The organism is Paenibacillus terreus (assembly GCF_042138595.1).
Taxonomy (GTDB): Bacteria; Bacillota; Bacilli; order Paenibacillales; family Paenibacillaceae; genus Paenibacillus; species Paenibacillus terreus.
The window spans coordinates 56,321-113,991 of sequence record NZ_JBHIRX010000010.1; the positions used below are offsets into that span (position 1 = coordinate 56,321).

A 57,671-nucleotide genomic window follows, 5' to 3' on the forward strand; every position below is an offset into this window, starting at 1 on the left:
ACTAATGGGCTGCAGCTTGCGGCGCAGCTCCCCAAAACGCCGGGTCCCGTTAAACAATTCGAACAAAAGCAGAAGCGTCCATTTGCCATCCAGGATCTCCAGGATCGGTTCAACGGTGCCAGGACAGGATCGGTCCATCATAGTAATCACTCCGTAGTTCATTTTTTGAAACTATTGCACTTTATTGTAACTACTTTTCAAATGTACCACGGCTCAATTACGATGTAAACGAGAGATGAGGGGCTGGCCCGGACCGGGTGGCCGCATCCATCCGAAAAATATTGAACAGACACAAGGAGGAATATGACTATGAAAACTGTTTTATGGGCAACTTTAACCGCTAACGGCAATTATGCGCAGTCCACCCCTGAGAACCCGCCTAAACAAGAAGCGCTGGACGACTTCGCGGCACATGCCAAAGCTGCGGGAAATTTCATTGTCGGACGCAGAACGTTTGAGCAGATGCAAGCCCCCGGCAGAGTCTCCCAGGAGGAACTGGCCAACGCGGACGGACCTTTCGCCGGGATGGATATCGTCGTCATCTCCAACAGCATCCATGACATTCCAGGCGTAACGGTCGTAAGGTCTCCTCAGGAAGCTTTAAATTACTTGCTGCATAAAGGGCATCAGACCGCTCTCATCAGTGGCGGAGCGGATATCCATAATTCCTTTCTAAACCAGGGACTTGTAGACGAAGTGATTTTTAATGTGGCACCTGTGCTCGAGGGCAAAGGGTTGAATCTTTTAATCGACCAAAACAACTACGGCTACAAGCAAGTTCAATTGTTGGACTGCAAACCTCTGGGCGGTGAAGTCGTTCAGCTGCGTTATGCGATTGACAGATAGAGCACTATAATATCCATTACTTACCGGCTATCGTGTTCGCAACCAGGGTCGCATATACCTTTGCTCCGGATGGATTCAAATGCACACCGTCACCGGCGAAGAAAGCATCCTGTCCTTTGCTTGCGCTGTACCAGTCAACTACCGTTACGCGAGGGTCTTCAGCGGAAGCGGCGTTCAGCGCATCATTGACAATGCTTTCCCATGGGCGGGGCACGCGGGTGTTCACAAGTATAATTTTCTTGGCACTGCTCAGTTGGGACAGCAGGTCATCCAGCTGCTCCTTTGTGAAGGAGCCGTTTGTACCCAGCTCAATAATCACCTTGGAACCGAGCTGTCCATTGCTGCTCAACTGCTGAATAACTGCGGAGGCTTCGTTCATCTGCCTGCCTACCTTGCCATCAATGAGAATGCCTGGCATCGTCTGGCGAAGGTATGGCTCGATGTCCAGCATTACCGAGTCTCCAATGGCGGTAAAGCCTTTGCCGGAAATGATCTTGCTGAGCTTCTTCCGGTTGTCCGCTGAGCCGGAATCTGCAGCTGTGCTGCCTGGATGTGCTGCGCTTGCCGAGTCCTGCTTGCCTGCTCCGCCGGATGAAGAAGCTGCTTGGGAATCGGTCGAGTCTGAGTCTAGTGCCTCTGTCTTCTCTTGCGTTGAATGACCGGAAGCCGTCTTGCCCGCATGCCCCTGCTCCTTCACATTGTCGCCGCCTGTGTCCTTCTTGTCCGTATGATCCTGCTCGCCGTCAGAGGTGTCCTGCTTGCCTGCCGTTTCAGTGTCATGATCTTTATTCTGTGCAGTCGTTACGTGCGACACATTGGTCGGAGGTGTAGAAATGACGGATAATGCGGAAGAATCCGTCTGTACTCCCCTATCCTGTCCCCTTACGGTCAGTGCATGACCGAGAGTCGCCGAGAACAGGATGAAGACCAGCGCCGCTACGCCACCGTACAACCAGATACGGGTGGCGCGTTTCTTCAATGTATGCTGCAGCACATGGCGGAAGCCCTTCTGCCGGATCGGCTGCTCCACAAACCGCCAGGACAGCTCAGCCAGCGCCAGACTGACGGCAACCTGGATGACAGCCTTCAGGATGGACGGATCGTCCGTATTTACCTGCGGTGTACTAAGTGTAATGACCGGATAATGCCATAAATATAGTCCATACGATCTCTTGCCCAGCCAGCGCAGCGGCTTGCAGCCGATGACAGCGGCCAGACGGCTCGCCGGATGGGCGAGCACCGCGATCAGCAGCGCGGTAATGATGGCGATGATCAGCATGCCGCCGCGATACAGGAAGGTCTGGTATTCATTCGTATGCCATACCAGCCAGATGAGCAGCAGCAGGGACAGCGCTCCTGCCGTATCCAGGAAAGTCAGTGCCGGTCGGGATACTTGAGTCTTAAGCTTCGTACTTGGCCAGACAACCGCCAGCGCCGCTCCGACCAGCAGTGCAAAAATACGTGTATCGGTACCGTAATAGACACGGCTTGGATCCTCGCCCGGTATGTACAGTAAGGCCATAAGCAGCGCCGAGATCAGTGAAAGGCTGAGAATCCAGACCGACAGCTGCCCCCGCTTCGACAGGAACTTCAGGCCGAGCAGCAGCAGGAACGGCCAGATCAGGTAGAACTGTTCCTCGACGGCCAGCGACCATAGATGTCCGAGCGGTGATGCCGGTCCAAAGCTCTCAAAGTACGATACTTTATGAAAAATAAACCACCAGTTGCTAACATATAACAGCGCTGCCGGTATGTCTCCGCCAAGCGCCGACAATCTGGAATGGTCCCCGATCAGGCACCACAGCGATACAACCGCCACCATGACGAACATGGCCGGAAGCAGCCGGCGGGCACGCCGCACCCAGAAGTCAGCCATTTCAAACCGCCGATTGCGTTCCCACTGACCAGCCAGAATATCCGTGATCAGATAACCGGACAATACAAAAAATATCCCTACACCGAGCAGCCCGCCAGGCGCCCAGTCCGTGTTCAGATGATAGATTACAACAGCCAGCACCGCAAATGCCCGTAATCCATCCAACCCCGGCATATAACGATGAGGCTTGAGCGGCTTACTCATAAATTAACCGCCCTTTATGTATAACTGCTCCCGATAATCCGGTGAAAATACTCGTCTGCGTTGACTTCTCTCTGTTCTCCATCCATGGAGTTCTGTCTATGATGCCACTCATTATACTTATCCTCTCTTCGGGTAATCCTGTTCAAGCCCCTCGCGCCCGAACCAACCATTTCTCATTATATCTAAATACACTATACCATTGATCTCAAACCAGTTAAAAATGGTTTACAGCAAAGCAACAAATTAGCAAAAAATAACTGCTATATTTCATATAAAAAAGGAACCGTTTTCCGGTTCCTGCTCCTTTTGCCTATGATCATCCGTACACGTTAATAGAATGACTGGCTTATGATGCTTCTTATTCACTATTATGGCTGGAATTCAAAAAGGAGCTTGCCGCGGCAAGCCCCTTTTTCGTGTCACAACTAAGGTTAACAATAAATTCAAAGTGGCGGCGTTTGCACTCCCAGGTGTATCCAGCCTTCCTTCGCAGGGCCATATACTGCAGGCACAGGCAGCCCCGCTTGGCGCATCAGAACGGTAACCTGTCCACGATGGTGAACAATGTGTTTGATCAATCCCATCAAGATCGTGGCATTTGACTCTATTCTTCCGAATGCATTTTGTGTTTGCGCTAAAGACTCATCCGTCCATTGCTCTTTAAGAGCATTCACAACATTAGAGCTTACCGTTTGAAAGGTGTCCGCAATTTCCTTCGCAGAGGGCACCTCACTCGGGTTTGGAACTTTATCTACCGAAAGTCCGAACTCTGTCAAATAATCCGGGATATTCGTTACAAAATGCCATGCAATTCTTCCCAACGTCCGGCCTTCGGGATATACTTGCTGCTGCAGCGCCTCATTTGTTAAACTGTCTAAAACTTTCCGGGTTAATTCGGCCTCGTGTTTCCATTCCGATATAAAATTCTCAACGGTCGTATACATTCAATCATCCCCTTGTTTTTTTAATGTTCAGTGCAAATCATAGTGTTGCCTTGCTAAGACCCATCTTAACCCCTAATAGTGACAGGTACTGTCATAGTTATAATTTTTTATTGTGACACGTCTTTTACCGGATAAGCAGCCGGCAGCAAGGCTGTTTCATTGCAGTGGAGGGGCATTTTTTTCTATAATGGCTTCGTAACTACTGTTGATAATGAATCTCATTTGGAAAAGATGGATTAGGAGGCTCTCCGGATGTCGCGGACCTATGAGGAACTTGCGCAATATTTTGCCACTACACCCATTCAACTGTTTGGCGCGTACCGCACGCAGCTGGAGGGTAACCGCATCTATAGCGGGCATGTTCATAAGCCCACTGCTAAATGCGGTGTGATCGTCCCGCTAGAGGGGGAAGCCACCTTCGTCTTTGACGAAGTGGGGCAATACGTGATGAAGCCCGGCCATATCCTGATCGGAGGAGCCGGACGGCGGCTGGAGGTTATTTCAAGTGCAAATGGCTTCCAGTATTTCCTGGCTCATTACCTGCCGGGCGGGACAGATGAAGAGAAGGGGCGGCGGCCAGGAGACATTTCCTATATGGAGATAACACCGGATCCGGAGCTGCTGAGGCTGGTGGAGCTGCTGCTGAACGCCGCTTCCTCACCTGATGTGATGGACACGCTGAATCAACGCTCGTTATTTTACCAGCTTATCTCCAAAGTGCTGCAATCGGAGCGCTACCACCAGAACAAGGACAGCTATCTCATGATTGAGGACGCCATCCGGTACATTCAGTCTCATTTCACCGAGACATTGACGCTGACTAAGCTGGCCAAACGCTACCAATTAAAGCCCAAATATTTCTCTTATCTATTCGCCAAATATACCGGAACAGGCCCCATTGAATATCTGATCCATTACCGGATGAACAAGGCACACGAGTGGCTGTTAACAAAGCAATTTTCCGTAGCCGCCGTTGCCAAAAACATCGGGTATTCGGACCCATATTATTTCAGCAGATTGTTCAAGAAATATAAAGGGATTGCGCCCAGCCAAGTAGACCTCGACAGCACAGAAACATGATTCTGCGGCAGTAGTCATCTTGCCCATATTAGACAGCCTGATTGTATGAAATTGTCCATCATCGTTCGGGAATCTCTTCATTCTCATTGGACGCGTGTGATGATACTATGAATAATATAATTGATAATGATTATCATCTTTCAAAAATAGAGAGAGGGCAAACCATCTATGAGAGTTCACCTAACCACATCAAGGTCTGTCTTTTTTACAAGCATGGTCTGTTTACTGCTGCTTCTAAGCGCCTGCTCAAGCAATACGGAATCTGCGAATGGAAAAACGTCCAGCCCGCCGCCAAACGCGTCGGGGCAAGAAGCTGCGGGTTCCACGGCATTCCCGCGCACGATCGAAGCAGCCAACGGCAGCATCGTCATTAAGGAAAAGCCGGAACGTGTCGCTGTCGTTCACTGGGGGTACGTCGATTCCATCCTGCTGTTCGATTTGAAGTCAGTCGGCCTCGCGCTGCCGTTCACAAAGAACAATTCGTCCCTGAACACCGACACCTATAAACCATACGTCGATAAGCTTGAGGAGCTTGCTATCGTGGGTGAGAACACGACCGTCAACATGGAGGCACTGCTGGAATATGAGCCGGACCTCATTATCGCGGGCAATGTGACCAATACCCAGCTGACGGACCAGCTGGAGAAAATCGCTCCAACCGTCGTCATTGATGAAGCAGACACAGACGTGTGGAGCAATTGGCCGACGCTCGTCACGAAGTTCGGAGAAATATTGGGCCAGGAGGATGTTGCGGAGCAGTTCATCACCGGCTATCAAGACAAGCTGCAGGACGCCAGGGAGAAGCTGGCCGATGTCAAGGGAACCGTCGCATTCCTCCAGGTGCGGAACAACGCTGTATGGCTGGGTGGAACTAACTTCTTAACCCCCTATTATGACAAAGGCCTCGGATTGAAGGCACCGGACAGTCCGGTGATGACGAAAGGCGGCGAGCTGACACTGGAAGGATTAAGTGCGCTGAACCCGGACCATCTGATTCTTGGCTACTTCAACTATGACAATCCGTCGGCAGCCTCTTTGACAGATGAGTGGGAGAAGACCGATGTCTGGAAAAGCCTGAAGGCGGTTAAAAGCGGCCAGACGCACGCCGTCAATGGTGCTCTTGCCATGGGTTACGGCCCGCTCGGCAACACCTATGGCATCGAGGCCGTGCTGGAGGCACTGGATTAGTATCCCTTGCCAACATAATCCTGAACTACTCCTTCTGTCTCGTCAGAAACAGCATAATAAAGGAAATGACTATCATGGAGCCCGTCCAGGCCCATGCCATCGTCATATTGCCGGCATCCACCGCAACAAATATGGCCGTAGGAATGGTCTGTGTTTTCCCCGGTATATTGCCTGCTATCATTAATGTCGCCCCAAACTCGCCAAGCCCGCGGGCAAATCCGAGAATATAAGCGGAAGCAATCGAACGGTAAGTCAAAGGAAGCGTGATGTACCTGAACACCTGCCATTCATTGGCTCCGGTGGAGCGTGCAGCCTCTTCCAAAGCCTGATCTACAGAAGAAAACCCTACCTTCATCGTTTGATACACCAGCGGGAAAGCCACCACGACCGCAGCGATCACGGCAGCCCACCAGGTAAATATAATTGGCGCGTTAAAAAGCCATTCAATCCAGTGTCCAAACCAGCTTCTTCGACCGAGTATGACTAGCAGAATAAAACCAACCACTGTTGGCGGAAGAACCAACGGCAGCATAAAGACGGTCTCAACCACTGTTTTGCCTTTAAACGTTTGTCGTGACATCCACCAGGCGGCAGCCACACCAAGTACAATAACAATTAGGCTGGACAGCACCGACACCTGCAGAGACAGCTTGATCGGTACCCAGAATTCCTCCCAATTCATCATGGTCACAATCAATTCGGGATGGAAAATCCGTACTTCACAAAGACGTCAAGCGCTTCTTGTGTCTGCAAATAGCTGTAAAAATCTTCAGCCTCTTTGTTATGCTTCGTCGCCTTTACAATGCCAATCGGATATTCAACAGGGGTGTAGGTCTTGGGATCCACAGTGAAAGCAACTTTTACTTTATCCGAGGTTAATGCGTCTGTTTTATAAACAAACCCAACATCTGCATTTCCTGTCTCTACATATTGAAGAACCTGTCTTACGTCTTTCCCCTGCACCATTTTGGACTGCAGAGCATCCCAGAGCTTCGCGCTGGTGAGCGCTTCTTTGGCGTAGCCTCCCGCAGGTACACTTTCAGGAATGCCAATAGCAATGTTCTTCACATCGGACTTGGACAAATCCTCGACGCTTGCAACCGATGCACTTCCATCTGCAGCAGCAACAGCTACCAATTCGTTGCTTAATAGGTTTTTCTGTTGATTGGCATCAATGAGTTGTTTATCCACGAGCGCTTTCATGTTCTTGGTTGCGGCAGACAGGAACAAGTCGGCAGGCGCTCCCTGCTCAATCTGCTGCTGCAGCGCGCCGGATGCGCCGAAGTTAAAATTCAATTTGATATTCGGATTTTTCGTTTCATAAGCCTGCTGAATGTCCTTCAGCGCATCTGTCATGCTTGCTGCCGCGGATATAGTCAATTCAACGCTTTCAGCCGCTTCCGTGGTTTGAGCATTCGTCGTTTGGGCATTCGTTCCTGAAGCTTGTGAACCGGCACTATCTTTCGCTGCCGTACCGCAACCCGCCACAACGAACATGAAAGCTAAAACAATCGATAAAACCACACTAATCCTTACGTTTTTAAACATAAGACCCCTCCGAAATCATATCCAATTATAACTAAACAAAGTTATTATACTTTTTCGAAAGATCATTTGTAAATCAAATATATCTACTTATATCTAATTTTAATATAATATAAAATTTTAAACATTCGAGCGAGCAGGGGTTCAGGCACAGCGCTTGGCTTCATTGCAATTGTGTTATAATTAGACTCAAAAAACCAACCAGCTTTTACAGCTAACCGGGAGGATCCTGATATGTCCAGCGACATGTCTTATACAACAGAGGAAATCGCCAAGCTTTTGAAAATATCAAAGCTCACCGTGTATGATCTCATCAAAAAAGGGGAGCTGCCCTCTTATCGGGTCGGCAAGCAAATGCGGGTGGATGCCGCTGACCTGGAGGCGTACAAGCAACGGACAAGAATGGTTCCGATACCGGGCCAATCTGCAGAGGTTCATTCACCCGTACATTCCCAGCCGCCGGCTTCCTTCAGCACGAACCGTCCCGTCGTGATCACCGGGCATGACATCAGCCTGGATATTTTGGCCAACCACATGGAACAGGCAATACCCGGCATTCGGCCCTTGCGCTCGTTTGTCGGCAGTCTCGACAGCCTGATTTCCATGTACAAAGGTGAGGCTGATATCGTGAGCACCCACCTTCTGGACGGAGATACCGGGGAATACAACCTTCCCTATATCCGAAAGCTGCTTGTTGGATCTTCCTATGTGGTTGTCAACCTGCTTTCCAGAAATGCAGGACTGTATGTCCGGCAAGGAAATCCATTCGGTCTTACGCAGTGGTCCGACTTAAGCCGTCCAGGATTGCGATTCGTGAATCGGGAAAAAGGATCGGGGGCCCGAGTATTGCTTGACGAGCAACTCCGCCTTCATGGCACCAAGCCTGAGCAGCTTGCCGGTTATGACAATATACAGACCAATCACCTTGGAGTGGCGACGAAAGTCGCGTCCGGTGAAGCCGACGTTGGCGTAGGCATAGAAAAAACAGCCTCTATTGTCGGACAAATTGATTTCATTCCTTTGATCCGGGAGCGCTATGATCTTGTGATGCTAAAAACATCGTGGAGCCAGACATGGATTCCCGCTCTCTTGCAAATTTTGCAATCTGACACCTTCAAAAAAGAGCTGCAGGCGATTCCAGGATTTGATTTATCCCGTACAGGGGAAATCCTGTTTGAAGCCTGAGGACCAGCGCGTCAGTCGGCTCAAAAAAGCAAATGAGGACACAGCCATATTCACGGCCGTGTCCTTTTTTGCTTTATATGAATAAAGACAGAATAGTGACATTTTCCTAGGACCCTCTTCCCAATCTATCATATTAGGGATATAATCATCTCGAAGTAATATATTTCCAGAATAGAGAGGAGTTTTGTACCAATGAAGAAAACGCTTTCTATGTTTGTCGTTATGACTCTGGTTTTCACCTTTGCTTTTGGCTTCAATGCGTTTGCCGCCGAACCCGCGCCGAAGGACGGGAATATCCCTGATGCTTCTGCCGCGGAGAAGGTGCTGCAGCCGAGCGAGGAGGTTATTTCCACCCTCACCAAAGCTGCTCCCGAGATGGACTTATCTAAATTGAAGCAGCATCAAGTAAAGACATCCGCAAATTTGGAATCTCCTGCAACAGATTTGGCAGCACAAGACGAACTGATTGCGGCAGCACGCTCAATCAGCGCTGCAGAAGCGACTTATACATACGCAGACAACATCAGCGCTACAGCGGCGACTTATACGTACACAGGCTACATTGAACGGGAAGGCTCATCCGCTTACTTATACCCTTATTACGTAGAGCCGGGAAACATCCTTCAAGTTCAACTGGATAGCCCGGCATCGGCGCAGCTTGACTACGATCTTTACCTCTATGAATTCGATATGGCCACAGGCGAGTTGAATCCGAACCCCATTGATTATTCAATTTACGGCACCTACATGAATAAATATGGCAATGTAACGAAAACCCTGGCCGAAAATGTTGGTACGAAAAATGCCACTTCCGGTCAAAAAGCCTACTTGATCGAAGTCCATGGTGCAGTTGGAGGCAGCATTAACGAGCCGTTCTATTTAACCGTCTCCACCAGTTCAACCTATGATGCTTACGAGACGGACGAGAATGCCTTTCATGCCTATCCTCTCACGGTAGCGACAGGAGGTTCCACTCTTGCAAGCCGTTCCATCAATTCGGAAGTGGATCAGGATTGGTATACCATTACCGTTCCGGAAAGCAGAAATTATGACACCATGCATATTGATTTGGATCAGGCGTCCGTGGGCAGAGGCTACAAAGCGGAATTGTACGGCGCTTTAAGCAATAATCGCATGGTATTGATCCCCTCCGACAATGGCAATGTGTCACTGGGAACAGGTACTTATTATCTGCGGGTTTATACGACAAACACTTACTCCGATACCAACTACTCGCTCCATCTGCAGCCGGTATTAAGGGCTGACAAAGTAATCATAACGGGCTATAACTCCCAAGGCGGCCCGAACGATTATCCGGGCTATGCATACGGACGGCATTATCGGATTACGGGAAACAGCTTTACGGTGAACGGCGTTGTCTCTACCTCGGATGGCTATGCCGTAGCCAATGCGGAAGTCGAAGTGACCTGGGTAAATGATTATTGGTCGGAAGGCAGCGGCAACAGAGTTCGGAGCGGAAAAGTAATGACAGACAGCAACGGTCAATTTTCCCTTACCTTATCCCTTCCTCCTTCTACCGGAAGCATCAGCCAGTTCTTGCCTGGCGCTATAAGCTTCACTCACTACTATGACCTTTGCGGTGTGGCTGCACAGGTAACGAGTCGCCCAAGCGCGATCACTACGGATGTCGTATATCATTTTGCTTATAGCATCTACGAGGGTTAATAAATTAAAATGAACCTAAGACCATAATGCAAAAGGAGCTGCCGCGGCAGCTCCTTTTCGCAGTTTTGTATTACTTAATAATTACATAATCCAGGTTGACAAGCTTGGCATAGGTCACAATTTGGTCAGTTGTTAAATTCAGCGAAACTACGGTATGGTGACCGCCGCCATTTTCAATCCAGGCTTTTACCCCATCCTGGAAGTTTGGCTTCACCTTCCAAAGCACACGGGCCACCGGAAGCTTTGGTGCCGGAACCGTCGGCTCAAACGCAGTAACCTCGTTGATCAGGAGCTTATAATGCGTGCCGAAATCAGCCATGGAAACTACCACGCCGTCTCCCGCTTTACCGTCAAATACCAGGCGCGCCGGATCTTCACGATCGCCAATCCCCAATGGAGACACGATAATTTTGGGTTTGTTGCTTGCCAAAGTCGGATCTACTTCAAGCATATGGGATTGCAGGATGGCTTCCTGACCTGCAGCCATTTCATAGGTGTAATCCTCCATAAAGCCCGTGTTCTGGTTATGGCTCATCACTTTAAGCAAGCGGTCGAGCGCTGCCGTCTTCCAATCTCCTTCACCGGCAAAGCCATACCCCTGTGCCATCAAACGCTGGACGGCAAGGCCGGGAAGCTGCTTCATGCCATGCAAATCTTCGAAGTTCGATGTGAAAGCATTGTAACCGCCAGCATCGAGGAAACGTTTAATAGCGATTTCATAGCTTGCCTGCACTTTTACACTGGCTTCCCAGTCTTCCTTGCTGTAAGTACCGTAGTCAAATTCATACAGCTCTGCGTATTCCGCAAACAATGCATCGATTTCCTCGTCCGTAACCGCATTCACATATTGAACAAGGTCTCCGATTCCAAAGTAGTCAACGGTCCATCCGAATTGAATTTGGGCTTCCACCTTATCCCCTTCGGTAACACCCACGTTGCGCATGTTGTCACCAAAACGGGCGACCTTGATGTTGAAGCTTTCGTTATACGCAACGGCTACGTCCATCCACTCAGCAATCTGCTTTTGCACTTCAGGGCGTTCCCAGTAGCCTACTACAATTTTATTTTGTTTCTGCAAACGGGCATTGATAAAGCCATATTCGCGGTCGCCATGAGCGGCCTGGTTCAGGTTCATGAAGTCCATATCAATCGTTGCCCAAGGAATGCTTTCATTGTATTGTGTGGCCAGATGAAGCAAAGGCTTTTGCAGCAGCTTTGTTCCACGAATCCACATTTTCGCAGGCGAGAACGTATGCATCCAGGTGATAACGCCGGCAACCTCGTCACGGTAGTTGACTTCTTTCATAATGCTGGTGATTTTGTCTGCACTCACAGCCAAATCCTGCAGAACAAGCGGGTAAGGCAAAACACCGCTTTTATTTAATGCATCCGTCATGGTTTGGGCATGTGCTTTGACCTCTGCCAACGCTTCTTCTCCATAAAGATGCTGTGAACCTACGACAAACCAAAACTCTTTTGTTCCTGCTGACATCGTGATCATCCTCTTTTCTTTATTGGATAGTTTGGATTATTTCTGCCCGTAATAGGCGTCTTTCCCATGCTTCCGAAGATAGTGCTTATCCAGAATAGGCTGCGGCAGTTCTTGAGCAAAATGGTTTAATTCCCGTGCAAACAAATTCATTTTACAAACCTCTTCCAGCACAACACTGTTCACTACCGCTGATTTTGCGTCTTTTCCCCAGGTAAACGGTGCATGACCATGAAGCAGGACACCGGGAATGGCCATCACATCCAGCCCGCGCTGCTCAAAGGTTTCGATGATGACACGGCCTGTTTCCGCTTCGTAACCACGGTCGACCTCCTCCTGAGTCAGGAAACGGGCGCAGGGTACGGGACCGTAGAAGGTGTCTGCATGCGTGGTCCCCATCACGGGGACATCCAGGCCGGCTTGCGCCCAAATGGTCGCCCAGGTCGAATGGGTGTGCACGATGCCGCCGATTTCCGGGAAATGCTTATACAGTACGGCATGAGTCGCCGTATCGGATGAAGGCCTCATTTCTCCTTCCACAACATTTCCGTCCAAATCAACCACGACCATATCGCCGGGTTTCATCGTTTCATAGCTGACCCCGCTGGGCTTGATCACGAATAACCCGCTTTCCCGATCCATGGCGCTTACATTTCCCCAGGTATATTTCACGAGTCCGTGTTTAGGCAGTTCCAGATTCGCTTCATATACCTCTTCTTTCAATTGTTCCAGCACGTTAATCCCTCCAATTCTCCACCAGATGATCCACAGCGGCCTGCTCAATCGCCAGTCCTTTTTTGTATCGTTCGATAAATACTTCAAATCCTTTAACGTCAAATCCGTCCGGGTACATTTCTTGCGCCTCAACGTCTTTAAAGACCTTGGTGTCGAGGAAGTCTTCCAGACTTTCCTGCTGATCCTTGTTCGACATGTATGAAGCCAGAATCGCCATTCCCCATGCCCCGCCTTCGCCGGCGGTTGCCATCACGGAAACCGGAACATTCAGCGCAGCAGCCACAATCTTCTGGCCAACCACAGGGGTTTTAAATAAACCGCCGTGAGCTAAAATGTTATCTATCGCGACATTTTCTTCTTTTGTCAAAATATCCATACCGATGTTCAACGCGCCAAAAGCAGTAAACAGATGAGTCCGCATGAAATTGGCTAAATTAAAATTACTTTCCGGTGAGCGGACAAACAGCGGCCGCCCTTTATCCAAGCCCGTGATATTTTCACCTGAAAAATAACCATAGCTGAGCAAACCGCCGCCATCCGGGTCCGCTTCCAAGGCTTTATTCAGCATCACACTGAATATTTGATTCGTGTCCGCCTTTTGTCCCATAGCCTCGTAGAATTCACGGAATAACCCGATCCATGCATTGATATCACTTGAGCAGTTATTCGCATGAACCATGCCAACCGGACTGCCGTTTGGCGTAGTGACCAGATCAATTTCCGGATATACTTTGGAAAGCTCTTTCTCCAATACAATCATGGCAAAAACCGAGGTGCCTACAGAGACATTTCCGGTCCGTTTTCGCACACTGTTCGTAGCAACCATCCCTGTGCCGGCATCACCTTCCGGAGGACAAAGCGGAATGCCTGGCTGTAAATTTTGCGATACATCCAGAAGTTTGGCTCCAGCTTCACTTAATTCACCAGCTTGCTCGCCTGCGCTATAGACTTTGGGGAGGATATCCTTAAGCTTCCATGGATAACCCTTGGCCGCAATGAGTTCATCAAACTGTTTAAGCATCCGTTCATTGTAATCCTGTGCAGCTTCATCGATTGGGAACATGCCCGATGCATCGCCGATGCCGATGGCTTTATTGCCAGTCAACAGCCAGTGGATGAATCCAGCCAAGGTCGTTATAAAATCAATGCGAGGCACATGCTTCTCTTCGTTTAAAATGGCCTGATAAAGGTGGGCAATGCTCCATCGTTCAGGGATATTGAATTGGAATGTATCCGTTAATTCTCGGGCCGCGGCACCGGTGGTTGCATTACGCCAGGTCCGAAACGGAACAAGCAGCTCACCCGTACTGTCAAAAGCCATATATCCGTGCATCATTGCAGAAAATCCGATAGAACCAATGGTTCGAATCGTGATTCCATAGTTTCGTTCAACTTCCTGCTTCATTTCACTGTAAGCTTCCTGCAGACCCGTGATAATGTCCACCAGGCTGTACGTCCAAAATCCATCTTCCAAGCGGTTTTCCCACTCATAACTTCCGGATGCGATCGTTTCAAAACGATCATCGATTAACACGGCTTTGATACGTGTGGATCCGAATTCGATGCCAAGTGATGTTTCTCCCTTGGTAATCGCTTGTTTAATGCTCGATTGATTCATGATCACGTTGTCCCCTCTCTGACAGCGTTTTTCAAAAGAAGGCGCTTTCCTTTGTAGACAGCCTTAGTATAGTTTTTTGTTCGTACATTTGTCAACGTATATTATAAGTTATCCATACAACTATTAAGACGATAATTCTGCTGTTTTCTTCTTAAATCATTATATAAAGCTACTTATGTAATTATGAAAGCGGATAACCAATGTAAACCCCTGCAACATTTTTACAATTTGTACGTACTTGATGCAAATTCTTTTCATCCACATAAAATAATGCTAAGATGTACATACAAATTTTCTGGATGAATCCGTTAGAATGCGAACAACTTTGAAAGAAGTGAAAGAAGTGAAGCCAAAGTATCAGGTCATCATTGATGAGATAAAAAGCAACATCCTGTCTGGAGCATACAGCCTGGGAGAGCAAATTCCTACAGAAGCCGCCTTGCAGGAGATGTACAAAGTTAGCCGGCAGACGGTCCGCAAGGCCATTCTAGAACTATCCAACGAGGGTTTTTTAAGAAGTGAAAAAGGCTCCGGCACTTATGTCAGCAATCAGTATCGTTCCAAATCCGCCGGGAGCGCCAATAATAAAACGATCGGTGTAATCACGACCTATATTTCGGATTACATATTCCCCTCCATTATCCGCGGGATCGAAAGCAGATTGAATGAAGATAACTATTCGTTGCTGTTAGCCAGTACAAATAATGATGTTGCACAAGAAAAAAAAGCTTTGGAAATGATGCTGTCCTATGGTGTGGACGGTTTGATTATCGAGCCTACGAAGAGCAATCTGTACAATCCCAATATCGCTTATTACCTGTCGTTCAAGGAACAGGATGTTCCCTTCATTATGATCAATGCTTATTATGAAGAACTGGAGGTTCCTTTCTTTTGTCTTGATGACGTGCAGTCCAGTTATCTGGCAACCAAAGAATTGATTTCTATGGGACATACCCAAATCGGGCTCATTGCAAAAATGGATGATTTACAAGGAAAGTATCGAATGAAAGGCTATATCAAAGCGCTTGGAGAAGCCAAATTACGATTCCACCCGGAGCAAGTGCTTTCATTCGATACAGAGACGAAGCAGGATCTGTCCGCCAACTTGAAGGAATTCTTAAATGAAAATCGGGAAACGTTGACCGCCATTGTGTGCTACAACGACGAGGTAGGGTTGGAAGTTGTGCATGTATGCAGACAGCTTGGTATATCGATTCCGGACGAACTATCCATTATTGGCCAGGACAATTCTTACATCGCCAAAAATGCGAATATCAAACTAACAACATTGACCCACCCGCAGGAACAAATGGGACGAGATGCAGCGGATTGGGTCATTAAGAAATTACAAGGAAAAAAGGACCTGCCAAACAGCACCTATTATCAGCCTGAGTTAATCGAGGGCGAAACGGTGAAAAAGATTACAAACTGATTCGCGATTCATCGCAATACAATCTGATATAGCAACCCAAATTCGTTATATTTACGATCGACAATACAACAAGCCATATCATCAGTGATGACATGGAGGTCCACAGCCCAAACCATGGCACAACCCGCCCGCCCCCAACAAATGTGGCTAATGGTGACAGAAACAGGAGAATCAGGACAGGAAGCATTCTTACGGCCGCCGAAAAAATCAACTTCCCGGTCGTAATGCTCTTTTTGCTTCGATGGATACGCAAATGTGAGTATCCCCCCCAAAGAATCGTCGCAATCACCAGCAGAATCATAAGGATCTCCATGTTTCTGTTATTAAAGACAGAAGCTTCAGGCTCTTCGCCATGAATAATGCTTGCGATCCCTTCGATAAAAGCTGAATAGTCGACAAACGCGTTTAAACCGGAATCAAACATCATCGTGATGCCCAGCCGCTGATCCAAATAGATCGTCTCTTCCGCCTTATACGTCCAGAAAATTCCGCTGTGAGAAATCGTCCGTCCCCCTTGTTCATCCTCGCCTGCCAGCCAGCCCATTCCATACGGACCGCTCTGTCCGGCTGTATGGTACTGTTCCATCAGCTCCGGGGGCAGAAGACGGCCATCATATTGAGCCAGCATCCATTTAGCCATATCTTCAGCAGTCGAAATGATACCGGCCGGACCGTCAACAAACCATAAAGGTTCAGCCCGGGTTACGGGATGGCCAAGTATAAGATAATGTCCCGGCGGAATGGCGGAATTTTCATTGATTTGTTGTGTGGTGCTGACGTTAAGGGTATGATTCATCCCCAAAGGTTTAAATATATGATTTTCCAGGTAGTCAGAGAAGCTCTGTCCGCTCACTTTCTCCACAAGAAGAGCCAAATATTGATAATTTGGATTGTGGTAGCTGTAGGCCGTTCCCGGATCATTAGCAAGCTTAACTCTGTTCAAAGCCTGGTTGATCCCCTGCAGCGATTGATATTGAGGGGATCTTGTCATGTCAGGATTCACTTTGTCATTAAGACCGCTTGTCTGGTTAAGCAGATTCCGAATCGTAATGTCCCGGACACGCTCGTCCTCAGGCACGACATCGGGAAAATAGGATGTGTATGGCGCGTCAAGGTCAATCAATCCCTTGTCAACCAATTGAAGGACGGCCAGTGCCGTAACGGATTTGCTTAAGGAAGCAATGGGAAAGGGAGTACTGCCGTTTATAACACGGCCATCCGAAAACGCACCATAACCTTGCGTATAGAAAACCTCTTCGTTATTGGTTACGGCAAGAGCCGCACCCTTAATATGATTGGCTTCCATGGTTGTTTTGACGTACTGATCCATTTCATGCTGTATTTCAGTTTTGTTCCGGATTTCAACAGCGAAAGCCGGTTGCATCAGGATGGCCATGATTAGCAGCAAGCAGCCGAAGCTTAAAACTATTTTCTTTTTATGCACGATTCTCATACTAGCACTCCTCAATCATTTGATAAGGAAATGCTAATATATCATTTTCAACTTTTTATCAACTCCGCAAAAAATCTGGCTGTAACACTTCCTCCACCCTGCGGGCCATTCTCTACATGTAAACTCCCCTCATGCTTTTCACACAGCACTTTGCAAATATATAGCCCCAGTCCATGATGCTCATTTGCATCCGATACCTCTCCGCGATAAAAGGGAAGCACGGCTTTTTGCAGCTCTGGATCCGAAAAACCGGGGCCGTCATCCGTGACCGTAACCGCAAAAAAACCTTCACTGGCGCTATAGCGGACACTTACATGGCTGGAAGCATAACGTGCTGCATTGTTCAGCAAATTCTCACATACCTGCATCACCAAATGGAGATCGACTGTAATATTACCCGCATCCGCAGCAATGGACGTGCTGAGCGTCTTACCGCATTGTCCGGTTATTTGCCGTGCGCTGTCATTCAGCAAAGAGATGAGATGGTCCGTTTCCATCGTACGGCTATGCACCGGCATGTCTTCCAGCTTCTGAATGGAATTCATCGCCTCCGTATAGCTCTCAAGACGCACAATATGTACGTTCATGGTTTCAATCATGTCCAGAAGCTTCTCCCTGGATATATGATTTTGGGGCAAATAGGTGGCTAGCAGCTCGGAATATCCTTTCAGAACGGATAGGGGTGTTCTCAGATCATGGGCAAAAATAGCATTAAGCTGTTTGCGTTCCTCAACCGATCGCCACAGTGTTTTAAAGTTTTTTTCCAACTGACCGCGCATTTTCTCAAATACACGGCATAACTCGCCCATCTCATCCGCACTATCGTAAGAAATATGAAACCCCAAATCATTCGCTGAAATTTTCTCCGAAGCCTTCATCAGAATATCAAGCGGCTTTTTCAGCTTCCACCGATAAAACAGGAATGACATCAGAACTATACCGACGGCAACCGTTATCAGCACCATCGCGACCTGAACAGGCAATATCCAATTCTGCACGGAAGAATGGCCGGCAAACCGCATGCGCATGCTCTCCGCCCATCCAAACTCCAGTGTGATGACGATTAGAACAGCGATGAGCATCATGCAGCATAGGAAAATGAATGATTGCAGCAAGGTCAGCCGCTTCAAGGTCAACCAGTCTACGATTTTCGCCATTTGTAACCTACTCCCCAGACCGTTTCGATCCTGTTGTCACAGCCATGCTCCTTCAATTTGTACCGAATTCTCCTGATATGCTCTGCGATCACATTGCTGTCGCTTTCATTATCGAATCCCCATACTTTTTCAAAAATACGCTCCTTGTCAAACACCATGCCAGGATGCATAGACAACAGTTCTATAATATCGAACTCCTTTTTGGCCAGGAGAATTCGTACATCATGGAAGTAAAGCGCGCGAGCTGCATAATCAATGACCAAGTCTTCACTGAATTTTATCGATGTTTTATTTTGACTTCGTATTTCCCTGCGTAAATGTGCCTCTACCCTTGCACCCAGCTCATGAATACTGAACGGTTTGGGAATATAGTCGTCCCCTCCAGCCTTAAAGCCCATGATTTTATCCGCATCCTCGACACGGGCTGTAAGAAATAAAATGGGGCAGGACACAAAGTCCCTGATTTTCCTGCATAACTCAATGCCATCCAGCCCAGGCATATTAATGTCCAGCAGAACAAGGTCCGGCAGATTTTCAATTTGCCGCAGGGCCTCATGACCGTTGGATGCAGCCATAACGAAATACCCGTTCAATTCAAAGTAATCTGTCAGCAGTTTTCGAAGATCGGCTTCATCATCTATGATCAGTATCTTTTTCATAATGTCCTCTCTCTGCTTTCCAATTTCAAGTCATGTTAAATACAATTCACACATTGCATGGCAAAAGCCCATACCGTTGGCCCTTTATTGAGTACGATAAATAAGTTATTTTTCTACGAATCGAGGGACAATTATGAGCGGATTGCATAAAAAATCGCAAGTCAACAGAATAGCACGGCGCTTCGGTATCGTTTCTTTAAAATTCAAATGGTTTCCTTCCCTTTATCGAAGAAAAGCAGTGATCCAGATCAAAACAAGGCGTGGCCACTATGCATTAAAACCATTTTATCGGAACCGCTTATTTAAAACGAGTGCAGCTCAACAAATGAAAAAGGCTGCCGGGCATATCCAGCTTTTATTGAATGCAGGGTATATTTATATACCAAAAATGCTCTATGCAAAAACCGGCAAGCTATGGACTTTAAGAAAAGGACAGCCATACTATGTTACTGAATGGGTGCAGGGACGAACTCTTGAGCATTCCGGTGACTATGCCAATCTCGGCCGGGCCATGGCTGCTCTTCATCAATCATCGAATGGGGGCCCCCCTGGTTCTAAAGCGGATTCATACACCCTGAAGCAAATCCGGTTATGGAAGAAACAGCACCGCTATTTCCTTCGTGACAAGTCGGGAGCTGTGCAGAAAAACGCAGGGTATCGCAGATGGCACAGACAATATCGCAATGACTGCCGACGCTTGGCTGAACGATCCTGGACTGAAATGAGGGAAAAGGGGGTCGCGTCTCTCTTGCGTAATGAGCGAGGCCACCCAAGACGGATACATGGAGACATCACCTCAGCCAACGTGATTATTGCTGACGACGAGCGGCTGTATCTTATAGATTGGGATCGTGTGAGGTTCGGCTCTATCTATGTAGAATTGGCAAAAACTCTGGCAAATACAACTCATTTCAACCCGGAGTTCATTCAATCGCTGCTGGCAGGTTATGAGGAAATCAGGCCATTAAAGCGAACAGAACGAAAACTGATTTCCGCTTTGTTTCGATTGCCCCGTGAAGCCTGGTTGGCCGCACGTTTTCCCAATGGCAAGAAAAGCGATGAATTAATCGAAAATATGACCAATACCTGGTCGGAACGGATGAAGGCCAACAAATTATTAGACGATTGGGCCAATCGACAGTAATATGAGCCCCCCATTCTCGGGGGCATGTATCCTCATTAAGAACAGGGGTAATTCCATTCCCGTTGATTCATATATCGCTCGCCCCACTCGTCCAATTGGTCCAATATGGATTTCAGCGACAATCCCAACTCACTTAATTCATAGACCACCTTCGGCGGCACCTGATTATATACCGTTCTCGTGATAATGCCGTCTTCCTCCAGCTCCCGAAGCTGCTGAATTAACATTTTTTGCGTAATCTCAGGAATGGCCTTTTTTAATTCACTCGTTCTCATTTGGCAGGGTTCGCAGTTCAAATGGCATAAAATCAGTAATTTCCACTTCCCACCTATGACCTCCAGCGTCGCTTCCGCAGGGATGTTATAAGTCCTTGCCGTCTGCTTTTCCATGAGATAACCCTCCTCTGGCTGATCAGGATGAAAAGTTACTTTTAAGTGACTATATCACTTTCGGGTGATTATATCACATTAAAGTAAGTACTTCCTATTTCTTACTGATTATTAGATAATTTTATCGTAGCTTATTCAAGGTAAACATTTTAGATCTGGAAGGTGACACTTATGAAAATTTTGACCGTTGTATCCCACCCCAGGGTGAATTCCTTAACTTTTGCTGTCGCAGATAGATTTATACAGGGACTCACGGATGCGGGACATGAAACAGAGCTGCTGGATCTGCACCGCAGCGGCTTCAATCCTGTTATGTGGGAAGCAGACGAACCGGACTGGTCCTCTGATCGCAAGATCTACACACCAGAGGTGGTGGCTGAGATGGAACGAATGAAAAACCATGATGCGCTCGCCTTTATTTTCCCCATCTGGTGGTACAATTTGCCCGCTATGCTGAAAGGATATATCGACAGGGTTTGGAACAATGGTTTTGCGTACGGCTCCAATAAATTGCATCATAAACGAGTGTTATGGCTCGGCCTGGGAGGCGCTCCGCAAGCAGACTTTGAGAAGAGACAGTACGATACAATGCTCTCCCATCTTCTGAACATCGCCATTGCCGAATACTGCGGAATCTCTGACAGCAAGGTTGAGATCCTGTATGACACCCTGGATTCAAGGCCGGAAATTTTCGAAAGTCTCCTGATGCGAGCTTATCATCTGGGACTGTATTATGACAATGATTCACAGGCCGTAACTTCATAATTCATTTGGCAAAACTGGAGCTTTAGCCGTCTGTTGATGCATACATGAAATGTAAAAAGGACACAACCTTTTTTCAAGGTCGTGCCCTTTTTTGCTGGACATACTAATCGGCAAGACTAATCAGATTGCCATCAGGGTCCTCTACGATGGCATAACGCTCTCCCCAGAACCCGTCAAACGGCTCGCTCAGCCCAACGTATCCATGCTCCATCAACTTACGGTACAGCTCGTCTACCGCTTCGCGGCTGCTGCACTGGAAGGTAAGCTCTAAACGATTTCCGGATGGTTTTTCCCAGCCGCCAAAAACGGCTTTCGCTGCTTCCACTGTGGCCACAGCCAGGCGAAGCCCGTGGTGGTCCACCTCAACGTGCTGTTCTTCGTCGGCGCTTTGCGGTATGTCCAAACCCAACATGCGGTAGAATTCCAAAGACTTTTTCATATCCTTCACGTAAATCCCGATTCTTTTCAATTGAACCGCCATGCTTCACCACTCCAATCGTTGTGATTTGATTTTCGCTTCCCCCCAATCATATATCTTGTACTGACAATCAAAATAGTAAAAAACGGACTTCTTTACCCCTTTTTCGCGACTTGTCTAAGCGGCAGTCCGTAATAACGCGTAAAGTCCTTGGCAAAATGCGACTGGTCATAGTAGCCGTATTTCAATGCCAGATCCGTCAAGCTTGAATAGCTGCGTCTATAAAGGTCTTGCAGCATACTTTGAAACCGGACGATTCCCAGCATCTCTTTCGGGCTCAAGCCGAGCTCCCGATCAAAGGCTCTTCGGAGATGCCGTTCACTGAAATTAAGCTTTTCCGCAAGGTTCTTAACGGAAAGATTCCCTTTGAAACCGTACATGTATTGCATGCTTTTGTATACCAAAGAAGAGGCAGGCATATCATTCAAATCCAGGATTTGGCTTAGTTTGCGTTCAACGATCTTAATGATGGCTGAAACGTTATTGGCGGCCAGAATTTCTTCGACCATAAGCGGCCCTTCAATTCCCCAGATATCTTCCAGGAAAACATGGTGTCCCGTTAACGCCGAGAGGGGAGATTTTAAAATAGCCCCGGCCGCCTCCGAATAAAACTGGATGCCGAACATCGAACGGGCGGCCGAGAAGTGTAAAACTTCAGATTGGGTCGCCAGCCCATCGACAAAAGCAGCCTTCCGGCAGGAGGACGAAAGAAGATCTACGATTATACCGACACAGCCATCCGGAATAATCCGGTGCAATTGCTTCTCAGCCCCTGGCTGAAATTCCATTGTCCAATAACAAACAATATACGGTGCCAAGTGATGGCTCGGCGCATATTCCCGGTAACTGTACCCGGGGTGATGCAGCTCCGGCTGCAGTTTAGGTGATGGTACAGGACGATAGGAATGTCTCATTTCACATTCTCCCTTGCTGCTATTTTTGCTCCGTCGTTCTTCAAATCATATCAGATTTTGACCGGATGGTCGCCGCTCATATCATAGCAGTTTTTGCCGCAGCTCAAGAAGCCGGTCCCCAGCATGAAAAAAACTCCCCCAATCCTGTTACCAGGACAAGGGGAGCAAAGTGTTAAACAATTATGGTTTCATTGTTCTCCGTCTGAAGCCTAACCATACACCGAGAGCGATCAGCCCGAGACCCGCCAGATAGAACGGATAGTGGCCTGCTTCACCCGTTTGCGGCAGCATCGTTACCGTAGTCTCCGATGGCGGAGTTTGTGGTTTCGGCGTTGGTACTGCCGGCTTCTCCGGTTTCGGCTTATCCAGTTCCGGCTCGCCTTCACCGCGCGGAGTATCCTCCTCATCGATGTCAACGGTTGGCGTTTCCGTCGAAGGGGTTTGAGGAGTTGTTGTCGGTTCGCCTCTTGGGGTATCTTCATCCGGCACATCTACTTCGCCGGAAGGTGTCCCTGGGTTAGACGGGGTTCCCGTTCCTGGACTGGACGGAGTTTCCGAAGGCAGCCCAGGATCATCATCATCATCGTCGTCCTTCGAACCACCAGGCGTTCCTGGATTCGATGGGCCGCCTGGGTTACCAGGATTTCCTGGATCAGTCGGATTCGTCGGATTATCAGGATTTCCTGGGTCTGTCGGATCCGTTGGATTGCCAGGGTTTCCTGGGTCTGTCGGATTGCCAGGATCGGTTGGGTTGCCTGGATCTGTCGGATCTGTCGGGTCCGTTGGATCCGTCGGGTCCGTTGGCTCGCCTGGATTGGTTGGCTCTTCCTTAGCGTTCGTGATAGTCAGTTTCTTTACGTTGCCTTGACTCTGGATTTTGGAGTCGATCGTTACGTCCCATGTTGCCTGATCGATCTTATATCCTTCCGGAGCTGCCAGCTCCTCCAGAACATAGTCGTCAAACAGCAGCTTCGTAAACAGAATTTTTCCATCTGCTCCTGTTGTTTTTACGATCGGCGTCTTCTTACCGGCTTTATCGTAAAGGGCAAACTTTGCTCCTGCCAGCGGCTTCGTCTGATCATCCTGGTCAACCTTCGTTACTTCCAGGCTGCCCGTGACGCCGCCTCCCGAGCCTGAACCGGAGGAAGTGCGGACGATAATCTCCTTCGTCGTTTCCCTAACCTCGGTCTTCAGCTGATCTCCTTCGAGCGCCACTTTATTCTGTACAGCTTCTTTATCTCCAGCGGTGATGAACGACTGATATTCCAAAATATAAGCCGTGGAGATCGCGTCCGTGAACTTTAATTCAAACGTCTCTTGATCGCCGTCAAGCCTTGAGATGGTTAATGTGTAATCCTTCCCTTTTGTCAGCTCATCAGCTTTGACCGCTTCACCGTTCGCATTGATCTTGGTTGCGTACAGGTGGAACGATTCCTCGATCAGGACTTGGTTCGCACTAGGATAATCGAGAATCTTGGCGTTGGAAATTTGCGACTGCCCTTCATTGATACGAACGGACCAATCGATTTTGTTTCCGTTTTGGGCGCCGTTTTTCTTCACATATTCGCCGCCATGAGGAACTGACACACTGGCGTTCCATGTGGCCGCTTTAGTAGTGCCGTTCAGCAGCTCAGCCGTATTATCAATATTCTTGACAATCACTGTGCCTTGCAGCGATGTTTTGAACTCGATCCAGTATGCGGTTGAGATCTGGCTGGTAAAACGAATGGACAATTGGTTTCCGTTCGCATCAGACGGTTCCGTCACCTCAAATTGAGACGCCGGTACTTGGGCGCCCTTAGCAACCCCATCCCGTCCCCCTGTCAGCTTCATCTCGTATACCTTCACCGAATTTGGTACAAGCTTCTGATCCTGCTTCAGAACATCCGTTACGATCGCTTCGTCTAGCGATTTGAGATTGTAGTTCATCTTGATGTTCCACGTAATCTCTTTGTTGACTGGATTGTAGCTGCCGTCTTTACCGCCGTTATTTTTCGTATAGCCATCGGAGGAGAAGCTCGCATCCCGCTGGATCGGGCCTTTTTCCTCGCCGTTCTCGATCCACGTCATGATGGCTCTGTTCATGTAATCCAGCTTGCTGTTATTCAGCCAGTCGATGTTAAATTTCGTTTGATATTCGATTGTATACGTGGTGTCAATGGTCTTGGAGAACTTGATATCAAAGCCACTGCGCAGATTATTGTACTCGACCTTATAGTCGCTCGCAGGAACGACTTTCCCGTCCGCTTTTACGACTACTGTACCCGGAATGAATTCAAGGCCGCCTTGCGGGAACGTATCCCTGATGACTACATTCTCCATGCTGTACTTGCTGCCGTCCGGCTTTTTATCGCCATTGACCGTAATAACCCACTTCGCCGTTTTGTTGGCAAAGTCGACATTCGAGACGCCCTTCACCAGAGCGCGAATTCCTTGGGCCGGAGCTGTTACTTCTTTGGACGAGTCACCCGATACGACTTTATTCTTTACTGGCTGTCCCTCAGCGCTCGTCCGGTCGACCGGTTTGGTCTGGTAAACGATCGTATAAGGAGAATCGATACCATTATTGAATTGAAGTGTAAATCCGTTTGTACCCGTCGGTGTAAAGGTGTATTCATCCGGTGAAAGCTGATCTTCTGCCTTCGTCGAATTCCCTTTATACACCTTCAGCGAATCAGCAACCAGCGTATGAATCGCACTGAATTCATCCATGATGATCGCTTGCTCTTTCGTAAGCTTTTTCTCGTTGAAATTGTATTTCACAGTCCAGGTGATGATTCCGTTATCTTTATTCTGGCTATAAGACTTATCCAAAAATTTACCGCGGTCCACTGTTACCGTAGCAGTTGATTTGGCATTTTCCATGTCGTCGCCAGACAGTACAGCAGTGTTCTCAAAACGCGCCTGCTCGCCGGTAAGCTTCGTTGAATAACGAATCTCGTAGGCTTTGCTGATCGTCTCATCCTGGAACGCAAGCTCCAGTTTGGCGCCGCCGTTCGTTTCAACCGTATACTTGTCGGCCCCTACCTTTTCGCCAAGGACCGTCGAGCCGTCACCGTTAACCTGCAGACGGTATACCTCCACAGAGTCGGCGATGAGCTCAGAGCCTTCAGGCATCACATCCGTGATGACCGCATGCTTGATCTTATCCAGCGACTTGTTGACTTGAACCGTCCAATCGATCCGGTCTTTGCCAACCGCTTTCCCCTGTTTATCGATCAACTTTCCGCCCTGCGGCTTCAGATTCACGATAACGGTCTGCACACCGCTTTTTACCGGAATGGCAATGATGACTTCCGTGCTTCCCTTAATCGTTTCCTTCGTAAACTCGGTGCGTATTTGCAGCTTGCCGCTTACGTTGGAATGGCTTTCCACATAATCGTTGAAGGTCATGACAACCTTCCCGCTCCGATCGACGGTAAATGTGCCAACTTTGTCTTGATCGGCCACGAGCGGTGCGTCAATGTCCGTAAAAATTTCAAACTGCTTTGGCAGTTCGAAGGTAAAGGTATCCCCGTTCTTGTAGCCGTGATTATTCGGAAGCTCCCATTCGTAGCTGAGATTCACAGCCTCACCGATGTCCAGGGTACTGTCCGGATTATATACCGCATCGACCACGTTACCATTCGAGTCGGTTAATACCACTTTTGTTAAAATATTGTCCGTATTCTTGACTGGCGCCGGCGGGATATACACATCATCCGTCACTGCAACTTCATCCGTTTCCCCATACACGGATTCCTGCACGTTTGACAGTGCATCGGCCGCGTTGGCATTGGCTACATTGCCCGTCCAGACGGTTACACCAAAAACCGATTGAAGCAGAAGCAGCAGCGCCACAACGATTCCACTAACTTTTTTCTTCATAATCTCTCCCTCAGTCTCTACATCACCCTCGTAATGTCGGTTCCGATCCAGCTTTCCGTGCGCAAATCGGGCTATCTATACTGCATTGAATTGTATGCCGTTAAGAGACCTTCAGTCCATCACCTCCACTTATTTCTAAATGGCGCACGATTCATTGTTCCTGTTTTTCCCACCAGAACCAAATGGGCTTCTTGCATTATAACTGCCGGACCTCTACAATTTCTCTACAAACTCGAATAAGCCTTGGACATGTGTCCAAAGCTTAAGTTAATCGTATTCTTTTTAGTAATATTTGGATACCGAATAACGAGAGGCGTCTTTTATCATTTTAAAATCGGCCCCTTTGGCTTTCCAGCTCGCATCAACCGTTGTATCAATGGTTACCCATTTTCCGTTCAAATAAACTTCATTCCAGGCGTGGTAAACATCGACGTATTCCGAAGTCCCCATATCGAGCTTGGCTGGAATGCCGATACTCCGCAGCATGGAAGCGAACAGGGAGGCATAGTCGTAACACATCCCCTTCTGCCCTGCAATCGTGCGATTGATATCGGGAAGGTAATCTGTCAGATCACTGGTTGCAAGAGCCTTGTCGTATCTGATCGTACCAACAATATATTCATAAATAGCCTGTACTTTTTCTTCGTCAGATTGAGCAGACGCGGTTAGCTTCTTCGCAAGTTGAGCAGCCTTGTCCTGTTCGCTCCAATTGATATTTTGTACAGAACTCAAAAACACTTTGCTCTTGTTTGCCAGTTGAAGTGTAACGGGCGCTTCCTGTGCGATCTTATATTTGGTACCGCTGACTTGCTCCAGTACGGTAACCGTGTAATCACCGTTGCCCATCTGCAGCGGGAATGCTTCCTGCCGTTTATTCGGCGAAAGTACATACGTATATTTGTCCTGACCTTTTGAGATCATGAGCTTCGTCTTGATGCCGGCTTTCACATCATAGCGAACAACGATCACACCACGGTCCAGCTGTTCCAAGCCCAGCCAATCCTGAGATTGCGCAGCTTGTACAAACGGAGCCCACAATAATAACGCAAAAAGTCCTACAATCGCGAATATTGCGTTGCGCATAACTGCAAACTCCCTTCGATAGCCAGGCTGCCATTGACATATCGTCAAGAAGGCCCTGTAGCTTTGCGTCCCAGTCTTTCGACAAGTTTGCCATTGTCGTGCTAGAGTTTCCAGATTTTAATATAAAATTATCCTATGAAAAACAAAAAAAGCGTCTTCGTTCGGTAGCTGGCTGCCGTTTGACATATCGCCAAGTAGGCCCTGTAGCTTTGCGTCCTTGCCTTTCGACAAGTTTGCCGTTATCGTGAGTAGCTTTTGTGAGACTATCTTACCAAATATCTCTATTTCTATCAAGAGAAAATTTACAAGATTCATTGATTTCCGCGCCCATTCGATGATCTTTTTTTTCGTTCATATCTCAGACCATAAGAGCAAGAATGAGGACGAAATGATTAAAGCCTCCTTGATAGAATGAGTTACACCAAAGCCAAGGAGGAAGCAAAATGTCGATGATTCGGGAGTTCAATAATCTCCATACTTCAGAGGAGCTATTATTTTTGGGAAATGCCTGGGATCTATTATCAGCTTTGACATTAGAGAAGACAGGTTTTAAAGCCATTGGTACTACCAGCTGGGGGATTGCCAACTCGTTAGGCTATGCGGACGGAGAATTAATAGATTTTAATCAAAATCTAGCAATCGTCAAAACCATTGCAGAAAATGTAAAAATACCGGTATCCGCTGATATCGAGGCAGGATATAGCGAGGATTTTAACACAATTATCGATAATGTATTAAGAACAGCAGATGTCGGGGTCGCCGGCATTAATATCGAGGATTCCTTGAAAAAAGAAACGGGGTTAAGAGATATAGCGGATCATTGCAGCCTTCTGATCAAAATGAGGACGGCGCTGGAAAATCGCGGATTCAAAGATTTTTATATCAACGCCAGAACGGATACTTACTTTCAATTGGAAAACCCCTTCAATGAAACGATCGATCGGGCCAGTGCCTATGTTGAAAGCGGGGCCAGTGGCATCTTTGTGCCAGGGGTAACGGAAGAGGACGAAATTCAGCAAATAGCTGCTCAAGTCAAGGCGCCGCTCAATATATTGTCTTTGCCTAACCTGACGAGTTGTAATAAGCTGAAAGAGTTAGGCGTCAAGCGTTTCAGCTTCGGAAATGCCCTGTCAGATAAAGTCATCGCTTGCTTACAAAACAATGCGGCTAAATTATTGGAATTACAGGATACCTCACATTTATATGAAAACTAGATCAGAAGGCAGGGATGAAGTGATGACCAGTATAAATCTTTCATTTGACGAGATGTGGGAAAAAATCATTGCCTGCGACCGGAAATATGATGGTCTATTTTTTACAGCCGTGAAAACAACAAAAATCTACTGCCGTCCTTCCTGCAGATCCAGAAAGCCCAAAAAGATAAATGTTGAGTTCTATCACAATATCAGTGAGGTTGAAAAAGCTGGTTATCGTGCATGTAAAAGATGCCAGCCCGAGGTTGAACATTCTCCAAACAGTGAATTTGTCAAAAGTGTTACGACAATTTTAGTGAATCAATATAAACAAGATTTGAAGCTGAATGATATTGCGGAACAGGTCGGTTTAAGCCCCTTTTATCTTGAAAGGCTGTTTAAAAAAGAAACATCAGAGACTCCGCGTACTTTTTTGGAAAAAGTGCGCATCGATAGAGCCACACAGCTTCTTCAAACGACCGATATGACCAATCTTGAAATTGGTTATGAGGTAGGCTTCCAAAGTCTTTCTAATTTTTACAAAGTGTTTCGAAATTTAAAAGGCTGTTCGCCAAGCGAGTTTCGTAAGATGAGGAAAGAGCCTTAATCGATAAACTGGAGATTCAATACTACCTTTTTTCTTGGAGGTCCTTATATGAGCAGACTGTATATAATAGATTACCAATCCCCCATTGGAATGGTTGAAATACAAGGAACCGATCAAGCGGTTTACTCTATCCTGTTCTCGGAACGGGACCAGATCGTAAATGCTATCCATGACGAAACTCCCCAGGCTTTGAAGCTTTGCCGTGATCAGCTTGATGAGTATTTTAAAGGCACACGTACCGAGTTTACATTTCCTTATATATATGAAGGTACTGAATTTCAAAAAACGGTTTGGAATTCTTTAAAAACAGTCCCCTACGCGCAAACGTGGTCCTACAAAGATATTGCTGTTTCCATCGGGAATGAAAAGGCCATACGAGCTGTCGGCAGCGCAAACGGCAAAAACAAATTAAGCATTGTCATCCCCTGCCACCGAATTATTGGTACCAACGGGAAGTTAACCGGCTATGCGGGCGGCCTATGGCGAAAGGAATGGCTTCTTAAGCATGAGCAACGTTTGAGAAAAGAAGGGACAGGCGTTTAATCGCAAATCACTACGTATTCCCCAACATCCCGGCAAGTTCATATAAGGAGTCGTACCGCTGAATGCGGTAGTGACGGCCTTCTTTTTGCAAATATCCTTTATCACAAAATTGAGCAAATACGTATAATAAATGCCGATAGGAGACACCCAGAAAATCACAAACGGTCACATGCTTTTCCTTATAGACCCCTTCGTCAGCAGTCTGCAAAATAAAATCCGCTAACCGGTTTTCAAGCGGGAAAGCGAGGCTTTGCGAGGACTTGGCCGCCATTTTGGTGGCTTTTTCACTCAGAAACTTCGTCAGTCCACGCAGAAATAACGGGTCTTCCAGCATTTGTGCACGGCAGTGATGAAAAGGAAACGCAAAGCAAACCGTCCTGGTAGAAGTCTGAATCCCTTTTGTATAATATACCTCGTTCAACAATTCCATTTCTCCAAAATAGTCTTTAGCATTGATAAAATTAATCAGGGACACCTTCCCGTTGTGATGGGTCACATAAATTTTGGCCTTTCCTTCAACAACATAAAATAAATAATCAGGCCTCATGCCTTCCTTAATAATCCATTCACCACGCTTATATTCATGCACCTCAATAAACTCTTCAATCGGAAAAGAAAATAAATGTGCAATGGAGTGTTCCTCCAGATAACGTTCTCTTTTCTCATTTTTATATATTTCCATAGTCCACCCCAAAAGATGAGATTTCTCATGTTGCCGTATCCCCCTCCATGATATCATGCAACCTGTGGAGGGAACAAAATGAACACACAACGCTGGATGAGCAGACAGTTTTTCAGTTTTTTTGTTACATGGGGTGTTTTTCTGCCCTATTGGACCGGATGGTTGATTCATACAAAAGGGATCTCGGTGTCACAGGCAAGTCTGATTATGAGCGTGGGTTTGGTGGCAAGAGGCCTGTCCACATTAGTTATTTTCCCTGCATTATCGGGGAAATTCAGCAGTAAAACCTTATTAAATGCAGCGGCCATCGGCACGCTCATTGCGCTCCTCTGTTACATTCCGTCCCATGCCTTCGGCAGCTTGCTTGCCGTAACTGTATTTTTACATTTGGTGTATCCTGCGTTAATGCCTGCTTTGGACAGTGCAGCCGGAGTGCTTGTGCAGCGGCAGCAATTGCAGCATTACGGAAAAAGCCGCTTATGGGGATCCATTGGATTTGTGGTGACTGGCTTGATCTTGGCCGTCTTTACCGGCGCAATGGGGGAAAAAGTTATTTTATGGGCGATGCTGCTTGGCATTGTGGTGTTCGTATGCCTTGGATTCATGCGTGCACCCGTAGTTTTATCTGAAAAGCCGCAAGCGAGCAAAATCCAAAATAACGGAATGCTTAAATTATTTCAAATCAAACACTTTCCTTTGGTGCTTGTCATTGTGATTTTATTGCAGGCGGCACACGCTTCCTACTACAATTACGGCTATATATATCTGCAAGAAATCCATGCACCAAAATATTTGATCGGCGTGATTATTAATATTGCCGTAATTGCAGAAATTATTTTCTTCGCGGTCGCTGACCGGAAATTTCACAATTTTTCGGCAGGCTCCTTACTGGCGCTGGCGGCACTTGGCTCATCCCTGCGATGGATATTGGTATTTGCCTTTCCGAACGTGATTGTGTTCAGTATCGCGCAAATCTTACACGCATGCTCATTTGCGATGGGGCATTATGCCTTTATGAAATATTTGATCAAAAATATCCCGCATGAACAGGTTCCCAAGGCACAGGGAATGTATTCGGCGCTGGCACTTAGCTGGAGCACGGCGGTGTTCACCATTTTCGGCGGCTATTTATACGAAATCGAGCCAAGATACGCCTTTTTGGGAATGATTGTTTGTACCGTGCCGGCGATGCTGCTTGCTTTTGTGTATCAGAGATTGGAATCCCAAACCCAAAAGGCTCATTGACCTGGGACCCTGCTTCGTCCTCTCCGCTGCTCCGTGCATATCCACCTAAAAAAGCCGAGAACAGGCAAAATTTCTCTCTGTTCTCGGCTTTTTGTTGTTGGGACAGCCCCTTGTCGGCATATCCTCATAAATTCAACATTATGCCATTAATTCTGCAAGCAGAGCGTTCAGCCGGTCCAGGTTTTGTTCATTGCCCTCGATACAGTACTCCTTGGCTTCTTCAAACTCTGCCTTATTCATAAACAGCTGGCGAAAAATCACTCTTGTTCGGCCACCATTGTTACCCTTCTTGTTCGAGTGTTTTGCCAAGTGCATTCAGCATCTCATTAGTGCCATGCTCGCGCACTTCCGGCGTATCGTGACCGTCGAAAAATGCTCCCTGCTCCGTGAAGATCAGCTTCGTGCCACCCTCCATCGGAATAAGCTCGATCGTTGTGATCGAGACGGAGATACGCACATCATCTGAATCAAGGGTGTAGCTATAGACGATGCGCTGCTCCGGCACAATCTCCTGATAACAAGCGTCAAAGGTAAAGACAGGCCCCTCTGGCGGACCTCCGCTGCTGTATTCGCGTCCTCCGACACGGAATTCGAAAATATCAGCTTTCGAGAACCACTTTGCTTTGGCAGACGGATCAGACCAGGCTTTATAAACTCTCGCAGGCGATGCAGCATACGTCCGCTCCACGACAAAGGTGGCATGTTTGACAAATCGTTCAGTCACGGTGAATCCTCCTTAGTTTTCGAATCTCCTTCTTCTTCGGCAAGAAAATCGCCCAGTACATCCAGACGGTGTTCCCAGCTTGTCCGCCGCTCGACGACCAGCTTCTCATGGCTCTTTTTCATCACTTGCAAAAGCTCGGTGAAATCCTCAACCGCTAACGGTTCCTTCCCCTGCATGGACTTGGACACATGTTGAAGCTGTTCAAGCAGCGTCTGCTGCAGCTTGATTTGTTCCTTGATACGGGCCATTTGCAGGTTGACGATCTCCAGCGGACTGATCTGCTTGTCGTTCAGGACAGACTTGATCTCTTCAAGAGACAAGCCCAATTCCTTCAGCGATACAATCTGCTGCAGGCGCGACAGGTCGGATTCACTGTACAGCCTGTGCCCGGACTCCGTCTGGCCGGATGGCGAGAACAAGCCGATTTGATCGTAAAATCGCAAAGTTCGCACGGTGAGTCCCGTTAGTTTTGCCAGGTTCCCCACCTTCCAATGTCGTACCATAAGAAACCCCTTTGTTAGCGCTAACTGTTTACCGGTAGTTTAAGTATAAAAGATGACGTCACGTAAGGTGCAAACAAAATATTTATTACCTTGTTGACTTAAACCATGGTTTAAGTCGTATCATAATCCTGTCGACAATGTAAAGATATGATTTGGAGGCCTCCAGGATGAAGTATTACTCAATTAGCGAAGCTTCAGCCATGTTCAATGTACCGGAATCCACATTGCGTTATTATGAAAAAAAGGGGCTGCTGCCGCTCATTGAGCGCGACGAAGCCGGCAGACGGTTATTTTCAGAAACTCAAATAACGATCCTTAAAGTCGTTACTTATTTAAAAAACACTCACATGCCTATACGTGAGATCAAGCAGTATATTGATTGGGTCGTAGAAGGAGATGACACTACCGAACTCCGGCTCGAAATGCTGAAGAATCACAAGCAAGCTGTACTGGCTGAAATTTCGCAGATGAATGAAGCATTGGAAGGAATCGACGTAAAGATAGCAACTTATACAAAACGGGTTCAGGAAAGAAAGAAAAATGAAGTGAAAAATAATGGAGAAGAGGCGCTATTATGAAACTTTCAGGAAATACAATACTTATTACAGGCGGAAGTGCGGGAATCGGGTTGGCTTTTGCGGAGCGCTTTCTGAAAGCCGGCAATAAAGTCATTGTTTGCGGACGGCGTGAACATGTGCTCCAAAATGCAAAAGAAAAATTCCCTGACCTCATTACACGTGTGTGCAATTTGGATATGGAATCCGAGCGCGCAGCTTTGTTTGATTGGGTCACGGAAAACTATCCGGAAGTGAATGTGTTGGTTAACAATGCAGGAATCCAGCAACGATTTAATGTGTTAAAAGCGGATGCGAAGAACGATTGGAGCTATTTCAATAAAGAAATCACCACCAACATTGAGGCACCCTTTCACCTCTCTATGCTGTTTGCTCCATATTTTGCAGCAAAAGAAGAGGCGGCCATCATTAACGTGACATCCGGGCTGGCTTTTACACCGTTTGTCATTGCTCCGATCTATTCAGCGACCAAAGCAGCTCTTCATTCTTTTACCATGAGCCTAAGACACCAGCTGTCTGAAACGTCTGTGGAAGTCATTGAGATTGCTCCTCCGGCAGTGAATACAGATTTAGGCGGATCAGGGCTGCATGTGCATGGAGAACCATTGGATGCTTTCGCGGATGGCATTTTCAAAGGATTGGAAGAGGGTAAAGAGGAAATTGGATATGGCACTTCTGTTAGCCGCTTGCGCATGTCGCGAGATGAAATCGACGAGTACACGGAAAAGATGTACCAGGCCACAAAAAACGCAGTTGAATAAATACACTTGTCATAAATGCCTGCCTCCGCTACGCCCTGGGTGCGTAAGCGGAGGCTGGCCTGTTTTAAATGGTCATACAGCAAAAATGACTGGGACAAACCGTTCCAGAGTATTGCTAAACAAGGAGCTTCCGCATTTTTTCTGATGTTTGAGCATCCAAAGGGATATTGATTGTAACTTGCAGGTCAATGGAGTCCATCACCTGAAATGAAAGATGGCCAAAACGAAGGGCGCCCACAACCGGATGAAAAAGCAGTTTTTCACCTTCTGGCGCATTTACAACATGATGCAACGGCCACCACTCCCGGAACTCCTTGCTTTGGCGATGCAGATCCGCAATGATCTCTTCCCACCAAGGATCTCCTACTGTATTTGCATAGTTGGCCCGAAACTGGGCCAATCGATGTTTGGCGTTCGCTTCCCAATGTTCACCCAGCAGCTGCTTGGCATAGTCAGTCGTAAATAAGCGCCATACCGAATTTCTATCCCTTGCCGACATTGCTTCGTAATCTCCATAAACAAGTGTCGCGGCCCGGTTCCATGCCACGATATCCCACCGTGAATTGACCACAAAAGCAGGGCTTTCCCCCTGTCTGTCCAGAAAATCCTGCAGCAGCAGGCTTACGTTGTTCTGGGGGTCAAAATGATCCGCAGGCAGGTGCCCTGCAGCCAGCAAAAACAGGTGCTTCCGCTCACTGTCGTTCAGTCGCAGCGCGCGGGATAGACTATCGAGCACCTGGGTTGATACCTGAATATCTCTCCCCTGCTCCAGCCATGTATACCAATCCACACTGATCCCCGCGAGTACGGCAACCTCTGCTCTTCTAAGCCCCGGAGTCCTTCGTCGTTCGCCAGAAGGCAGCCCTACCTGTTCCGGAGTCAGACAAGCCCGCCGGGTTCGGAGAAATTCCGCTAATTGCCTGGACTTCTCCCGTTCCTCCTGCATTCCATCACGTCCTCCACCAAATCTATGTATCCTGGGAGAAACACTCCTAGGTTAATTGCCTCTCTCGTTATTCTACACCACCGGATATATACTGATGCAGTCATCATTATTTTACAGGATCAGGGGAGGAAATTGATATGAAGCAGCTAAACGACAACAATTCTATGAGCGGGGAAAGAGAACAGTTATTGGATTGGAACAAAACAGCTTTGGTAGTCATCGATCTTCAAAAATGGATTGGTAATCAGTATGCCCCCTATTCTGCCGAAATGGTCATTGCCAATTCAGCCAAGCTGGCTAATCTTTTCCGTAACAAAGGGGCTTTTGTGACACTCGTGCATGTATCCAGCAAAGACTTCAAGGATATGCCCAGTCCCAAGCTTGATACCACACCTCCGAAACTGAATCTGGTTGAGGGGTGGGATGAATTTGTTCCCGAGCTCGGCGTGACCGACACGGACCATATCGTCGCCAAAAAGCAGTGGGGAGCTTTCCACGGAACAGACCTTGATCTGCAGCTGCGGCGCCGAAATATTAATACGATCGTATTATGCGGCATCCCCTCAGGGATCGGTGTAGATACAACGGCCAGAGAGGCTTTTCAGCACGGATACCATATCATTTTCGCGATTGACGCCATGACCGGATTCACGAAGTCCGAGCATGAGCATGTACGGGATGTCATTTTCCCGAGGATTGGACGGATTCGCACAACGGAAGAGATTGTGAATGGGAACTAGGGCTGCCTAAGTGGCAGCTTTTTTTTATGAAGTCAGCTGCAGCTTCAAAATCATCCATGCCTACAGGAGGCATTAAACTAATTTTTTTATTTATGTTGACGACCACATATTTATGTGATATCTTTTGTTTAGTCGATATGTTGACGACCACATAAAACAAAGGATGTGATTTAACTTATTGTAAAAGGAAACAAAAATGAACCCATTGAACATAAAATCAGGGCAGTAAAGGAATTTCCCGTAAGCTTCTCTATATTTGGCATTGCTCGTTCACATCATAGGATTGGAGCCCAGCTGCTTCGGGAAGCAGGCTTATACCCAGGTCAGGAAATCGTGCTGATGCAGCTGTGGCACCGAGACAGCCAATCACAGAATAGTCTCTCACGGTCGCTGCGACTTGATCACTCGACCATTGCCAAATCCGTTCGCCGTTTGGAAGAGGCGGGGCTGGTTACCTGCAGCCGCTCAGAGGAAGATAAACGCGTAACCATCGTATCGCTTACCCAGGCGGGCCGCGAGTTTGAGCCTAAAGTGATTGAGGCTTGGAGCAAGCTGGAAGAGATAACAACGCAAGTTCTCAATGATGAAGAAAAAATGCTGTTTACAGCCTTGGCACACAAAATTGCTGCTTCATTAGAAGCTTAACTGTAAATCAAAAAAATGATGAGTGAAAAAGGAGAGATTAGCATGTCTAACAAGTCAATGCAAGCGATTATGGTCAATGAATATGGCGGTCCAAATGTTTTAAAGGTAGAGAAAGTTGAACGCCCTCAACCGCAAACGGATGAAGTGCTCGTTCGCATTGTGTATACTACGGTTATTCCGCTTGACTTTAAAATTCGTAACGGCTGGCTTCAAGAGGTTTTCCCTGTAACATTCCCCTACATCCCTGGATTTTACGCTTCCGGAGTTGTCGAAGAGGTGGGGCAAGGGGTAACCGAGTTCAAGCCGGGGGATCGTGTTTTTGGCAGAGTTAGAGGAGGCTACGCTGAATATAGCATTACGCAAGCCCAGGAATTAGTTAAAATGCCCGATCATCTCATCTTTGAAGATGCGGCCACGATCAAGGCAGGAGCCGAAGCGGCCTGGAAAGCGTTGTTTACCGAAGGCGAGCTCCAGCCTGGTCAAACCGTTCTCATTCATGCGGCAGCTGGCGGTGTTGGACAATTTGCCGTTCAGCTGGCCAAGTGGAAAGGAGCAACCGTAATCGCCACGGCTTCCGCCTCCAATCTGGACTTCGTCAAGTCATTGGGTGCGGACCAGGTCATCGATTATACCACGACAGCTTTTGAGGACGTCGTCAAAGAAGTGGATCTGGTCGTCGATTCCATTGGAGGAGATACCGAGAATCGCTCCTGGGCCGTTCTGAAGAAGGGCGGAATTCTCGTCTCTTTGGCTCAGGACCCATCCCAGGAGAACGCTCAAAAACACGGCGTTACCGCTAAATTCAACACCAAGTTCCCGACTTACGAGAACCTGCAGACCATAACAGAATTGCTTGCCGAGGGTACGATTAAAGCAGAGATCGATTCCATCTTCCCGCTAAACCAAGCCGACAAAGCACTGGAGAAAAGCGAAGCAAGACACGGACGAGGAAGAATTTTGCTGCAAGTAAACCCAATCTAACAGCAATATGTGTGAAATAGAAGTTTGATATTAAACCATGGAGAGCAACACGTGTGTTTACCACTACGTGTTGCTTTTTTCGTTCCTATGTCTTATTCCTTTTCTAGCTTTCGAAAATAAATGCACATAATAGGTGAAATATGGGCCCGATCTCGAACCCGGCTGTGTTATATTCAAAACAATAGTCCTAAGATTATTTGACTAAATGCATGTTAAAGGAGAAGTTATGAAAAAAATAGTAGACTTGATGCTTATGGGGGGCCTGGCTATCTTCGTTGCTCTTTTCTCTTTCACTCCCCTGACTTCCGCCGCTTCCGTTCATTACACACTCTATATTGACGGCAAGGTGGCAGCGGCACAATTCCCCACTGTTGTGGAGAATAACACCACTCTAATTCCGATGAAATCAGTTTTGACAGAACTAAATTACACTATGACCGTAGATAGCAAGACGAAGGCGATTACGGCCAGGAATTCGGCAGGCTCCTTCATCACCGTGAAGACAGGCAGCAAGAAAGCCACAATCAACGGATCCGAAGTCCTGCTTCCCGCACTCGTAAAAACGATGAACGGAACCACATACATACCTCTATCGGCCATACGGAATTTAACCGGACAATCGATCGGCGCAGATACTTCTTGGGGCATAGCTTGGATCGGGGAAAAGCCAATAGAAACCGACATTACGATCCCATGGGGAATATCCCCGGTCGAAGTCAAAGCACTTTTCAGTGATAAGCTGCTTATCGATGAAGTCGGCAAGGACGATATTCATATCCTTCTGTACCAGGGATCGCCCGAAGGTGATGAAGCAGTATGTTTATTTTACAAAAACAAACTTGCCAAGGTGGGATATGCCTCTGACATTTCCGACCTTGATGGAGCCACTTTAGTTGGTGTTTACGCCGGCATGTTCGATAGTTTCGCCAAACGTTATGGAGACCCGGTTGCAGGCTCCGATGCTCCCGATCTGAATAACATTGATCAAAATATTGCACGCTTCGCCAACAAAGGTTACTTATCAAGCGACTGGAAGGTGGGAGACACTAAAATCTCCATATTACTGAAAGCGGAGGGCACTGGATACGTCGCTAGCATGCAATATGCCGATATATCGGTAGAAAAACAAGTTGATGCTGCCCTGGATGCAATTAAGTAAACCAAAATGAACATTAAAGAAGGAGCCGCCCGGCTCCTTCTTCATATTTTACCACGATGTACTGCATCCTAGGTTAGATCTTCAGTGGTGGCGCTATAGCATAGGAGGCCTTTGGCAGTATCTTAGGCCTTTTTTACAAACTCCGACTTTAACTTCATCGCGCCGAATCCATCGATTTTGCAATCAATGTCGTGATCCCCATCAATCAGACGGATGTTTTTGACTTTGGTGCCGATCTTCAGGACCGATGATGTCCCTTTTACTTTCAGGTCTTTGATGACGGTAACCGAGTCTCCATCACGCAGGACATTGCCGTTGGCATCTTTTACGATTTTTTCGTCTTCACTGGCTCCGGGGCCGGACTCCAGGCTCCACTCATGGGCACATTCCGGGCACACCAGCAAGCTTCCATCCTCATACGTGTATTCGGAACTACATTTCGGACAATTAGGCAAGGTAGACATTAATTTTTTGGATTCTCCATTCATTATATTGATCTAATCTCTATCATACTGTCACAGGCTGTATCAGATCGTCAAGCACTACAGCTATCCCCGTATTTACTCCACTATCTTCAAAAACGCTCGATATCGCTGTACTTGCTCTTTCGTTGCTGTTTCCCTTAACGATTCGAATTTTGAAGCACACCTCTTAAAATATCGATCCATCCCCAGCTCATGGGCAAGTCTTATCGCCTGCAAAATGCACTCGACTGCATCCTGCGGCCGCCTCATCCATTGCTCGTACATTGCCCGTTGGAAGAAGTAAAGATACATATTCTCGTTGTTTGATGAATCTGATTTTATGTTAAAATCATCAATTTGCTCACTGAATGTATGTATAATCTGATCAACCTGCCACCCATACCGCACCGCCGCCCCCATGATCGTGGTCAGGCCCCTCACCTGTTCATCGGGATGCTTACGCAGAAAACCAACATACTCATCCAGCAACTCAGCCTGTCCCACCTCAATCTCCAGGGCATACCGGTTCGCCCTCGCTTTATGCTTGAACTCATGTACCACCTGCTCTTCTGCTTCATTCAGTGAGCCCATCCATTTCAGTTCCGCATATCGCCTGATACACGCTCGCGCCTCCTCTACCTTTCCCAGCTTCTGATAAGCAAGACCCTTCATTTCAAGACTGTACCCGTAATAATACAGCAACGGACGTTCAGTAGGATTATATGGGGCAGACCACCCTTGGGATTGGCGCTCCCGCCGCTCTTCATGGATACACTTCACGCATTGGTACAAAATATCGGCTATCTCCAACACTTTGCTCCAATTTTCAAAGCCTACAGCCATATCCAGCATTTCAACAACGATATCCGGTTGAGAGATTTCAGGATGAAAGCTTGCAAAGATGACTCCTCCTTTACAAAAGTAGTATAGACGAAGTTATACTCCTTGGGGGATGACTAGTCTCATCCATTATACTACTTATAATATGTAATTCCACAATGATATTGCTAGATATTTTATCCTGACTTTTATATCCTATCTTATCTAAGCTTGTTATGAGGTGGTTATAATGTCAGATCTGCGCCAATTAGTCGGTACACGGATTAGAGCAATGAGAAATGCCAAAGGCCTTACACAGCAGAAACTGGCTGATATCGCCGGATTGGATTATAGATATATCGGAGCATTAGAAAGAGGCGAAAGAAACTTTTCCATAGATACGTTGGAGAAAGTTCTAATCGCCCTGAATGTTTCCCTTAGTGAGTTGATGTATTCGGATAGTGAAATAAATAACGCCGGATCTTTAAAGAGAGAGGCCATTGATGAATTCACAGGAATTGTCAGTTCATTAAATGAAAAACAGATTAGTAGCCTTAGGAAAATAAATATTGAATTTAAACGCGCTTTTGATTAGACCAAAATAAATCATGAAGCGCTGCGTCCATTTGTTCCTTTGTGATAATTAATAAATTTGTAGTATTGAATGTGTTCTTCTCAGCAAAACGAAGATAATGAAGATATCTGACTAATTTGATAAATGCTCTTAACTTTTCATCTGACCAAGGAATAACCACTCCAAATCTATCCAAAGCAGAGGCGTTTATTGCTCCTCCAATTAAATGTTTCCTGCTTACTAAGTGTTCTATTTCTATAGCCATAAAACACCTTGCATTATGATTCATATATTTAATATCATCATATTCTGGAGGACGAACAAAGTAATCAAATGCCTCTAGATTAATTCTATTATATTCAACCAACACCTTTAAGAACGATTCGACAATAGGCCTTTTCAAAATGCTATCGTATTCATCTCCAAGGCGTTCATGTGTGGCAAATGGTCCGACCGCGATATCTAAGCGAGGAGAATATATAGTCAATCCATATTCATCTCGCATAGATGACCATTCTTCCTGAACTTCTTCATTCAAAAAAACGTTCTTTAACCTATCTCTTAGTTGATATTGATATATTTGAAGATCATTATTTCTGAATTTTCCGATTGGGTACCTCATATTTTCAATCCTTTCAAATCGCTTTCAGATTATTCACAAACTTGATAAATACCTCCGTTATATCCCAACTAGTAACTAATAACCTATCCCCTATCATACCACATCATGGAAAATAGCAGACAATTATATAGTCAAAAAGAACCAAAAAGTGTAAAATCCAAGGTCTAAAAAGTGTAATTTCTTTATAGCACATTTTCAACGTTCTCACCGTTATACCCACACTCCAATCTTTCGCCGTCACCTATGATAAAGCTCTTCATATTATCAATAATTCAAAAATGTTCTTAAGGGATTTCCATGCTATTTTTTTCAACACTGCTTCTGCCTCCGACGTAGAGACATGTCGCAATTCATTAACACACCTCTCTCCTTCTCAGATCGGTTCTCTTCTTGGTACATCTAGAGATAGGCACTCAGCAATACAGATTTAAAGGTATGATTTGAACTCATACCGGATAAGATAAGAACATATACTGGTTGTAGTTAAGCTTGTAGTTTGGTTGTAATTTAAGTTGCAGTTTGCTAAGATGGGAGGTGATAGATACTATGAGCGGAGGGGTGAGTATAATGACGACAGTTGAAGTTCGGACTCAAACAAGAGAACTGCTCAGAGTCATTGCGGAAAAAGAAGACCATGAAATTCTTTCATTAAATGTCCGTTCTCTTAAGAACTTGGTTGAACTGATGCGCGATTACGCCATAATTACACATGCAAGTGCTCCCGAGTCGGAGGTTGCTGCTGCTGTTGAAAAATTGATTGACTATGTGGACTTGAACGCTCGTTCGGTCGCCGACCCAGTTATGCCTGCTAGCTATAAAACAACCTATCTAGCCGAAGTTTTTAACGTTTCGGTGACTGCCATCAATAATTGGATTGATGAAGGCCGGTTTATCGGCTATCAGCGGGAGCCGCATAAACATGCACGAATCCCACATTTCACTCCCTTTCAACATCGCGATGGGCGCATTGAGCCTCTTGGTCTGATCGTCGAACGTTACAGACACCAAGAGAGTGAGTCATTTGCCGATGTGGACGAAAGAGATATGCTAATCGGTGAAATTGAATTTCTCAAACAAAAGTATGGTGGGAAAGACTTCAACGATGCATTTGATTTCGAAAATCTCACGAACGAGCAGGAAAGTGATGTTTCCCGTTGGCGGTTTTACCGGACGAGGCTTGAAGAACTCTCATGAGTCGATATAGCGAATACGTTGAGAAACATGTACCCAGACCTCCCATTGTCCCCACCGATTGGGATTACGTATGTAAAGAATTTGATGATATTATTGATGGAGATATCATTGATGGAAACAAAGAGGGACGTGACCGGTATCCTCAAGTCCGAAAAATGATTCGGATCAAATATGGAGGGGGAGCCCTTCACGCCTCTGAATACATACAGGATCGTAGAAACGTTGCGCCTTGTGTAATTCAATTTGAATATGACTGGCAATACGATCAAGGCAACCCCGAGGCAAGTTGGAAGTTCCATTACGATACCTATCATCCACAGCATTACTGGCCAGCTACAAAGCACTTCCATCAACATGATCAGCCCAATCCGTTAAAAACAAATCACGGGAGGACATCCAACTTTGCAGCTCGGGATGTATGTGCCGTCCTGGAAACCATTCGCGTTGCACTACGGGTTTCCGGGAAACTGCCCTAATCTATACATATATGACAAGCCGCTCCCGTTGAGCGGCTTTCTCATTTTCATCGACAGAGAGCTACTATCTGGACATTTGTTTCCATTTATTCTCTAATTCCGGGTATTGGTATGTTTTCATTCTGTCTAAGAGATCGGCTGCTTCTGTAGCTATGATCATCAGATCCAAGTGGCTTGGATTCATAAATCCTTTTCTAATCCCTTGATGGACCATCTCTAACAATGGCTCATAATACTCATTAATATTGAAAATACCAACAGGCTTTTTATGAATTCCAATCTGGGACCAGCATAATGCTTCAAAGAGTTCTTCAAATGTCCCATATCCTCCGGGCAATGCAATAAAACCATCTGCCAGCTCACTCATGGTCGCTTTCCGTTGATGCATATTCTCTACTTCAATCAGTTTGGACAACCCTGTATGAACCATTTCTCCGGCAAACAATCCCTTTGGCATAACGCCAGTCACAGCGCCGCCTAATTCTAATACCGTATTTGCCACCTCGCCCATCAATCCAACATTGGATCCCCCGTAGACAAGCTCCAATCCGTTCCTTACAATTTCTTCACCTAAATGTCGAGCGTGGATCTGAAACTCCATTTCTTCTCCCAAATTAGATCCGGCATATACACATATTTTTTTCATGTCTATCCCCTTATACAATATGTTGTTATGATATGATATCTATGTTACTAAATATAGATATGGAAGTGAAGAGATGGATTCAAAGGAATTTCAGCACTGGGTAGAAGCTTTTTATAAAACCAGAGGATGGGCGGACTATGGTCCATTTATTCGAATGGGCTTTTTAATGGAAGAGGCAGGAGAAGTTGCAAGAGTGGTGCGTTCGTTGGAAATCGGGAGGAATCGCCCTGACGAAGCTGATAAACGAACCGATGAACTAAAGAGGAAGCTAACAGAAGAACTGGGAGACGTGCTCAGCAACCTGATCATTTTGGCTAAAAAGTATGATATCAGCATGGAAGAGATCATGGAAACCCATGTAAGAAAGTTAAAGCAAAGGTTCCGTGACGAATGACCGCCTACCCCGCACCGGGTCTACCTGCAGAAAAATAAGAAGGAGCATACCATAGCGGCAGCTCCTTCTTCGTAAACCCTCAGTGCAGCACCAAGGCTCAAGATGCTTGATTATACAGTTTTTCTGATTTCTTTTTAAAGGGACTCCGCACGGATTTTGTGAAATCCATGGTTCGTCCCATAATGATTGATGCCAAGAAAGTAAAGAATGCCGTCTTGATATCCATGACCAGGGCTCCCAGGATAAGCACAAAAAAGTCAAATGCAATATGGACGGTTCCCATTTTTAGTTTAGGAAAACGAAGTTGAATTAACCGGGCTAATAGCCCAACGCCCCCGCTGGTCAGCCCTTGCCGAAAAACGATTCCCGACCCCAATCCCAAAAAGGCCCCCCCAATCACAATGCCTAACCATAAAGGAGGATGCACCCAATTTCGAATGGGATACAGAAGGTCAAGAAAGACGGACAAAACTCCTGCAACCATCATCGTCTGGATAACGAAGGAACGCCCAATACGCTTCCAAGCCAGTAAAAACAAAGGAATATTAAGAGCAAATACAACTAAACCCGTATTCCAATTGAAAACATAGAGGGTAAGAACCCCGATTCCCGGAAACCCTGTGCTAAATAGATGAACAGGAACATAACCGAGATTCACGCCTAAAGCCATAATAAAACATCCAACGAATGAAATCATGATATTGCTTACTCTCAATGTAGAGGACCCCCGTCTGTCTAAGCCAACTGGTTATGGGAAATTAATCTGTGAATATGCACGGCCAGATAGGTGAGTTCCTCGTTAGGAATGGTTTTCCCGTACACTTGGTTAACATATTCCTTGATCTTGAACGCTCCGTCCATCGCCCCCGGATAAAGGCTGGCAATCTGCTCAAACAATAAATTGTCACTGGTCTCTAACATCTTATCCGTATATAATCGCTCCACAAAAAACTTAACATGGGTGATAAAGCGGGTGTAATGAACGTTTTCCGTATCCATATCAATGTTCATCGAATACCTGACCAGATTGACGATGCTGCCAATCATTTTGGCCATCTTCATGCCGTCCTTGGATTCCTTCTCCTCGCTTTGGGCATTGATTAAATGAAAAGCGATATTGGCCGCTTCCTCCTTGGGCATTTCGATGTGCAGCTTTTCTTTGATCAGCTCCAAGGAGAATAGCCCGATCTCATATTCTTCAGTATAGTAATTTTTAATTTCCCAAAAAACCTTGTTGGTAATCGCGATATTTTTATGATACCGTTCCACCGCAAAATGCAAATGATCCATCAGGGTAAAATAGATCCCCGTGTTGAGCTTGGTCTGCAGCTTCTTTTCCGCGTAGGCCACAATCTGCCCAGTCAGTTCCACGTATACCGGAGGAATGGCATCCAATACACCGAGATACTCTTTGACTTTGACATTTTCGACAGGTACGAACATTTGGTCTGCCTGGTGTTCCTCGACGATATTGCCCGCTTTTTGGCCATAACCGATGCCTTTGCCAAACAGAATGTATTCCTTGTTCTGCTCATCTTCTACCAAAACTACGCTGGAATTCAACACTTTTTTGATTTTGATCACCATGGATCACCTTCCTGACCGAAAGATGGGCAATTAATCCAGATCTTCACCATTGCTTTCAATTACTTTTTTATACCAGTAAAAAGAATCCTTGCGGCTGCGCTGCAACGTGCCGTTTCCTTCATCATCCTGATCGACGTAAATAAAGCCGTATCTTTTGGACATCTGAGACGTGGAAGCGCTGATGATATCAATCGCTCCCCAGCTTGTGTAGCCAAACAGGTCAACGCCGGCTTCCACCGCTTCCTTCATTTGTTTAAAGTGGTCCCTAAAATATTTGATCCGGTAGTCATCATGGATGGAACCGTCGCTTTCCACCTGGTCCACGGCGCCCATGCCATTTTCCACAATGAGCAGCGGTTTTTTATAGCGGTCGTATAACTCAATTAAGGAAATTTTCAGGCCCACCGGGTCGATCTGCCATCCCCAATCCGTTACGGGCAAATAAGGATTTTTCACGCCTGTGATCGTGTTGCCCGACGTTCGCTCCAGCCCCTCTTTGGCGGACTCGGTTAACGACATATAGTAGCTGAAAGAAACAAAATCGACCGTGTGCTTCCGTAAAATCTCCCTATCTCCCGGTTCCATTTGCAGCTTAATATTTTTCTGCTCGAGCATGGTTTCGATCAGTGGCGGGTATTCTCCAAATACCTGCACATCCGCGTAAAAATAAGTGTGCAGATTCTTCATCAGCGTAATCTCCACATCTTTGGGGTGGCATGTATTCGGATAGGTCGTCAGCATCGTCAGCATGCAGCCTACCTGGCTGCCCGGAATGATGCGGTGGCAATCCGCCGTCACCAAGGCCGAGGCGACAAACTGGTGATGAAGCGCCTGATAAATGACTTCTTCCACCTTGCCCTCCGGACAACGATCCGGGACAATGCCCGCGGTTGTGAAAGGATGGCGGATGATGCTGTCGATTTCGTTGAAGGTCAGCCAATATTTCACCAGGTCCTTATAACGCGTGAAGCAGACATTGCTGAATTTCACAAAATAATCGATGACTTTTCTTTCTGCCCAGCCATTGTATTTGACGCTCAAAGCAAGCGGCATTTCATAGTGGGAAAGCGTGACAATCGGTTCAATGCCAAGCCGTCTCATTTCCGTGAACAAGCCGTCGTAAAACTTCAGCCCCAATTCATTAGGCTCGTTCTCTTCCCCGGTCGGAAAAATCCGGCTCCAGGCAATGGAGACGCGCAGCGCCTTGAAGCCCATTTCGGCAAACAGGGCCAAATCCTCCTTATACCGATGATAAAAATCGATCCCTCTGCGTTTGGGATATTTCTGGACGTCCGGATCTTGCATCGCCCGTTCGATCATTTCGGTGGTAACAACATGGTGCGCTTCGTAATCCTCAACATTTAAATGCGGTCTATACATGGCTATGTCTGCTACGGACGGACCTTTCCCATCCACGTTCCAAGCGCCTTCCGCCTGATTGGCGGCAATAGCGCCGCCCCATAAAAAGTTCTTCGGAAATCCTTTGCTCATTTCTATTCTCCCCCTTGGTTTAATTTCCTATCGCGGTTACAAACATCAAAGTATCCTGTTGATTCACCTGTTTTACATCCGCAACCTTTACCGCGTATTTGTCTTTATTGGTCACGATTGCGATGGTTACCGGATCATAGCCTTCCTCAATAATCTTCTCAAGATCGAACTTCAGCAATAAATCGCCGGCTTTGACCTCATCCCCGGCCTTAACCTGGGGTTCAAAATATTGGCCCCGCAATCTGACGGTATCGATTCCTACATGGAACAGCATTTCGATGCCGTTCGCCGTACTCATGGCAATGGCATGGTTTTTGCCGAAAACCATCTCAATCTTACCATCTACAGGTGCGTATAATTCACCTTTGGCGGGAATGACCGCAATTCCATCCCCCATCGCCTTAGTGGAAAAGACCTCATCCTTCACTTCAGATAAGGGAATCATTTCCCCAATCACCGGACTTTTGAACTCCCTCGCCGTATTGGGTTGGTCAGCGGATTGGCGCTCTTCCACTTTGGCCTTATTGTCCTTGCCGAGAACAAAGGCCAATGCAAAGGCAACAACGAAAGAGATGATCAGCGCGATGATGGCATTGATGATATTTCGCGGCAGCTCTTCCGAGATAAACATGGATAGACTGGCTAGCCCAGGGCCGACCAGCACAAATGCCTGCAAGCCGACAATACCGGTAAACGCCCCGCCAATCAGAGAACTGACCATGACGCTGCCGAGCACTTTTTTATTTTGCAGAGTGACCCCGTACAAGGCCGGCTCCGTAATGCCGAACAAGGCGGAAATGCCGGCGGAGAGAGCTGTGGCTCTCAGCGCTTTATCCTTGGTCCGCACCGCAACGGCGAAGCAGGCGCCGCTTTCAGCGATATTGTGGGCAAGCGAAGCGGGCATATAGAGCAATTCCTTGCCGGTGCTTCCAATCGCGGAGAGAGCGTAAGGAATGAGCGCTTTGTGCATGCCGACGGATACCATCAGCGGCAAGACGGCGGCCAAGAGCGCTACGGCAATCCACCCCACCTTATCGAACAAGGTTAAGATGATGAATGAGAACCCTTCGCCGAGCGTATAACCGAGTGGTCCCAGAATTAACAACGAAACCGGAACGGTAATGAGCAACGACATCATCGGGACAAAAAAGATCCGGATTACTTTCGGTGATATTCGCGTGAACCATTTCTCCATTTGAGCATAGAGCAACACGGTCAGAATCGCCGGAAAGACCTGATAGGCATAGGCGATGCTTTTGATCTGAAGGCCGAACAACTGGGCGCCTTCCCCAAGCATGGCCGTCATGTTCGGCAGAAGCAAAGCGCCGACGGCAGCCAGGGCCACCAACGTATTTACTTTCAGTTTGTTGGCAGTGGTGACGGCCACTAATAATGGAAGAAAGTACAGAGCCGCGTCGCTAATTTGCACCAGGATTTTATACGTGTGGCCTTCCGGGTCGAGAACATTCATTAAACCGAGCAGCAGCAGCAGCGACTTTAACATCCCGGCGCCGGCAATGGCCGGAATCAGCGGCTGAAACACACCCACGATAAAGTCCAAAATAACGCTGCCCACTTTCTTCTTCTCTTTCGGTTTAGCGGTGGATGCCGCAGCGGATTCCGTGTCCAAATCCGGGTTCGGGTTCGGCGAGCCCAGCAGATGATTGACTGCATCATAAACTTCAACAACTTCATTCCCGATAACGACCTGGCACTGACCGGTCATTTTTACAGCGATCACTCCGGGAATACTTTCGAGCCGCTTGACATCGGCTTTACTGTTATCGACTAAAGAAAACCGCAATCTTGTCGAGCAATGCTCCAAATGGGCAATGTTTTCCTTGCCGCCCACATACCTCAGAACTTCCGAGGCTGTCTTGTTGTAATCCATGTCCAACGCTCCTTTCTTTCGCAAATTTGTGAAAGGGGCAGACTTTTTTGCAAATAAAAAAGGACCTAAAACGACAAATAAAACATTTGTCATCTTAGATCCTGCCTGCATTACCAGTCACATGTCTAATGGGTTTATTCGTTTGATTGAATTATATATCACGATTATGAAAGCGTCAACATCCACTCTCACGGAAAATATAACCAGATTCTACTTCTTCATCCAAAATGTATTAAGGAACGCCGTCTTGAATCCTGCCTTTACCATATTGCCATGGCTGGTCGAACCGAATTCCACATCGGTATAAACGGTTTTTACACCAAGAGACGCAGCATCGGAAAGTCTTTGCCGCAATAACGCCCCTTGGCATCCCCTGCCTCGATATGCTTCGAACGTATAATCATTCGCGATATATCCCTCCTCGCCATGAAGAAAGAGAGATCCCATGGCTGCAGGCTCCCCGTCTATCCGGAGCATATAATTCAGGAAGCTGGGACTGTAAAGATAGGATTTCGACCGTGCGATCATTTCCTGTGTAAACTGCACACCCTTTTTTGAAAGCTCAATCCATCGAATAAACTCTTCTGCTGTATGCTCCGTTACCCGCTCGATGTGGAAGTTCTGAGCCGATTCAGTTTTTTCCTTTAGGAGATTCACATACATAAAGACAAGCTGCTCGACGGGAATAAACCCTCTGTCGCTTAGTGAACGGGCAACCTCCGCCGTCATATGGTCCGGGGTCATATCAAAACATGGAGATACCTGATAATAGCTCAGCAGCTTATCCAAATCCGGAAGATCCGGCAGCCCAAATCCTTTGATCCGGTTATAATACATTGATGCCGGATCGGTCCGATCCCGCAGCAGAATAGAATTGCCGACACGGAGAACTTCGAGCTGTCTTTCGACAGGAACCAGAGAGCGACTCGCATTCAATTGGGTCAGTTCGAGCTCCATCTTCTCAATTTGTTCCAGGTAGTATGAAGGTTTTCTTTCATTCATGGAGCAGTTCTCCTTTACTGCATTTTGTTGTCGATCCGCTGCATGAACTCCTCAGCGGCACTGTAGCCGTGCTGTTTGAGGTACCAGTTGTTGGCGGCCGCCTCGATCAGACCTGCTACGTCACGTCCCGGTTGAAGCTGGACTTCGATATGGGGAATTTTGATGCCAAGGTATTCCGTGAACTGAGGTTCCAGTTCCAGCTCATTGTTCAGAGAATTCTCCCGCCATGAAGCCAGTTCAATGTCGAGCACAATTCGCGTCTCGTCCTGAAAGGCCCTGCGCCCGTATTGGCGTACGACATTAATCAGGCCGATACTGCGCAGCGAGAGGAATTCGCGGGTGGTTTCGTTATGTGTCCCGAGCAAAGTTGTTGGTCCCAGCTTCTTAAGCACCACAATATCGTCTGCAACGAGCCGATGGCCCCTTCTGATGAGCGTGTGAGCGGTTTCGCTTTTACCGATCCCGGATTTGCCGCGGAGCAGGATGCCAATGCCCGATACATTCACACATACCCCATGGATCGATATCTCCGGAGCAAGTGCCTTGACCAGGTAGCTGTCCAGCTTGGCGATAAACTCCGTTGTCGTCTCCTTTGTCCGCAGCAGCGGAATCCCCTCCTGATCGCAGAACAAGGTAAGATAGGGGATTTCCTGCTGCCCTGATGTCACAATGAAGCATGGCGGATGATATTTGACGATGTTTCCGATATGCAATTTGCGTTCTTCTAAGGTTAATGTCAATAAATAGTTAACTTCCTTACGGCCAAGCACTTGCACCCGCTCCATGGGAAAAAAATCAAAGTAACCCACAAACTCTAGCCCAGGTCTATGCGCCCGGGGACGGGTAATCACACGGTCCATGCGGCTGGCTCCCGCAAGCACTTCCAAATGGAACTTTTCCGTAAGACTTTGCACAGTGATTGTCTTCATGTTGTTCTCCTCCTGCGGCCAAGGCGTTCCTGAAATAAGCTTAAGTTTCAACAACGCGATTTCGGATATATTCAACAACCGGCAGGTCTGTTCCTGCAAAGGTACGTTGCGTATGCCGGGTTAATGAATAAAGACACCCAACTCGGGTGCCTTTTACACATCAGGTCACGTTAACATATTGGAATAGCCGGATGCCAGACGTCCAGTAATTGCCGATTTTTATTTTGTTGCTTTATTCCTTCTTCTGCTTGCATACACAGCAAATAATAGAATAAACCAGAGCGGTGTCAACAATAACGCCGGACGTGTCTCATCAGCAAAGAGCATAACAATCAGAATTAAAGCAAACAACGTCAGGACAGCATAATTAATGAACGGCGTAAACGGTGCTTTGAATTTGGATTGTTCATGTAATTGCGGCTGTGTCTTCTTGTACTTGATATGGCAAATAAGAATGACACCCCAAACCCAAATAAAACAAATGGCGCTAATGGTTGTCACGATGCCAAAGGCTTGCTCCGGAATCAGCTTGCTTAAAAGAGCTCCCACGGAAACGACCAATGTGGATATGAATAATGCATTGCTTGGTACATGATTTTTATTCAATTTGGCTAAATTGGATGGCCCCTGGTTATTCCTGCCTAAATTATATAGAATCCGGCTTGTTGAAAACATTCCGCTGTTACATCCGGAAGCGGCCGAAGTTAATACGACGAAGTTAATAATTCCTGCGGCAACGGGAATCCCCACCAAACTAAACGTTTTAACAAAAGGACTTTCTGCCGCGCTCAGCCCCGTCCATGGGTTAATGCATAACAAGGCAAGCAATGCGCCAATGTAGAAAAATAAAATTCTTAAAGGAATTTTATTAATGGCTGATGGGATATTTTTTTCCGGATTGGATGTTTCCGCCGCCGATACACCCACCACTTCGACACCGACATAGGCAAACACAACCATTTGAAAGGAAAGCAGGAAGCCTGAAATCCCGTTTGGAAATATTCCTCCATATCCCCAAATATTTTTTAATGTAACCTCTCCTGTATTTGTTTTAAATCCCACCACCAGCAATATAATGCCGATGGCAATCAACGCGAGAATCGTCACGACCTTGATTAAAGCAAACCAAAACTCCAATTCTCCAAAGCTTTTAACAGTTAATAAATTGAGTCCCAATAAAATGATCAGGCAAATGATCACAGGTATCCATTGGGGAATATCAAACCAATACTGCACGTATATCCCAACGGCAATAATGTCGGCCATAGCGATCATGATCCAACAAAACCAATAAGTCCATCCGGTTACAAATGCTGCCCTCGGCCCAAGATAATCTTCCGTAATGTCTGTAAAAGACTGATACCCCGCTTTGGACAGCAGAAGCTCTCCCAGCGCTCTCATCACAAAAAAAACGGCGATTCCCACGATGAAATATGCAAAAACAATGGATGGCCCTGCCAGCTGTATCGCTTTGCCTGATCCTAAAAATAATCCGGTACCAATGGTGCCGCCAATGGCAATGAGCTGAACATGCCGATTTTTCAAATTTCTTTTTAATTCTTGTTGTGCCAAAACGGCCCCTCCTAACGTCAAATGAGTTTAACAAATAAAAAAAGAGATTGGACGCGCTCCAATCTCATGGTCATAAGAATAATAAATAAGCTTTGTTATTCTAAGAAATCAGCATAACAAATAGATTACTTAATACTCTTCTGTCCTTTTGCCTGAGATTGTGAACCCTTCGGCGCCGCGGAATTCCCGCGGTCTCTCCAGAAGCTGCTCCTGCTATAGTACGATCCATAGCAATCATAGCCTGCTTATATAAAATTTTATGTGCTTGCTTGTTGCGAAATGCTTTTTTCAATATTAATTCCAGTTAAATAAAATGTCAACAGTGGTAAATTCTATTTTTGATATTCAGCAAACTCAATCCGGTTGCGTCCATTGCTCTTGGCTTGATAAAGCGCCTTGTCTGCTTCAGAAAGGAGTCCCATTACGTACCCTTCAAGATTGTCCGGTATATGGTCAATATCAAAATTTTCAACAGATAATCCCCCCACACTGAGGGTAACGGAAACAGGCTCTTTTTCATGTCCCACCAAGATGTGAGTTGTCTCCACCAATAATCTCACTTGTTCCGCTAATTGTTCAGCTAACCGGTGGTCTGTATCCGGAAAATAGATAATGAATTCCTCTCCGCCGTAACGGATTAGAATATCCGTACTGCGAAGAGCTTGTTTGACCGTCTGGGCAGTACGATAAAGGACTTCGTCCCCTATGACATGTCCAAAGCGGTCATTAATGGCCTTAAAGAAATCAACATCAAACAGGATTAGTGAAAATGGAGTCCTCTCCTGAATATCGGCTTTAATCTGTTGAGTCAGCTGTTCGGTTAGATAATGGCGATTGTAGCAATTTGTCAAGCTGTCCGTAAGCGCCATTTCCTTAAGTTTTTGATTGGCTATGGATAATTCGTTGCGAATGCTGTCAAGAGAATGATTGCGTTCCCGCAGGATTTCATTCTGCCGATTCAGTTCCTTAACAAGATAACGCTCTTGCGATATATCCTGAAACATAAGAATACGGCCGATCTGCATACGGTAAGAGTCAACGATCGGAGAAGCTTGCAATATAAAATGACTCAAGGTATCCTGCTCTACGATAATTTCAATTTGAGATAATATATTATGTTTATACTTGTAATGATCAAGGAACCTCCGGCTGCTGCCCACTATTCGAACAGACCCCAGAAACTTCTCCATATCAAAATAGTCGCCCACATTCACATCCACAAATAACCGTAAGGCTTTGTTGACTTCAATAATGGATTCGTTCTCGTCAACTACCATAATTCCATATGGAATTGTATTGATCACATCTTCATGAGCGATGGAGACAATATCCAGAACATTGTATCTTTTGATGACATACACAAAAAATAAACCGGAAATAAAAATGCCCGCCGAGGTTAACCCCGGAACGATCGGGAGCCACTCCCTTAAGACCACATTAAGAAGCAGGTCCGTTAATGCAAAAGTGGCCAGCACGAAGATTCCCCAGAGCGTGATTTTAACTTGTTTTTTGATGGTTAATATCGTTCTGCAAGAATGGAATGCCCGAAATAAAAAAGAGAGCGAAGCAAAAAAATAGCATAATAAAATGACGATCACAACCCAAAACCATGGACCGTATTCTCTATGTATGTACCCGCCTTCCAGCGGTTTTACGAACAGGCTAAACGGATTCATGACCACGCCGACTGCTGCAACAACAGCGGGGATAGACAGCAAGAGTAATCTCTTTCTTCCCAATTTACTGGCATTTCCAGTAAGAAAGGCTGTTAGAAGAAGCCACCCACTCCCCAGCATCGAGAGCGCGACAAAAGACAGGGTTACATATAACAGCTGTAAATGCCCGTCACGCGTAACACCCGTAGCAAATTGGCACAGCGGCCAAAGCATCATCAGGAAATGGAACAAAAGGTATACTTTACGCATATCGGTTATTGTAACAGTAACAAACACATATACGAATAATGCAAATAACAGGAGGAACAAAGAGAGATCGTACCATACGGATAAGCTCACAAATCTTCTCCTTTTTAATCCGACAAATTCGATAATTTAGATCGATTCTATTATTATAGTATATTCCCTCTAAACAAATATTAAAATAAAATCATAAGATAACTAAAAAAACCACACAATAGGCTTTAACATTGACTCTTTTGCCACCAACAGCAAAAGACCCTTTTGCATGCTGCAGAAGGGTCCGCTGTTACTTTATTAATAGATGATTGTCATGATCTGATCCAATCTCTGAAGACCATACCTATACCTGGGTATTGCGGCTAAATTGATTCACAGCACTGAACAGAGCTTTCACAGATGAGGTCATAATATCAACGTCAATGCCGCAGCCCCAATATACGCTGCCGCCCGGAGCCGTGATGCCGATATAAGAGACAGCCTGTGATTTCGAGCCGGTTTCCAGAGCATGTTCTTTATAGATCAAATCGGTATAATTCAGTCCAAGATCGGTTTGCAGCGCATTGCTGATCGCATCCAGTCTCCCGTTTCCGGTTCCTGTAATCTCCTTGACTTCATTGCCGGTCCGAATCGTGACAATGGTTTGGAAATCTTCATGGTCTGTAGCGCGGTATTTGATAAACTCCACAGGTGTTTGGATATTCACGTATTCCTTCACGAAAATATCGTATATTTCATCAGGCATCAGTTCCTTTTGCTGCTGATCCGATACGTTTTTAACGAAGTATCCGAAATTTTCACGCATTTTCGCCGGGAGATCAAGTCCGTACTTCAACTGCAGCACATATCCGATACCGCCTTTGCCGGACTGGCTGTTAATGCGGATAATATCGCCTTCATACTCCCTGCCGATGTCCTTGGGATCAATCAGCAGATAAGGGACCGACCAGTGCTGAGGGTCCTTTTCCTCGCGCCAGTTCATTCCTTTAGCAATGGCATCCTGATGGGAACCGGAGAACGCAGTGAATACCAGCTCACCTCCGTAAGGATGTCTTTCGCTCACTCTCATTTTCGTCAGTCGTTCATATACGGAGATGATCGCAGGGATGTTCTCAAAATTCAGCTTCGGGTCTACCCCGTGAGAGTACATGTTCAGAGCCAGCGTTACAATGTCTACGTTGCCTGTTCTTTCCCCGTTTCCGAACAAAGTGCCCTCGACGCGCTGCGCTCCGGCCAGCATCCCCAGCTCCGCGTCCGCCACACCTGTTCCTCTGTCGTTGTGCGGATGGAGCGACAAAATCACATGCTCCCGGAAATTCAGGTGCTCGCTCATGTACTCGATCTGGCTGGCATAAACGTGAGGCATCGACATGGATACCGTTGCAGGAAGGTTGATGATGACGGGGTTCTCCGCCGTCGGCTGCCATATGTCGAGCACGCTGTTGCAGATATCCAGCGCAAATTCAATTTCTGTGCCTGTAAAGCTTTCCGGCGAATACTGGAATTGGAAGTTCCCTTCCGTCTCCTCCGCGCACTGCTTCAACAGCCTGGCGCCGCTCAAAGCGATGTCGATAATCTCCTGTTTGGATTTGCGGAATACCTGCTCCCGCTGCGCCACAGAGGTCGAGTTGTACAGATGGACGACAGCCTTTTTCGCGCCCTTCAGCGATTCGAACGTTTTGCGGATGATGTGCTCTCTCGATTGGGTCAGCACCTGGATCGTGACATCATCCGGAATCAAATCCTGCTCGATCAATGTGCGCAAAAAGGCGAACTCCGTTTCCGATGCTGCGGGAAATCCAACTTCGATCTCCTTGAATCCGATGTCTACAAGCAATTTGAAGTATTCCAGCTTTTCCTCCAGATTCATCGGAACGATTAACGCCTGATTGCCGTCGCGAAGGTCGACGCTGCACCAAGTCGGCGCCTCTGTAATATATTCCTTCCGGGTCCAATTCAAGCTTGCCTCCGGCGGCATAAAATATCCTCTGGCGTACTTATTCACGTTTTTCATGGATATCCCTTCCTTTCATCGATTTTCTGTGCCTGGCAGCCAAAGACCGGACACGCAAAAAAAGCCTTTCATCTCCACAACAGAGACGAAAGACTTTGACATCTTACGCGGTACCACTCCGAATTCATGCCATACGCGGCATGCACTCTATGGATACAGGTTTGCACTAACGGACAACCCCGCATCCTCCTGAAGGTAACGGTCAGGCTCCGGCTCCACCTACTTTAAAGAGGTTGTTCAAAAAGTCGTCTTTTTGAACTCACACTTCTAGGGTTCAGCGAGCAACTCCAAGGCGAGTTCCGATCTTCTCCACGGCTGTTTCACACCACCCAACAGCTCTCTGTTCGCTTGGAAAACCGTACTATTCCTTTTCAACGTATTATAATTATTAGGATTAATCTATATCACCTGCACGATGGTGTCAAGTGTTTATTATTTCCTCACTCTGGTAATAGAAACCTCCCCTCCAAGCAACTCGGCTTGAAGAGGAGGTTTGTTTTAGAAAATTAATTATGCTTCTTTCTTCTCAGCAAGAACAGACCAGCAATCAGAATGATGAATCCAGCCAACAGGTAGCTGTACATATTCGTTGCTGTGTTTGGCAGCTTGCTGCCGGTGTCGTCTTTGCGTGTTCCATTGTCGACGTTGTCAGTTCCTTTGTTGACGTTGCCAGCTTCGTTGTTGACGTTGTTGACTACGTTGTCGCCGTTGTCAGCACCGTTGTTAACCTTATCGGCTCCGTCGTTGACATTGTCGGTAACGTTGTTGTCGTTATCGGCTGCATCGTCGATGTTGTCGATAACGTTGTGGTTGTTATCGGCTGCGTCGTCAACGTTGTCGGTAGCGTTGTTGTCGTCATCGGCTTCGACGTTATTGGTTCCATCGTTGACGTTATTAACTTTGTCGTCATCTTTATCGTCTTTGTCGCGGCCACCGGTTCCTTTGTCACCGTTGTCAGCACCGTTGCCACCACCTCCGGTTCCGTTACCGCCGCCACCGGGCACAGGATTTTCAGGCTCGGGCTTGGCAGGTTCGGGTT

At 46.7% G+C, this 57,671-nt stretch carries 56 protein-coding genes, 3 riboswitches and 1 other annotated feature (2 of these 60 running past the window's edge); of the genes, 22 read left to right on the forward strand and 34 right to left on the reverse strand.

Annotated features, from left to right (window positions below; genetic code table 11):
* Window positions 1-141, reverse strand: partial view of a winged helix-turn-helix transcriptional regulator gene (locus ACE5KN_RS18155; RefSeq protein WP_355319829.1) — the start only. The gene continues 225 nt to the left of window position 1, outside the view; the window shows 141 of its 366 coding nt (coding positions 1-141); it begins with the start codon at window positions 139-141; its stop codon lies beyond the left edge, outside the window.
* A gap of 168 nt (window positions 142-309) precedes the next feature.
* Between ACE5KN_RS18155 and ACE5KN_RS18160 the strand changes: the two genes are divergently transcribed.
* Window positions 310-846, forward strand: coding sequence for a dihydrofolate reductase family protein (locus tag ACE5KN_RS18160; RefSeq protein ID WP_375526046.1), 537 nt, complete (start codon window positions 310-312; stop codon window positions 844-846).
* A 16-nt stretch (window positions 847-862) separates the two neighbouring features.
* Here ACE5KN_RS18160 and ACE5KN_RS18165 read toward each other — a convergent pair whose 3' ends face one another.
* Together ACE5KN_RS18165 and ACE5KN_RS18170 are read right to left on the reverse strand one after the other, a co-directional pair.
* Window positions 863-2,926, reverse strand: coding sequence for an acyltransferase family protein (locus ACE5KN_RS18165; protein WP_375526045.1), 2,064 nt, complete (start codon window positions 2,924-2,926; stop codon window positions 863-865).
* A gap of 443 nt (window positions 2,927-3,369) precedes the next feature.
* Window positions 3,370-3,870 carry a DinB family protein gene (locus ACE5KN_RS18170; protein WP_375526044.1) on the reverse strand — a complete coding sequence of 167 codons (501 nt, stop codon included), beginning with the start codon at window positions 3,868-3,870 and terminating at the stop codon, window positions 3,370-3,372.
* Window positions 3,871-4,122: 252 nt separating this feature from the next.
* On the opposite strand from ACE5KN_RS18170, the gene ACE5KN_RS18175 reads away from it, so the two are divergent.
* A complete protein-coding gene (locus tag ACE5KN_RS18175) occupies window positions 4,123-4,950 on the forward strand; it encodes a helix-turn-helix transcriptional regulator (protein ID WP_375526043.1) in 828 nt (275 codons plus the stop codon).
* 213 nt (window positions 4,951-5,163) lie between these two features.
* A complete protein-coding gene (locus tag ACE5KN_RS18180; protein WP_375526042.1) occupies window positions 5,164-6,138 on the forward strand; it encodes an ABC transporter substrate-binding protein in 975 nt (324 codons plus the stop codon).
* Window positions 6,139-6,163: 25 nt separating this feature from the next.
* On the opposite strand, the gene modB is transcribed toward ACE5KN_RS18180, so the two are convergent.
* Window positions 6,164-6,820: a molybdate ABC transporter permease subunit gene (gene modB / locus ACE5KN_RS18185; protein ID WP_375526105.1), complete on the reverse strand. Its 657-nt coding sequence runs from the start codon at window positions 6,818-6,820 to the stop codon at window positions 6,164-6,166.
* 11 nt (window positions 6,821-6,831) lie between these two features.
* Entirely contained in the window at window positions 6,832-7,686 is an 855-nt protein-coding gene (gene modA / locus ACE5KN_RS18190) for a molybdate ABC transporter substrate-binding protein (RefSeq protein WP_375526041.1), read from the reverse strand.
* A gap of 231 nt (window positions 7,687-7,917) precedes the next feature.
* Between modA and ACE5KN_RS18195 the strand changes: the two genes are divergently transcribed.
* Window positions 7,918-8,868 (forward strand): substrate-binding domain-containing protein, encoded by a 951-nt coding sequence (locus tag ACE5KN_RS18195; protein ID WP_375526040.1) that lies wholly within the window; start codon window positions 7,918-7,920, stop codon window positions 8,866-8,868.
* 192 nt (window positions 8,869-9,060) lie between these two features.
* On the forward strand, window positions 9,061-10,554 hold the full coding sequence (locus ACE5KN_RS18200; protein ID WP_375526039.1) for a transthyretin-like family protein: 1,494 nt from the start codon (window positions 9,061-9,063) through the stop codon (window positions 10,552-10,554).
* Between the two features lie 70 nt (window positions 10,555-10,624).
* Here ACE5KN_RS18200 and araA read toward each other — a convergent pair whose 3' ends face one another.
* Genes araA through ACE5KN_RS18215 form a run of 3 tightly spaced genes read right to left on the reverse strand, consistent with a single transcriptional unit; the run spans window position 10,625 to window position 14,396 of the window.
* The gene (gene araA, locus ACE5KN_RS18205; protein WP_375526038.1) at window positions 10,625-12,046 is read right to left on the reverse strand and encodes an L-arabinose isomerase; all 1,422 of its coding nucleotides are present in this window, start codon (window positions 12,044-12,046) and stop codon (window positions 10,625-10,627) included.
* Between the two features lie 36 nt (window positions 12,047-12,082).
* Window positions 12,083-12,778, reverse strand: coding sequence for an L-ribulose-5-phosphate 4-epimerase (locus ACE5KN_RS18210; protein ID WP_375526037.1), 696 nt, complete (start codon window positions 12,776-12,778; stop codon window positions 12,083-12,085).
* A gap of 1 nt (window position 12,779) precedes the next feature.
* The gene (locus ACE5KN_RS18215; RefSeq protein ID WP_375526036.1) at window positions 12,780-14,396 is read right to left on the reverse strand and encodes a xylulokinase; all 1,617 of its coding nucleotides are present in this window, start codon (window positions 14,394-14,396) and stop codon (window positions 12,780-12,782) included.
* A 343-nt stretch (window positions 14,397-14,739) separates the two neighbouring features.
* Between ACE5KN_RS18215 and ACE5KN_RS18220 the strand changes: the two genes are divergently transcribed.
* A complete protein-coding gene (locus ACE5KN_RS18220; RefSeq protein WP_375526104.1) occupies window positions 14,740-15,828 on the forward strand; it encodes a GntR family transcriptional regulator in 1,089 nt (362 codons plus the stop codon).
* Here ACE5KN_RS18220 and ACE5KN_RS18225 read toward each other — a convergent pair.
* The 3 genes from ACE5KN_RS18225 to ACE5KN_RS18235 are packed head-to-tail and all read right to left on the reverse strand — an operon-like array spanning window position 15,818 to window position 19,097.
* Complete coding sequence (locus ACE5KN_RS18225) at window positions 15,818-17,281, reverse strand: serine hydrolase domain-containing protein (protein ID WP_375526035.1); 1,464 nt, start codon at window positions 17,279-17,281, stop codon at window positions 15,818-15,820. The genes ACE5KN_RS18220 and ACE5KN_RS18225 overlap by 11 nt on opposite strands.
* Before the next feature lie 47 nt (window positions 17,282-17,328).
* Complete coding sequence (locus ACE5KN_RS18230) at window positions 17,329-18,438, reverse strand: HAMP domain-containing sensor histidine kinase (RefSeq protein WP_375526034.1); 1,110 nt, start codon at window positions 18,436-18,438, stop codon at window positions 17,329-17,331.
* Window positions 18,423-19,097, reverse strand: a complete 675-nt coding sequence (locus ACE5KN_RS18235) for a response regulator transcription factor (protein ID WP_375526033.1) — start codon at window positions 19,095-19,097, stop codon at window positions 18,423-18,425. Before ACE5KN_RS18235 ends, ACE5KN_RS18230 begins: the two co-directional genes overlap by 16 nt.
* Before the next feature lie 133 nt (window positions 19,098-19,230).
* Between ACE5KN_RS18235 and ACE5KN_RS18240 the strand changes: the two genes are divergently transcribed.
* Window positions 19,231-20,241, forward strand: coding sequence for a phosphotransferase (locus ACE5KN_RS18240; protein ID WP_375526032.1), 1,011 nt, complete (start codon window positions 19,231-19,233; stop codon window positions 20,239-20,241).
* A gap of 35 nt (window positions 20,242-20,276) precedes the next feature.
* Here ACE5KN_RS18240 and ACE5KN_RS18245 read toward each other — a convergent pair whose 3' ends face one another.
* Window positions 20,277-20,630: a winged helix-turn-helix transcriptional regulator gene (locus ACE5KN_RS18245; protein ID WP_375526031.1), complete on the reverse strand. Its 354-nt coding sequence runs from the start codon at window positions 20,628-20,630 to the stop codon at window positions 20,277-20,279.
* Between the two features lie 171 nt (window positions 20,631-20,801).
* Here ACE5KN_RS18245 and ACE5KN_RS18250 point away from each other — a divergent pair, with 171 nt between their 5' ends.
* Window positions 20,802-21,395 carry an NAD(P)H oxidoreductase gene (locus ACE5KN_RS18250; RefSeq protein ID WP_375526030.1) on the forward strand — a complete coding sequence of 198 codons (594 nt, stop codon included), beginning with the start codon at window positions 20,802-20,804 and terminating at the stop codon, window positions 21,393-21,395.
* A gap of 103 nt (window positions 21,396-21,498) precedes the next feature.
* On the opposite strand, the gene ACE5KN_RS18255 is transcribed toward ACE5KN_RS18250, so the two are convergent.
* The 4 genes from ACE5KN_RS18255 to ACE5KN_RS18270 form a co-directional block, all read right to left on the reverse strand.
* The gene (locus tag ACE5KN_RS18255) at window positions 21,499-21,876 is read right to left on the reverse strand and encodes a VOC family protein (protein ID WP_375526029.1); all 378 of its coding nucleotides are present in this window, start codon (window positions 21,874-21,876) and stop codon (window positions 21,499-21,501) included.
* 92 nt (window positions 21,877-21,968) lie between these two features.
* Entirely contained in the window at window positions 21,969-22,787 is an 819-nt protein-coding gene (locus ACE5KN_RS18260; protein WP_375526028.1) for a DUF6597 domain-containing transcriptional factor, read from the reverse strand.
* Between the two features lie 180 nt (window positions 22,788-22,967).
* On the reverse strand, window positions 22,968-26,654 hold the full coding sequence (locus ACE5KN_RS18265; RefSeq protein WP_375526027.1) for a collagen binding domain-containing protein: 3,687 nt from the start codon (window positions 26,652-26,654) through the stop codon (window positions 22,968-22,970).
* A gap of 282 nt (window positions 26,655-26,936) precedes the next feature.
* Complete coding sequence (locus ACE5KN_RS18270; protein WP_375526026.1) at window positions 26,937-27,737, reverse strand: transglutaminase-like domain-containing protein; 801 nt, start codon at window positions 27,735-27,737, stop codon at window positions 26,937-26,939.
* Between the two features lie 14 nt (window positions 27,738-27,751).
* Window positions 27,752-27,839: riboswitch (cyclic di-GMP riboswitch) on the reverse strand.
* A 58-nt stretch (window positions 27,840-27,897) separates the two neighbouring features.
* Window positions 27,898-27,985: riboswitch (cyclic di-GMP riboswitch) on the reverse strand.
* 195 nt (window positions 27,986-28,180) lie between these two features.
* Here ACE5KN_RS18270 and ACE5KN_RS18275 point away from each other — a divergent pair.
* From ACE5KN_RS18275 to ACE5KN_RS18285, 3 genes are read left to right on the forward strand one after another with little or no spacing between them, the layout of a single operon-like run.
* Window positions 28,181-28,951 carry an isocitrate lyase/PEP mutase family protein gene (locus ACE5KN_RS18275; RefSeq protein WP_375526025.1) on the forward strand — a complete coding sequence of 257 codons (771 nt, stop codon included), beginning with the start codon at window positions 28,181-28,183 and terminating at the stop codon, window positions 28,949-28,951.
* Between the two features lie 22 nt (window positions 28,952-28,973).
* Window positions 28,974-29,537, forward strand: coding sequence for a bifunctional transcriptional activator/DNA repair enzyme AdaA (locus ACE5KN_RS18280; protein WP_375526103.1), 564 nt, complete (start codon window positions 28,974-28,976; stop codon window positions 29,535-29,537).
* 48 nt (window positions 29,538-29,585) lie between these two features.
* The gene (locus tag ACE5KN_RS18285; protein WP_375526024.1) at window positions 29,586-30,080 is read left to right on the forward strand and encodes a methylated-DNA--[protein]-cysteine S-methyltransferase; all 495 of its coding nucleotides are present in this window, start codon (window positions 29,586-29,588) and stop codon (window positions 30,078-30,080) included.
* Between the two features lie 10 nt (window positions 30,081-30,090).
* Here ACE5KN_RS18285 and yeiL read toward each other — a convergent pair whose 3' ends face one another.
* A complete protein-coding gene (yeiL, locus tag ACE5KN_RS18290) occupies window positions 30,091-30,762 on the reverse strand; it encodes a transcriptional regulator YeiL (RefSeq protein ID WP_375526023.1) in 672 nt (223 codons plus the stop codon).
* A gap of 78 nt (window positions 30,763-30,840) precedes the next feature.
* Between yeiL and ACE5KN_RS18295 the strand changes: the two genes are divergently transcribed.
* The gene (locus ACE5KN_RS18295; RefSeq protein WP_375526022.1) at window positions 30,841-32,007 is read left to right on the forward strand and encodes an MFS transporter; all 1,167 of its coding nucleotides are present in this window, start codon (window positions 30,841-30,843) and stop codon (window positions 32,005-32,007) included.
* 280 nt (window positions 32,008-32,287) lie between these two features.
* On the opposite strand, the gene ACE5KN_RS18300 is transcribed toward ACE5KN_RS18295, so the two are convergent.
* Entirely contained in the window at window positions 32,288-32,731 is a 444-nt protein-coding gene (locus ACE5KN_RS18300) for an SRPBCC family protein (protein WP_375526020.1), read from the reverse strand.
* Window positions 32,728-33,234, reverse strand: a complete 507-nt coding sequence (locus tag ACE5KN_RS18305) for a MerR family transcriptional regulator (protein ID WP_375526019.1) — start codon at window positions 33,232-33,234, stop codon at window positions 32,728-32,730. The genes ACE5KN_RS18300 and ACE5KN_RS18305 overlap by 4 nt, the downstream gene beginning before the upstream one ends.
* A 167-nt stretch (window positions 33,235-33,401) precedes the next feature.
* Here ACE5KN_RS18305 and ACE5KN_RS18310 point away from each other — a divergent pair, with 167 nt between their 5' ends.
* Window positions 33,402-33,812 carry a MerR family transcriptional regulator gene (locus ACE5KN_RS18310; protein WP_375356506.1) on the forward strand — a complete coding sequence of 137 codons (411 nt, stop codon included), beginning with the start codon at window positions 33,402-33,404 and terminating at the stop codon, window positions 33,810-33,812.
* Window positions 33,809-34,570: an SDR family oxidoreductase gene (locus ACE5KN_RS18315; RefSeq protein ID WP_375526018.1), complete on the forward strand. Its 762-nt coding sequence runs from the start codon at window positions 33,809-33,811 to the stop codon at window positions 34,568-34,570. Before ACE5KN_RS18310 ends, ACE5KN_RS18315 begins: the two co-directional genes overlap by 4 nt.
* Before the next feature lie 115 nt (window positions 34,571-34,685).
* Here the strand turns inward: ACE5KN_RS18315 and ACE5KN_RS18320 are convergent, their stop codons facing one another.
* Entirely contained in the window at window positions 34,686-35,516 is an 831-nt protein-coding gene (locus ACE5KN_RS18320) for a helix-turn-helix transcriptional regulator (RefSeq protein WP_375526017.1), read from the reverse strand.
* 137 nt (window positions 35,517-35,653) lie between these two features.
* Here ACE5KN_RS18320 and ACE5KN_RS18325 point away from each other — a divergent pair, with 137 nt between their 5' ends.
* From ACE5KN_RS18325 to ACE5KN_RS18340, 4 genes are all read left to right on the forward strand, one after another.
* Window positions 35,654-36,256 (forward strand): isochorismatase family protein, encoded by a 603-nt coding sequence (locus ACE5KN_RS18325; protein ID WP_375526016.1) that lies wholly within the window; start codon window positions 35,654-35,656, stop codon window positions 36,254-36,256.
* A 294-nt stretch (window positions 36,257-36,550) separates the two neighbouring features.
* A complete protein-coding gene (locus tag ACE5KN_RS18330; RefSeq protein ID WP_375533127.1) occupies window positions 36,551-36,901 on the forward strand; it encodes a MarR family winged helix-turn-helix transcriptional regulator in 351 nt (116 codons plus the stop codon).
* A 42-nt stretch (window positions 36,902-36,943) separates the two neighbouring features.
* Window positions 36,944-37,882 carry an NADP-dependent oxidoreductase gene (locus ACE5KN_RS18335; RefSeq protein ID WP_375526015.1) on the forward strand — a complete coding sequence of 313 codons (939 nt, stop codon included), beginning with the start codon at window positions 36,944-36,946 and terminating at the stop codon, window positions 37,880-37,882.
* A gap of 226 nt (window positions 37,883-38,108) precedes the next feature.
* Window positions 38,109-39,041, forward strand: a complete 933-nt coding sequence (locus tag ACE5KN_RS18340) for a copper amine oxidase N-terminal domain-containing protein (protein WP_375526014.1) — start codon at window positions 38,109-38,111, stop codon at window positions 39,039-39,041.
* 122 nt (window positions 39,042-39,163) lie between these two features.
* Here ACE5KN_RS18340 and ACE5KN_RS18345 read toward each other — a convergent pair whose 3' ends face one another.
* Window positions 39,164-39,505 carry a zinc ribbon domain-containing protein YjdM gene (locus ACE5KN_RS18345; RefSeq protein ID WP_375526013.1) on the reverse strand — a complete coding sequence of 114 codons (342 nt, stop codon included), beginning with the start codon at window positions 39,503-39,505 and terminating at the stop codon, window positions 39,164-39,166.
* 96 nt (window positions 39,506-39,601) lie between these two features.
* On the reverse strand, window positions 39,602-40,357 hold the full coding sequence (locus ACE5KN_RS18350) for a DNA-binding protein (RefSeq protein ID WP_375526012.1): 756 nt from the start codon (window positions 40,355-40,357) through the stop codon (window positions 39,602-39,604).
* 217 nt (window positions 40,358-40,574) lie between these two features.
* Between ACE5KN_RS18350 and ACE5KN_RS18355 the strand changes: the two genes are divergently transcribed.
* Window positions 40,575-40,919, forward strand: a complete 345-nt coding sequence (locus tag ACE5KN_RS18355) for a helix-turn-helix domain-containing protein (protein WP_375526011.1) — start codon at window positions 40,575-40,577, stop codon at window positions 40,917-40,919.
* On the opposite strand, the gene ACE5KN_RS18360 is transcribed toward ACE5KN_RS18355, so the two are convergent.
* A complete protein-coding gene (locus ACE5KN_RS18360) occupies window positions 40,900-41,436 on the reverse strand; it encodes a hypothetical protein (RefSeq protein WP_375526010.1) in 537 nt (178 codons plus the stop codon). The two genes, ACE5KN_RS18355 and ACE5KN_RS18360, sit on opposite strands and share 20 nt — an antisense overlap.
* A gap of 651 nt (window positions 41,437-42,087) precedes the next feature.
* Here ACE5KN_RS18360 and ACE5KN_RS18365 point away from each other — a divergent pair.
* Window positions 42,088-42,714: a hypothetical protein gene (locus ACE5KN_RS18365; RefSeq protein ID WP_375526009.1), complete on the forward strand. Its 627-nt coding sequence runs from the start codon at window positions 42,088-42,090 to the stop codon at window positions 42,712-42,714.
* Window positions 42,711-43,190, forward strand: a complete 480-nt coding sequence (locus ACE5KN_RS18370; protein ID WP_375526008.1) for a hypothetical protein — start codon at window positions 42,711-42,713, stop codon at window positions 43,188-43,190. Before ACE5KN_RS18365 ends, ACE5KN_RS18370 begins: the two co-directional genes overlap by 4 nt.
* 64 nt (window positions 43,191-43,254) lie before the next feature.
* On the opposite strand, the gene ACE5KN_RS18375 is transcribed toward ACE5KN_RS18370, so the two are convergent.
* Window positions 43,255-43,836 carry an LOG family protein gene (locus tag ACE5KN_RS18375; RefSeq protein ID WP_375526007.1) on the reverse strand — a complete coding sequence of 194 codons (582 nt, stop codon included), beginning with the start codon at window positions 43,834-43,836 and terminating at the stop codon, window positions 43,255-43,257.
* 73 nt (window positions 43,837-43,909) lie between these two features.
* Here ACE5KN_RS18375 and ACE5KN_RS18380 point away from each other — a divergent pair, with 73 nt between their 5' ends.
* Complete coding sequence (locus ACE5KN_RS18380; RefSeq protein ID WP_375526006.1) at window positions 43,910-44,230, forward strand: MazG nucleotide pyrophosphohydrolase domain-containing protein; 321 nt, start codon at window positions 43,910-43,912, stop codon at window positions 44,228-44,230.
* A 97-nt stretch (window positions 44,231-44,327) separates the two neighbouring features.
* Here ACE5KN_RS18380 and ACE5KN_RS18385 read toward each other — a convergent pair whose 3' ends face one another.
* The 10 genes from ACE5KN_RS18385 to ACE5KN_RS18430 all read right to left on the reverse strand — a co-directional run.
* Complete coding sequence (locus ACE5KN_RS18385) at window positions 44,328-44,945, reverse strand: YitT family protein (protein WP_375526005.1); 618 nt, start codon at window positions 44,943-44,945, stop codon at window positions 44,328-44,330.
* Between the two features lie 20 nt (window positions 44,946-44,965).
* Window positions 44,966-45,814, reverse strand: a complete 849-nt coding sequence (locus ACE5KN_RS18390; RefSeq protein ID WP_375526101.1) for a BglG family transcription antiterminator — start codon at window positions 45,812-45,814, stop codon at window positions 44,966-44,968.
* Window positions 45,815-45,847: 33 nt separating this feature from the next.
* Window positions 45,848-47,308, reverse strand: coding sequence for a glycoside hydrolase family 1 protein (locus ACE5KN_RS18395; RefSeq protein ID WP_375526004.1), 1,461 nt, complete (start codon window positions 47,306-47,308; stop codon window positions 45,848-45,850).
* Window positions 47,309-47,327: 19 nt separating this feature from the next.
* A complete protein-coding gene (locus ACE5KN_RS18400; RefSeq protein ID WP_375526003.1) occupies window positions 47,328-49,199 on the reverse strand; it encodes a beta-glucoside-specific PTS transporter subunit IIABC in 1,872 nt (623 codons plus the stop codon).
* 210 nt (window positions 49,200-49,409) lie between these two features.
* Window positions 49,410-50,201: a GNAT family N-acetyltransferase gene (locus tag ACE5KN_RS18405; protein WP_375526002.1), complete on the reverse strand. Its 792-nt coding sequence runs from the start codon at window positions 50,199-50,201 to the stop codon at window positions 49,410-49,412.
* Window positions 50,202-50,215: 14 nt separating this feature from the next.
* Window positions 50,216-51,130, reverse strand: a complete 915-nt coding sequence (gene hprK, locus ACE5KN_RS18410) for an HPr(Ser) kinase/phosphatase (protein WP_375526001.1) — start codon at window positions 51,128-51,130, stop codon at window positions 50,216-50,218.
* Between the two features lie 219 nt (window positions 51,131-51,349).
* On the reverse strand, window positions 51,350-52,702 hold the full coding sequence (locus tag ACE5KN_RS18415) for an amino acid permease (protein ID WP_375526000.1): 1,353 nt from the start codon (window positions 52,700-52,702) through the stop codon (window positions 51,350-51,352).
* Window positions 52,703-52,832: 130 nt separating this feature from the next.
* Window positions 52,833-52,913, reverse strand: a riboswitch (glycine riboswitch).
* A 121-nt stretch (window positions 52,914-53,034) separates the two neighbouring features.
* Entirely contained in the window at window positions 53,035-54,717 is a 1,683-nt protein-coding gene (locus ACE5KN_RS18420; protein WP_375525999.1) for a histidine kinase N-terminal 7TM domain-containing diguanylate cyclase, read from the reverse strand.
* A 244-nt stretch (window positions 54,718-54,961) separates the two neighbouring features.
* Window positions 54,962-56,632 carry a 2-isopropylmalate synthase gene (leuA, locus tag ACE5KN_RS18425; protein ID WP_375525998.1) on the reverse strand — a complete coding sequence of 557 codons (1,671 nt, stop codon included), beginning with the start codon at window positions 56,630-56,632 and terminating at the stop codon, window positions 54,962-54,964.
* 78 nt (window positions 56,633-56,710) lie between these two features.
* Window positions 56,711-57,016: a binding site (T-box leader), on the reverse strand.
* A 122-nt stretch (window positions 57,017-57,138) separates the two neighbouring features.
* A protein-coding gene (locus ACE5KN_RS18430; RefSeq protein ID WP_375525997.1) for a DUF7601 domain-containing protein crosses the window boundary here: on the reverse strand, window positions 57,139-57,671 show its end. The gene runs 5,701 nt beyond the window's last position; the window shows 533 of its 6,234 coding nt (coding positions 5,702-6,234); its start codon lies off the right edge, out of view; it ends in the stop codon at window positions 57,139-57,141.

Bases quoted from the DNA above. Each gene is read 5' to 3' on its own strand.
- ACE5KN_RS18160 (WP_375526046.1), top strand. From the start codon at position 310: ATGAAAACTGTTTTATGGGCAACTTTAACCGCTAACGGCAATTATGCG.
- ACE5KN_RS18165 (WP_375526045.1), bottom strand. From the start codon at position 2,926: ATGAGTAAGCCGCTCAAGCCTCATCGTTATATGCCGGGGTTGGATGGA.
- ACE5KN_RS18170 (WP_375526044.1), bottom strand. From the start codon at position 3,870: ATGTATACGACCGTTGAGAATTTTATATCGGAATGGAAACACGAGGCC.
- ACE5KN_RS18175 (WP_375526043.1), top strand. From the start codon at position 4,123: ATGTCGCGGACCTATGAGGAACTTGCGCAATATTTTGCCACTACACCC.
- ACE5KN_RS18180 (WP_375526042.1), top strand. From the start codon at position 5,164: ATGGTCTGTTTACTGCTGCTTCTAAGCGCCTGCTCAAGCAATACGGAA.
- modB (WP_375526105.1), bottom strand. From the start codon at position 6,820: ATGAATTGGGAGGAATTCTGGGTACCGATCAAGCTGTCTCTGCAGGTG.
- modA (WP_375526041.1), bottom strand. From the start codon at position 7,686: ATGTTTAAAAACGTAAGGATTAGTGTGGTTTTATCGATTGTTTTAGCT.
- ACE5KN_RS18195 (WP_375526040.1), top strand. From the start codon at position 7,918: ATGTCCAGCGACATGTCTTATACAACAGAGGAAATCGCCAAGCTTTTG.
- ACE5KN_RS18200 (WP_375526039.1), top strand. From the start codon at position 9,061: ATGAAGAAAACGCTTTCTATGTTTGTCGTTATGACTCTGGTTTTCACC.
- araA (WP_375526038.1), bottom strand. From the start codon at position 12,046: ATGTCAGCAGGAACAAAAGAGTTTTGGTTTGTCGTAGGTTCACAGCAT.
- ACE5KN_RS18215 (WP_375526036.1), bottom strand. From the start codon at position 14,396: ATGAATCAATCGAGCATTAAACAAGCGATTACCAAGGGAGAAACATCA.
- ACE5KN_RS18225 (WP_375526035.1), bottom strand. From the start codon at position 17,281: ATGAGAATCGTGCATAAAAAGAAAATAGTTTTAAGCTTCGGCTGCTTG.
- ACE5KN_RS18230 (WP_375526034.1), bottom strand. From the start codon at position 18,438: ATGGCGAAAATCGTAGACTGGTTGACCTTGAAGCGGCTGACCTTGCTG.
- ACE5KN_RS18235 (WP_375526033.1), bottom strand. From the start codon at position 19,097: ATGAAAAAGATACTGATCATAGATGATGAAGCCGATCTTCGAAAACTG.
- ACE5KN_RS18240 (WP_375526032.1), top strand. From the start codon at position 19,231: ATGAGCGGATTGCATAAAAAATCGCAAGTCAACAGAATAGCACGGCGC.
- ACE5KN_RS18245 (WP_375526031.1), bottom strand. From the start codon at position 20,630: ATGGAAAAGCAGACGGCAAGGACTTATAACATCCCTGCGGAAGCGACG.
- ACE5KN_RS18250 (WP_375526030.1), top strand. From the start codon at position 20,802: ATGAAAATTTTGACCGTTGTATCCCACCCCAGGGTGAATTCCTTAACT.
- ACE5KN_RS18255 (WP_375526029.1), bottom strand. From the start codon at position 21,876: ATGGCGGTTCAATTGAAAAGAATCGGGATTTACGTGAAGGATATGAAA.
- ACE5KN_RS18260 (WP_375526028.1), bottom strand. From the start codon at position 22,787: ATGAGACATTCCTATCGTCCTGTACCATCACCTAAACTGCAGCCGGAG.
- ACE5KN_RS18265 (WP_375526027.1), bottom strand. From the start codon at position 26,654: ATGAAGAAAAAAGTTAGTGGAATCGTTGTGGCGCTGCTGCTTCTGCTT.
- ACE5KN_RS18270 (WP_375526026.1), bottom strand. From the start codon at position 27,737: ATGCGCAACGCAATATTCGCGATTGTAGGACTTTTTGCGTTATTATTG.
- ACE5KN_RS18275 (WP_375526025.1), top strand. From the start codon at position 28,181: ATGTCGATGATTCGGGAGTTCAATAATCTCCATACTTCAGAGGAGCTA.
- ACE5KN_RS18280 (WP_375526103.1), top strand. From the start codon at position 28,974: ATGACCAGTATAAATCTTTCATTTGACGAGATGTGGGAAAAAATCATT.
- ACE5KN_RS18285 (WP_375526024.1), top strand. From the start codon at position 29,586: ATGAGCAGACTGTATATAATAGATTACCAATCCCCCATTGGAATGGTT.
- yeiL (WP_375526023.1), bottom strand. From the start codon at position 30,762: ATGGAAATATATAAAAATGAGAAAAGAGAACGTTATCTGGAGGAACAC.
- ACE5KN_RS18295 (WP_375526022.1), top strand. From the start codon at position 30,841: ATGAACACACAACGCTGGATGAGCAGACAGTTTTTCAGTTTTTTTGTT.
- ACE5KN_RS18305 (WP_375526019.1), bottom strand. From the start codon at position 33,234: ATGGTACGACATTGGAAGGTGGGGAACCTGGCAAAACTAACGGGACTC.
- ACE5KN_RS18310 (WP_375356506.1), top strand. From the start codon at position 33,402: ATGAAGTATTACTCAATTAGCGAAGCTTCAGCCATGTTCAATGTACCG.
- ACE5KN_RS18315 (WP_375526018.1), top strand. From the start codon at position 33,809: ATGAAACTTTCAGGAAATACAATACTTATTACAGGCGGAAGTGCGGGA.
- ACE5KN_RS18320 (WP_375526017.1), bottom strand. From the start codon at position 35,516: ATGCAGGAGGAACGGGAGAAGTCCAGGCAATTAGCGGAATTTCTCCGA.
- ACE5KN_RS18325 (WP_375526016.1), top strand. From the start codon at position 35,654: ATGAAGCAGCTAAACGACAACAATTCTATGAGCGGGGAAAGAGAACAG.
- ACE5KN_RS18335 (WP_375526015.1), top strand. From the start codon at position 36,944: ATGTCTAACAAGTCAATGCAAGCGATTATGGTCAATGAATATGGCGGT.
- ACE5KN_RS18340 (WP_375526014.1), top strand. From the start codon at position 38,109: ATGAAAAAAATAGTAGACTTGATGCTTATGGGGGGCCTGGCTATCTTC.
- ACE5KN_RS18345 (WP_375526013.1), bottom strand. From the start codon at position 39,505: ATGTCTACCTTGCCTAATTGTCCGAAATGTAGTTCCGAATACACGTAT.
- ACE5KN_RS18350 (WP_375526012.1), bottom strand. From the start codon at position 40,357: ATGCTGGATATGGCTGTAGGCTTTGAAAATTGGAGCAAAGTGTTGGAG.
- ACE5KN_RS18355 (WP_375526011.1), top strand. From the start codon at position 40,575: ATGTCAGATCTGCGCCAATTAGTCGGTACACGGATTAGAGCAATGAGA.
- ACE5KN_RS18365 (WP_375526009.1), top strand. From the start codon at position 42,088: ATGACGACAGTTGAAGTTCGGACTCAAACAAGAGAACTGCTCAGAGTC.
- ACE5KN_RS18370 (WP_375526008.1), top strand. From the start codon at position 42,711: ATGAGTCGATATAGCGAATACGTTGAGAAACATGTACCCAGACCTCCC.
- ACE5KN_RS18375 (WP_375526007.1), bottom strand. From the start codon at position 43,836: ATGAAAAAAATATGTGTATATGCCGGATCTAATTTGGGAGAAGAAATG.
- ACE5KN_RS18380 (WP_375526006.1), top strand. From the start codon at position 43,910: ATGGATTCAAAGGAATTTCAGCACTGGGTAGAAGCTTTTTATAAAACC.
- ACE5KN_RS18395 (WP_375526004.1), bottom strand. From the start codon at position 47,308: ATGAGCAAAGGATTTCCGAAGAACTTTTTATGGGGCGGCGCTATTGCC.
- ACE5KN_RS18400 (WP_375526003.1), bottom strand. From the start codon at position 49,199: ATGGATTACAACAAGACAGCCTCGGAAGTTCTGAGGTATGTGGGCGGC.
- ACE5KN_RS18405 (WP_375526002.1), bottom strand. From the start codon at position 50,201: ATGAATGAAAGAAAACCTTCATACTACCTGGAACAAATTGAGAAGATG.
- hprK (WP_375526001.1), bottom strand. From the start codon at position 51,130: ATGAAGACAATCACTGTGCAAAGTCTTACGGAAAAGTTCCATTTGGAA.
- leuA (WP_375525998.1), bottom strand. From the start codon at position 56,632: ATGAAAAACGTGAATAAGTACGCCAGAGGATATTTTATGCCGCCGGAG.